At 44.2% G+C, this 52,140-nt stretch carries 33 protein-coding genes and 1 tRNA gene; 24 read left to right on the plus strand and 10 right to left on the minus strand.

The window, feature by feature from the left end; translation table 11 throughout:
• Positions 1-1,371 (plus strand): T9SS type A sorting domain-containing protein (locus BUE76_RS22050; RefSeq protein WP_216820706.1); only part of this gene is annotated, 1,371 nt, incomplete at its 5' end.
• 36 nt (positions 1,372-1,407) lie between these two features.
• Here BUE76_RS22050 and BUE76_RS22055 read toward each other — a convergent pair.
• Positions 1,408-1,491, minus strand: a tRNA-Phe gene (locus BUE76_RS22055).
• A 1,098-nt stretch (positions 1,492-2,589) separates the two neighbouring features.
• On the opposite strand from BUE76_RS22055, the gene BUE76_RS22065 reads away from it, so the two are divergent.
• From BUE76_RS22065 to BUE76_RS22075, 3 genes are all read left to right on the plus strand, one after another.
• Positions 2,590-3,012: a response regulator gene (locus tag BUE76_RS22065; protein WP_073041886.1), complete on the plus strand. Its 423-nt coding sequence runs from the start codon at positions 2,590-2,592 to the stop codon at positions 3,010-3,012.
• Between the two features lie 149 nt (positions 3,013-3,161).
• Positions 3,162-3,566 carry a response regulator gene (locus BUE76_RS22070; protein ID WP_073041884.1) on the plus strand — a complete coding sequence of 135 codons (405 nt, stop codon included), beginning with the start codon at positions 3,162-3,164 and terminating at the stop codon, positions 3,564-3,566.
• 76 nt (positions 3,567-3,642) lie between these two features.
• A complete protein-coding gene (locus BUE76_RS22075) occupies positions 3,643-4,053 on the plus strand; it encodes a response regulator (RefSeq protein ID WP_073041882.1) in 411 nt (136 codons plus the stop codon).
• Positions 4,054-4,080: 27 nt separating this feature from the next.
• Here the strand turns inward: BUE76_RS22075 and BUE76_RS22080 are convergent, their stop codons facing one another.
• A complete protein-coding gene (locus tag BUE76_RS22080; RefSeq protein WP_073041880.1) occupies positions 4,081-4,479 on the minus strand; it encodes a hypothetical protein in 399 nt (132 codons plus the stop codon).
• A gap of 93 nt (positions 4,480-4,572) precedes the next feature.
• On the opposite strand from BUE76_RS22080, the gene BUE76_RS22085 reads away from it, so the two are divergent.
• From BUE76_RS22085 to BUE76_RS22105, 4 genes are all read left to right on the plus strand, one after another.
• The gene (locus BUE76_RS22085; RefSeq protein ID WP_073041878.1) at positions 4,573-4,860 is read left to right on the plus strand and encodes a hypothetical protein; all 288 of its coding nucleotides are present in this window, start codon (positions 4,573-4,575) and stop codon (positions 4,858-4,860) included.
• 957 nt (positions 4,861-5,817) lie between these two features.
• A complete protein-coding gene (locus BUE76_RS22095; RefSeq protein WP_073041875.1) occupies positions 5,818-7,803 on the plus strand; it encodes a PAS domain-containing sensor histidine kinase in 1,986 nt (661 codons plus the stop codon).
• Between the two features lie 753 nt (positions 7,804-8,556).
• Entirely contained in the window at positions 8,557-8,967 is a 411-nt protein-coding gene (locus BUE76_RS22100; RefSeq protein ID WP_143157252.1) for a hypothetical protein, read from the plus strand.
• 1,555 nt (positions 8,968-10,522) lie between these two features.
• A complete protein-coding gene (locus tag BUE76_RS22105) occupies positions 10,523-10,768 on the plus strand; it encodes a hypothetical protein (protein WP_073041871.1) in 246 nt (81 codons plus the stop codon).
• A 269-nt stretch (positions 10,769-11,037) separates the two neighbouring features.
• On the opposite strand, the gene BUE76_RS22110 is transcribed toward BUE76_RS22105, so the two are convergent.
• Positions 11,038-12,819: a PAS domain-containing sensor histidine kinase gene (locus BUE76_RS22110; protein ID WP_073041869.1), complete on the minus strand. Its 1,782-nt coding sequence runs from the start codon at positions 12,817-12,819 to the stop codon at positions 11,038-11,040.
• A 534-nt stretch (positions 12,820-13,353) separates the two neighbouring features.
• Here BUE76_RS22110 and BUE76_RS22120 point away from each other — a divergent pair.
• From BUE76_RS22120 to BUE76_RS22135, 3 genes are all read left to right on the plus strand, one after another.
• The gene (locus BUE76_RS22120; protein ID WP_083596443.1) at positions 13,354-16,251 is read left to right on the plus strand and encodes a hybrid sensor histidine kinase/response regulator; all 2,898 of its coding nucleotides are present in this window, start codon (positions 13,354-13,356) and stop codon (positions 16,249-16,251) included.
• 941 nt (positions 16,252-17,192) lie between these two features.
• Complete coding sequence (locus tag BUE76_RS22125) at positions 17,193-19,514, plus strand: FG-GAP-like repeat-containing protein (protein ID WP_083596442.1); 2,322 nt, start codon at positions 17,193-17,195, stop codon at positions 19,512-19,514.
• A gap of 1,102 nt (positions 19,515-20,616) precedes the next feature.
• The gene (locus BUE76_RS22135; protein ID WP_245798333.1) at positions 20,617-21,891 is read left to right on the plus strand and encodes a carbohydrate-binding protein; all 1,275 of its coding nucleotides are present in this window, start codon (positions 20,617-20,619) and stop codon (positions 21,889-21,891) included.
• Between the two features lie 508 nt (positions 21,892-22,399).
• On the opposite strand, the gene BUE76_RS22140 is transcribed toward BUE76_RS22135, so the two are convergent.
• Positions 22,400-22,828: a response regulator gene (locus tag BUE76_RS22140; protein ID WP_073041857.1), complete on the minus strand. Its 429-nt coding sequence runs from the start codon at positions 22,826-22,828 to the stop codon at positions 22,400-22,402.
• 711 nt (positions 22,829-23,539) lie between these two features.
• On the opposite strand from BUE76_RS22140, the gene BUE76_RS22145 reads away from it, so the two are divergent.
• Positions 23,540-25,045 (plus strand): PAS domain-containing sensor histidine kinase, encoded by a 1,506-nt coding sequence (locus tag BUE76_RS22145; RefSeq protein WP_073041855.1) that lies wholly within the window; start codon positions 23,540-23,542, stop codon positions 25,043-25,045.
• A 340-nt stretch (positions 25,046-25,385) separates the two neighbouring features.
• Here the strand turns inward: BUE76_RS22145 and BUE76_RS22150 are convergent, their stop codons facing one another.
• Together BUE76_RS22150 and BUE76_RS22165 are read right to left on the minus strand one after the other, a co-directional pair.
• Positions 25,386-27,269: a tetratricopeptide repeat-containing sensor histidine kinase gene (locus BUE76_RS22150; protein ID WP_158070025.1), complete on the minus strand. Its 1,884-nt coding sequence runs from the start codon at positions 27,267-27,269 to the stop codon at positions 25,386-25,388.
• Between the two features lie 1,097 nt (positions 27,270-28,366).
• A complete protein-coding gene (locus tag BUE76_RS22165) occupies positions 28,367-29,392 on the minus strand; it encodes a PAS domain-containing sensor histidine kinase (RefSeq protein WP_073041849.1) in 1,026 nt (341 codons plus the stop codon).
• Between the two features lie 1,299 nt (positions 29,393-30,691).
• On the opposite strand from BUE76_RS22165, the gene BUE76_RS22170 reads away from it, so the two are divergent.
• The 5 genes from BUE76_RS22170 to BUE76_RS22190 all read left to right on the plus strand — a co-directional run bounded on the left by BUE76_RS22170 (position 30,692) and on the right by BUE76_RS22190 (position 34,512).
• A complete protein-coding gene (locus tag BUE76_RS22170) occupies positions 30,692-30,880 on the plus strand; it encodes a hypothetical protein (RefSeq protein WP_143157251.1) in 189 nt (62 codons plus the stop codon).
• Between the two features lie 530 nt (positions 30,881-31,410).
• On the plus strand, positions 31,411-31,839 hold the full coding sequence (locus tag BUE76_RS22175) for a PleD family two-component system response regulator (RefSeq protein WP_073041844.1): 429 nt from the start codon (positions 31,411-31,413) through the stop codon (positions 31,837-31,839).
• A 262-nt stretch (positions 31,840-32,101) separates the two neighbouring features.
• Positions 32,102-32,422 (plus strand): response regulator, encoded by a 321-nt coding sequence (locus BUE76_RS22180; protein ID WP_073041842.1) that lies wholly within the window; start codon positions 32,102-32,104, stop codon positions 32,420-32,422.
• Between the two features lie 1,259 nt (positions 32,423-33,681).
• Positions 33,682-34,110, plus strand: coding sequence for a response regulator (locus BUE76_RS22185; RefSeq protein ID WP_073041840.1), 429 nt, complete (start codon positions 33,682-33,684; stop codon positions 34,108-34,110).
• 108 nt (positions 34,111-34,218) lie between these two features.
• The gene (locus BUE76_RS22190; RefSeq protein WP_083596441.1) at positions 34,219-34,512 is read left to right on the plus strand and encodes a response regulator; all 294 of its coding nucleotides are present in this window, start codon (positions 34,219-34,221) and stop codon (positions 34,510-34,512) included.
• Positions 34,513-35,091: 579 nt separating this feature from the next.
• Here BUE76_RS22190 and BUE76_RS22195 read toward each other — a convergent pair.
• Positions 35,092-37,869 carry a PAS domain S-box protein gene (locus BUE76_RS22195; protein ID WP_073041839.1) on the minus strand — a complete coding sequence of 926 codons (2,778 nt, stop codon included), beginning with the start codon at positions 37,867-37,869 and terminating at the stop codon, positions 35,092-35,094.
• A 562-nt stretch (positions 37,870-38,431) separates the two neighbouring features.
• Here BUE76_RS22195 and BUE76_RS22210 point away from each other — a divergent pair.
• The gene (locus tag BUE76_RS22210) at positions 38,432-40,087 is read left to right on the plus strand and encodes a PAS domain-containing sensor histidine kinase (protein ID WP_083596440.1); all 1,656 of its coding nucleotides are present in this window, start codon (positions 38,432-38,434) and stop codon (positions 40,085-40,087) included.
• Positions 40,088-40,142: 55 nt separating this feature from the next.
• Here the strand turns inward: BUE76_RS22210 and BUE76_RS22215 are convergent, their stop codons facing one another.
• Positions 40,143-41,714 carry a tetratricopeptide repeat protein gene (locus tag BUE76_RS22215; protein WP_143157250.1) on the minus strand — a complete coding sequence of 524 codons (1,572 nt, stop codon included), beginning with the start codon at positions 41,712-41,714 and terminating at the stop codon, positions 40,143-40,145.
• 132 nt (positions 41,715-41,846) lie between these two features.
• Between BUE76_RS22215 and BUE76_RS22220 the strand changes: the two genes are divergently transcribed.
• The 4 genes from BUE76_RS22220 (at position 41,847) to BUE76_RS22235 (ending at position 47,538) form a co-directional block, all read left to right on the plus strand.
• Entirely contained in the window at positions 41,847-42,728 is an 882-nt protein-coding gene (locus BUE76_RS22220) for a helix-turn-helix domain-containing protein (RefSeq protein WP_073041832.1), read from the plus strand.
• A gap of 122 nt (positions 42,729-42,850) precedes the next feature.
• Complete coding sequence (locus tag BUE76_RS22225) at positions 42,851-43,201, plus strand: DUF983 domain-containing protein (RefSeq protein WP_245798328.1); 351 nt, start codon at positions 42,851-42,853, stop codon at positions 43,199-43,201.
• A gap of 90 nt (positions 43,202-43,291) precedes the next feature.
• On the plus strand, positions 43,292-44,914 hold the full coding sequence (locus BUE76_RS22230; protein ID WP_083596439.1) for a sensor histidine kinase: 1,623 nt from the start codon (positions 43,292-43,294) through the stop codon (positions 44,912-44,914).
• Between the two features lie 164 nt (positions 44,915-45,078).
• On the plus strand, positions 45,079-47,538 hold the full coding sequence (locus tag BUE76_RS22235) for a PAS domain-containing protein (RefSeq protein ID WP_083596438.1): 2,460 nt from the start codon (positions 45,079-45,081) through the stop codon (positions 47,536-47,538).
• A gap of 57 nt (positions 47,539-47,595) precedes the next feature.
• On the opposite strand, the gene BUE76_RS22240 is transcribed toward BUE76_RS22235, so the two are convergent.
• The gene (locus tag BUE76_RS22240; RefSeq protein ID WP_073041824.1) at positions 47,596-48,543 is read right to left on the minus strand and encodes a bifunctional helix-turn-helix transcriptional regulator/GNAT family N-acetyltransferase; all 948 of its coding nucleotides are present in this window, start codon (positions 48,541-48,543) and stop codon (positions 47,596-47,598) included.
• A 1,863-nt stretch (positions 48,544-50,406) separates the two neighbouring features.
• On the opposite strand from BUE76_RS22240, the gene BUE76_RS22245 reads away from it, so the two are divergent.
• Positions 50,407-50,817 (plus strand): response regulator, encoded by a 411-nt coding sequence (locus BUE76_RS22245; protein ID WP_073041822.1) that lies wholly within the window; start codon positions 50,407-50,409, stop codon positions 50,815-50,817.
• A gap of 161 nt (positions 50,818-50,978) precedes the next feature.
• On the opposite strand, the gene BUE76_RS22250 is transcribed toward BUE76_RS22245, so the two are convergent.
• The gene (locus BUE76_RS22250; RefSeq protein ID WP_216820707.1) at positions 50,979-51,446 is read right to left on the minus strand and encodes a hypothetical protein; all 468 of its coding nucleotides are present in this window, start codon (positions 51,444-51,446) and stop codon (positions 50,979-50,981) included.
• A gap of 319 nt (positions 51,447-51,765) precedes the next feature.
• On the opposite strand from BUE76_RS22250, the gene BUE76_RS22260 reads away from it, so the two are divergent.
• Positions 51,766-52,140 (plus strand): serine hydrolase (locus BUE76_RS22260; protein ID WP_143313446.1); only part of this gene is annotated, 375 nt, incomplete at its 3' end.

The following is a 52,140-nucleotide window of genomic DNA, read 5'->3' on the forward strand; positions in this document are numbered from 1 at the left end:
AGTGTTTTTGTTGGCGCCAACTCGGGCAGCCAGGCAATAACCGGGGAGGGTAATACGGCAATAGGCGTGGAAGCCCTTGGCAATACTACCACCGGCCGTAATAATGTTGCAGTGGGATTCCAGGCCATGCGGTTCAACGATGCAGGCGATGGAGAGGACCCGTCGTCGATTGGAGCAGGTTATGAAAATACTGCAGTAGGGTATAAAGCTTTGAGTGGTGGGTGGGGTAATACGGCTGTAGGGTATATGGCTATGACCTCCAATTCTACTGCTGGCGACAAGAATACAGCCATTGGCCATTCTGCTTTGTACCAGTTGGGAAAGGGAGGCGCAAACGTTGCCGTTGGGTATGCCACCATGTACCAAACCCATAATGGTACCGGCAATACAGCAGTAGGCAACAATGCACTTGGTGCGGTGCTTGACGGATCGGGCAATTCGGCATTGGGCGAAGCTGCAGGGGCCCAGGCTACCGATGTAATGGAAGGTACCTTCCTTGGCGCACATACCAACGCAGAGCAGGGCTTGTCCAACTTTACAGTTATCGGGTATGGTGCCACCGTCAACCAGTCGAACCAGGTGCGTGTAGGAAACGAAGACATCACCTCCATCGGGGGAAAGGTGGGCTGGACCACCTTTTCTGATGGCCGGTACAAGCAGAACCAAAAAGATAACGTTCCGGGCCTGGCATTTATCAACCGGTTGAAACCGCTTACCTATACTTTGAATATTGCTGCCATCAAAGCACAGGCGCAATCCACCATTCCTAACAACAAGCTTAAAGGCGATATACAGCAACAACAAAGGGGCACAGCATACAACCAGGGCGGTAAGCCCGCACAGCTGTCCACAGGTTTTGTAGCGCAGGAGGTGGCCGCCCTGGCCGACTCATTGCACTACGAATTCAGCGGGGTGGACAAACCCGAGAAAGAAAATGGATTTTATGGTTTGCGTTATGCCGAGTTTGTGGTGCCTCTGGTAAAAGCAATGCAGGAGCTGCACTCCCAAATGGAAGCAGAAAACAAAAGCCTCAGGGAAGAACTAGCAGCCTTAAAAAAAATGGTACAGGAGCTACAACTGGCCTCGTTGCCACCAACCCATACCAACTCGAAAGCATACCTGGAACAAAACACCCCCAACCCGTTACAGGGCAGTACCATCATACATTATAGCGCCCCCATAGGTACACGCAACCTTTCCCTGCAAATCAGCAATACAAAGGGGCAGGTTGTGCTGAATGCTGCACTCAACAACAAAGGTGCAGGGCAGTACCTGGTTGATTCGGGAAGGCTTGCAGCAGGAGTGTACACCTATACCCTGATTGCAGACGGGCGGGTGGCAGGCAGCCGCAAAATGATCGTGGTCAAATAGCAAACGATTGCCGCTGAATGATCAGCGGCTTTTTTGTGCCCGGGGCCGGACTTGAACCGGCACATTCTTGCGAACGGTAGATTTTCGGTCTGCTGCGTCTAACAATATCGCCACCCAGGCGGGTGAGCGGCAACTTAACAGTGCTGACATGCTCTTTCCTTGTAAGAGCCATGCATACTTGTCAGGATTTTTAGTACCTAATGAGCCATGGAGCCACCGGACCAAATAATAAAACGACACCGCAAGATCAACAACACTTTTTTAAATTGATCATCATCCACAAACCAGGTTTTTATGCCCTGGTCATTTCAGGCCTATGGTGAAGCTCTTGTCCTGGTCACTGTTCGGCACAAAACCAGCACGAACCAAATTCATACACATGATAAGAGAGTTGCCCGCAATCTGCTTTAAAAAGTACATTGCCACGTACGAAAAGAAAAATGGCGCAAAAAACCTAGGATTGTATAGTTGGATGGCAAAGAGGTACTGGAGCCAAATCAACAACTTAAAAAGGGGTTCTTAACCCTTTTAAATTTCGTTGCGTTCGTCATATAGTGAAGTAGCCCAAGTGATCCGTTTAGGCTTGTCTTCAATATTTGCCTTTTGAGCATCCATAAAGCTCATCTTGCTGAACTTTTCTGTAAACGGTTCCAGCTCAATTCTGAATATAGCCGTTAATTATGTTCGGAGCGGATAGGAATAACCATCGTAATCAAACTATGCATTTCCCCTTATGCGCCTGAATATTACTTACAAATGCAGGTTATGGCCAAACCTTTGAGATACCTTCATTTCTCAATCCTTCGCAGGATTGTTGGTACGAACAACCGCTGTTTCCACAGTGGTAGTCATCGTAAAAATGATAATATAGGAAAATTCAAGAGTGCCCCTGTTTTCCAGCAGGGGCTTTTCTTTTGGCAGGAAGATTGTAACCACTTTTAAATCTCAATTGCAAAAACAATAGTACACGCCCTGGTTTTCTTGCCAGTGCTCTTTTCCTTTTTAACAGAACAAAAACTTGCTAAGCAATACCGTTGAAATTGCTAAAGCTGTAGCCTACTTTAGTTCTGCTTGCTTATTTAAGCAGTTGGTTTTGGTTGCGGTCCTGGTGTCTACTGGGACATTTTTTTGCCAAAAACCTTTTGCAGGTATTTAAAAAAATTTTGGTAACTCAACTTTGCAGCCTTCAATCCCTACCTATCCTAATTGCAGAAAACTATGCTGATCCTTATAGTTGACGACAACTCAACAGAACTGGCTATTACAGACATGCTTCTTAAAGAAAGATTGCCAGGTGTGCAAACTCTTCATGCAACTAATGGATGCGAGATGCTGAATCTGCTTGATAGCAGCTCTGCTTCAATTGGCAAACTCCCTGATTTAATTTTAGTTGAACTCTATTTGCCGAATTTTGACGGCTGGCAAGCTGTGCAAAATCTGCGAGACAGACCTACATTCAAAGAATTGCCGGTAGCATTTTATTCCAGGACCAAAAACCCAAAAAACTACCTTTTAGCATCCCGCTTGAATACACCTTTATTCATGAAAGGAGACAGGCTTATTGACCATGCAAAGAGTATCAATAACCTTGTAAACTGGTACAGTGGTTTAGTAACCGTAGGAGATCTGGATAATAAATAATTAGTTTTTGTAAATACGGATACGGCCCCGGTTTCTACCAGGGCCATTTTTTTATTGCATATGAACAAAAAGCTCCTTCAGACGTCATCAAATAAATGCCCTGTAAAAATCAGTTCTTCAAAATCTATCCCGTAAATCCTCTTTAATTCATGACGATGATCCTAATAATAGCCGAGGACGACTTTGATCAACAAGCTATATACAAGGAATGCATTGCGGAAATTGACCCATATATTCAAATTAGGTTTGCAGTTAATGGATACGATTTGCTGGGCACTTTAGCTAGTTGTGAATTTGAAGGATGTATGCCTGATATGGTTCTTTTGGATTTGAACATGCCCTACATGGATGGAAGAACTGTGCTGGCTAAACTAAAGGATGACCAAAGATTCTGTAAATTGAAAGTTGTGATATTTACAGAATCGGAATACCCGATTGACCGGTACTTTGGCCAAATGTTCAAAACACCTTACTATGTAAAGGGGAAGAGTAAGAATGAATGCATCGAGGTGTTTAAAAGCATAATAAATAGTCTGGCTCAAGGCTACAACTAAAACTTTACTCAGCCATTGTGGCTTAATTTTCATTTGTTTGTAACTCACTGGGAAAAAATCTTTTTATTTTACAAGAATGAAAAATGGCTTGCCTTTTACCATCCTGCTTGTAGATGATGATGAGGACGATCGTTCCTTCATAGATTCTGCTTTCCTGGAAGTAGGCTTTGCAGAAGAGGTGAAAAAGTTTATCAATGGTAAAATGCTGTTACACTATTTAGAACAAACAGAAGAAGAACTGTTACCAAAGCTCATCGTCTTAGATAATACCTTGCCAGAGCTTGATGCAACTGATATTTTACATGTTTTAAAGTCAAGTTCCAGGTATAAACATATCCCTGTAATTATTTTCTCAAGTTGGATAACACCTCTGAAAAGGAGTCAGTTGATTTCTGCAGGTGCATATGAGTGTATAAAAAAAGGTGATTCATTTCATGAACTGGTAAGTTTTGCATTGAAATTGAAAAACTTTTCTTTAAAGCAATAGACTATAATCTAACTTCCAAAACTCTCATCAGGGCATCAACCTATTTTCTTCCTCTTTCCCAAGGTTCGACCCACCACCATTGCTTTCCTTTCTTGCGTTTGGTTGGGCTAAAAGCATTCGCACCGGCAAATTTGGATATGGTGAAGGTGCGGGAAGTGGCGGAAATGGTCCCGCTGGGTGATTCTCAATAGCCTTGCAGACCTTTGCCAAAGCTCTTTTATCCTTAACCTCACCCTTAACAAATTTCCAAGACACTAGCATCTTTTTCAGCCCCTTAGCGATAAGCATTGGCCGGTTTGATTGCAGTCTTACCACCCGATCACCGGCAACCAGTCGCCACCACTCGAAATGCTTATCCTTCCCGGCTAGTTCCACATCGAAGCGGAAGGTGTAGATGCCGTGGGTGATAGTAAGGTGGAAACGCATTTGATAAATTATGAACGTGGGCTAGTTGGTGAAATGCAAAGGAAAGGATATAAAATAGGCTTTATACTGTTACCCCGAACCAAAACCATCGACATGGATCAAACGTTACTACTTGCCGCCTTGCCTGCTGGCAACTTTGTTGTTGCCCTCGTTCTTTATTTCATCATCCGCAAGGCCATTACCGATAGCACAAAGGGAATGCAAACCAGTTTGGAAAAATTTACAGCAATTGCGGCCATTCATTCACGCTTCTCAGGCATCACAGATGCACAGCTGGTGGCACAACAAAAAGAGGGCAAGTTGAATGAACTGGAAGGGCGCCGACACTTGCTGCACCCAAGCGACTACGAGGCGAAAAGAGTTGCGATTTTGAATAGCTAGCTAGCGGCGAAAATTGCTATCTTTTTTGCTACCACTCTAGCCTAAAAACGATAAAACCTGCTACTGGAGCAGGTTTGCTAATTTAAGTTGTCGGGAATACAGATTTAAACCTGCGCCCCCGGGTCCCAAACCCAGGTGTATCATCAGCCTGGAACCTATGCCTGAATTGTATGCTGTTGAACGAAGTGTTTTAGCAAAAATTCCCGCAACCCAGACTACAGCCCAAATTCAAGTTATCAGGACTAATACCATGGAAATAATCCTTAGGACTCAACCTCTTTGTGAATGTTTCCTTTTTGTACCTTGACTGGCAATCCCATTCTGACCTAATCTGCACCACAGCAACACATTGGAAATAGTTTCTGGCAGCCTGAAACATTTCCCTTCAACTTCTGAAAAAGTCGCGCTGCAGCTTCATTTACATCCCTGTGACTTTCCAGCAAACCTTGGGGGTTGCCTGGTGCTACCATCATAAGTTCTGCATTTTGCCAATGATCCCCCATGTATGCACTGGCATCAGGTCGGGTGAGTCTGTCTTTGCTGGCTCCGGTAATAAGCGTAGGAACGGTGCTGTTTGAAAGATCTCCTGTTATCTCGTTGCGGAACATTCCCAGGCATCCGCGTGACATTGCAGCTGGCGGTGTTCCTGTGGAAAGCAAGGTTGAGCAGTCCAGTTGTTCAATAGGGCTATACCAAGGCAGAAAGCATTCGTGGTGAAGAGGCCTGTAATACCATTCTGCGCTCCTTTTTATAGACTTCATGGTTAACCCAAAAGGATGCCGCTATGTTAGGGCCCAAATACAAGGTGACAAAAGGCAGAAATGGCCACCATCAATAATGCCAAACCCTTAAGTAAACCGGCCAACAAGCCTATTCACCGCTCTTTTTCCAGGGCTGGCCCATTTGGGTTTTGCCTTGCGGCAATATTGCAGATCTTTAAAAGCATACCGCAAAACCATGTTGCATTCAGAAAAACAGGCTTCAGCAGCAAAAACCCCTTTACCTTGGGAAGATCCGCTCGAGCTATTTGCACAATGGCCGGGTCCTGCTGTAGTGGTGAGTGGGCCCAACTTTATAATTGAACTTGTCAGCAGCTTACTGCTGCGCATTTGGAACTGCCCCCTTGAGGAGGTATTGCACCAGCCCTATTTTGAAGCCCGGAAAGGCAAGGCCCTGGCGGGCCTGGAACAGGCTTTTCAGCAAGTATATACCCAAGCGCAGCCCCTTACCTGGGGGGTGGCTCCGGTAGCTTACCCAAAAGATGGTGGGATTATACATGCCGTACACCGTATTGAGATCACCCCCTTTATAAATGAAAGCAACCAGGTTACGGGCGCCGTTGCGATAGGGCATGATATCACCAATGAAATACTGGCCCAACAAAGGGCGGAAGAAAAAAAGCAACTAACACAGCATATCCTGGACAGCAGCCCTGATTGCGTCAAGATTATGGAACTGGACGGCAGCCTTAAGTATGTAAATGAAAAAGGGGTACAGCTGCTGGAGTTGGACGACTTTGCCACAATTGAAGGGAAAAGCTGGCAAAACCTGCTGCCACCAGCAGGCCAGCAGATTATAGACCAGGCGGTGCAAAAGGCAGCGCAGGGCGAAAAAGTACAATTCACAAGTTACTGTCCTACCTTAAGAGGCAACCCCAGGTGGTGGGATGTACTGGTGGCACCCGTAACAAACGGCACCGGAGCCATCACCGGCATTATCAGCGTCAGCCGCGATATTACAGAGCGGATCAGAAGCGAACAGGAGCTTTCGTTCCGCAGCCTGCTGCTGGAAGCCCAACTGGACAACAACCCTGATGCCATCCTGCTCACTACCCTTGACCGTAAGATATTGATGGGCAACAGGCAGTTTGAACAGATGTGGGGCCTCCCTCGGGGCAGTTTAAGCCGGCTGAGCGACGCCGACTCGCTGAATATGGTACAACACCAGGTGGCCAATGCTGCTGCTTTACAGCAACATGTGGAGTGGCTGTATGCAAACAACTCGGTATGTGGGATTTTTGAAATAAGCTTCAAAGACGGCAGGATCATTGAGCAACACTGCTTTCCCGTGATTGGCCCCGATGGTGTATGTCATGCCCGGTGCTGGCAATGCCGTGATATTACGACCCAAAGGAGACAAACAGCGCAATTGCAGGAAAGCGAAGAACGACATCGTACCCTGACCAGGCAACTGGAGCTAATGGTAAACGACCGGACAGCACAACTGCAGGACAGCCTCAAACATCTGCAACGCTCCAACGAGGAACTGCAGCAGTTTGCCCATGTGACCTCCCACGACCTCAAAGAACCCCTCAGGAAAATAAAAACCTTTACCAGCAGGTTGCAACTGGAATTGCAGGAGAAGGTCGGTGAACAATCCATGGGGCACCTCCAAAAAATACAACATGCCGCCAGCAGGATGACGGCAATGATTGACGGGGTGCTGCAATACGCATCGCTCAATGAGGCCGAACAACCCCGCGAACCGGTGGACCTGGCGCACATCTTACACGATATCCGGGCCGATTTGGAGGTGCTCATTGACGAGCGAAATGCAGTGCTGTCGCTTCACTGCTCCACCCAGGTGTACGGCGTACCCATCCTGATCTACCAGCTGCTGTACAACCTTATCAACAACTCCCTCAAATTTGCCAGGCAAGGCGTACCACCACAAATTACCATTGATTGCGAACCCTTTGATTTGGAGGGGGAAGCTGCCGTAAAAATTACTGTAAGCGACAATGGTATCGGGTTCCATAAGGATTATGCCGCCGATATTTTCAAATCGTTTAAAAGGTTGCATTCCAAAGACCGGTATGAAGGCACAGGTTTAGGATTGTCGTTGTGCAAAAAAATCGTTGAAGGCCACAGAGGCACCATCAGTGCAACAAGCGTGGAAGGAGCTGGGGCAGTTTTCACCATCATACTGCCAACCCGTTTATAAAATACTCACGCTTACTCCCTCTGCACCGATCTTGCGCTTAAGTGACCCTATCCAACGCCCTTTAGTTCTTTCCTTCCCCTTTCACCGCTTCAGCCTCCCAGGCATCGCATCCTACCCATTTCCGCGGGAAGGCTCCTTTAATTAAATTGACCTCTTTATATCGTTACGTCCCCGTTCACTGGAACAGTACCTTTCCTAGCAACAGAAAGCACGGGCAGGAAAGCTTCCTGAATGCCGATGGTTGCACCTAATGCCTGCACCTATTTCTGTGGCCTTTGCTTCGGCTTATGGGGTTATGGCAATTCAAGATCCGGAACTTTTCTCTGGAGGTCCGGCAATTGCCCATATTGACTCTCCCCCCATGGGTATGGATGTGGTTGTCCCATCGGGGGCACACGTTTGCCGATAGGCTTATAGAAATCGCAATCATTTTTAAGTTTAGTTGGAAAACAGGCTTTGCCAGCTCTGTTGTGCTACAGGTTTTTATAAGATCCGTGATGGCACCTTGAAGTTTGTATTTCTATTGTACACCTGCCATTACCTGCGTTCTGGTACAAGAGAAAAGTTTTTAATAAAACGGTTCTTTTATAGCCATTCTGTCCTTCCTTTATTAATGTGTAAACACTAAAAGCATTAGCAAATCAATCCTTTACTCAAGTGAAGGGAAAACCCGTTTTGGATGTTAGGTAAAAACACCTAACATCCTGCAAAAAGGTGGCAGCGTAATAGAAAAATTAGAAACTTGCAGCCCTGATGGCTCCAAGAATCCTACTCGCATTGTCCCTGCTCTTGTTTGCTTGCAATACAGAGGCAAACTTCCGCAATGAAGAAAATACCAAACCTGACAATGTAAAAAACAATCAGGAGATCGAGGAGCTGGCACTTCCTGCCCTTGAAAAGGCTAATGATGATGTGGAGGAAATGAAGTACGTAATAGATAAGGCTATAAAAGATCTTATCAGCAGGGAAGGCGCCATCAAAATGTATAATGATGGAATCGGCAAAGTACTGGGCCAATCAGGAACACTGGATTCAATTAAGATGCGCCTGGATTCTGGCGGGGATTTTTATATAAGATCCATGCACCTGAAAGCTAAAGCGGAAGCAACACGGGAAATTTCAGCAAAGAAGCCCCGAAAGATGTGCAACAAGTGCAATGATTAACACGATAACCTTATCAAAATAGGCGAGGTTTTGGGAAAAAGTGCATAAAGCCTATCTGCTGAAGCCTTTTAAAAGCCTGCGTTTTAGATTTTGCAAAAACCTGTTTCGCGGATCTTTAACCCGAGGGGAGAGCGTTTGCATCTGCTTCCCGGTACAAAGCTTAAAGTCTTAAGTTCCAAAGATTTCAGGCTTTTACTTTTCCGGAACATCATCAATGGACTTGCAAAGGGAACATTTTCAAAACAAAAAAGATTAGCACACCCATTTTATATTTGCTGGTACTTACATCCATCATGCGCTAAAGCAGGGGTGTTATGGTTGTGGCCCTTGTTTCAACAAGGGCCATTCCGTTTGAAAACTAACTGTACGGATTATTCTCTTGCCAAAAATTTCGCACCTTTATTGCTCAACAGAACTTGCTTTTTACCATGAGCAGTTTACTGATACCTTGTTGATTAAATTAGGATAAGGAGACTGCCCCATTTGTCAATCAGGAGCAATTTCGTTATCCAATGTATTTTTTCCTGTGCACCATAAACAATGCAACCCAAGGGTGTACCCAAGTAATAAGCGCGCCAACGCAACGGGTACCCCCAGAGGCGTTCCGGAGTACCTGAAAGCAATCAAGGAACAATAGCAAATCCCTATGATCTGCTCTTCCTGCCCTTTTGCACTATTAAGAGTATTCTTGTGCGTCGCTTATGGATTTCCTCTTAAAATTTCGGGGTTTTTGCACGATAATTTTACCTGGTCAAGGTTAACATATACCTTTCTTTTTCCAAACCATTGCGGTAGTTGATAGGAGGTTTTGCTTCAATGGCTATCTGTATGTTTTGTAAGTATTAAAGTGTAAGGACTATTGGAAATGCCCCTGTTTTATCACAGGGGCTTTTTTCTGCATCTACCTGAAACCCTTCAGGATCATTTCCTGATTTACATGCCCGTCACTCTTGCATGATACTTTGTTAGCATCATCACTACCAGTAGGTTCAATCTTATAGTAGTGCTCTTTTTGACGATGCCCCTACTTTAACCTGGTGCGACTAGGATTCCACGAAGTTTTTTTACAGTACAGCCCCTGTTGCACAGGGGTTTCTAACCTTGGGAGTATTATAAGTCCAAATACAACCAACTTTGTATTAAGCATGTGATTGCCCTGCCCCTTCCCGCCTGGGTATTCTGGCAGTAATGTTGTTGGAAAATACATGGTAAGGTTGTCTTAAAGGACACCCATGTACGTCCTGGCTATTCTTAGCCGGGGCTTTTAGTTAAAAAAGCATAGAATACATTTTCCCCGGCAATGCCCATACGGTATGAAGTAAAAAGAATGACATCCATGGCTTTCCATTAGCAAGTATTCCAAAAGCTGAAACTCGTAAGTATCATAAAGCCATTCTTATGCAAGCACAACGGATGGAGTAAAACTGCACCTCCATTTGCCCAAAAATTTTATTTGCACGGAAGTATTTTAACTCATCAATATTTTTAGATTTACGATCATGTAGCTGACTCGTTTTCGTACCTTTTTTTAGACCATACCCTAAACCCTTGTCTTATGAAATTTGAAAAATCCGTTGAGACATCACGAAAAGACCTTTTTGATTTTCAAATCCTGCATGCGAGTGTCATTCTCAGCTATAACAAAAACTTGCAAGCCGGGATTGAAATTGACCTGAACAGAGCAGTCAATGGTGTACCTATTGGTGAGATAATCAGGACGTATAAGGAGAAGGTTCAGTGCCTGGCCCATCTGACCAAAGAATCCAGGCATAGCCTGCACCACAGGGTTAACAAGCAGTAATCCTTGGATATGCCAACCAGGATTGTTTCCCTCTTTTTAGCACATCGCCGACCAAATATAATACCAGGGGCACCCTTCCGCGGGTGCCCCTGGTTTTCCGAAAGGCTCGTTTAATTCAGGATTCAGGGGGGCTTCTTTGGGCTTACCCTAACCCCTTCCGCTTAGTTCTGGACCTGCAAACAGGTACAACGATTTCAGCACCCCTAAAGGCAGGCTGTTCCTTAGCGGCATCAAAATCAAGGCAGACTTACTGCTGATTCAATATAAGATCATTGGTGAACATTGATATCTACGGTTATTGTACAGCCCTGTCCAGGTACACTTTCAATACTACACTGCCCCATCAGCAACTCCACCCTGCTATAGATGTTTTGTAAGCCTATTCCGTTCTTTTTCTTATCCTGGTGGAATCCTAACCCGTTATCATTGATTGTCAACCTGACTGTGTTACCCCTCTGCACTATGCGGATGAAAACCCTGGAAGCCTGAGCGTGCTTGCGGATATTTGTAAGCTGCTCCTGGATAATCCTGTATAGGTGGGTTTTTGAGTTACTATCCAGGATACCATCAACCTGGTCGGGAATTTTACAGTATATCTTTGTATCCGGTGATATATTATGCAAGGAAATCAGTTTCGTTACCGATTCCCGTAGCCCTAAATCCTGCAGGTCATAAACAACCAGGGACGAAGAAAGTTTGCGGATCTCCCTGATCGCCTGCATCAGGGCATCTGAAGAAAGATCCAGGAACCTTTCCCTGAATTCTACCTGGTCTTTGGCCGTTTCTATCATCAGCTTTGACACACTTAACAGCTGGTTGATATTATCATGCAGCTCTTTTGCTATGTTACTGCGTTCAGACTCCTGGGCTTTGATTACGGCCTTTGTGATGGTAACCTGCTGTTCGAGCCGCGCTTTCAGGAGTTCCCTTTCTATTTCTTTTCTTTCTGTAATGTCCCTTATTGATAGCATCATGCCACTCAGGTACCGGTTATCCAGCAAATTCTTTCCGAAAACTTCTACATGAACCTGCCTGCCGTCTTTGCAGGTTAAAAACAGTTCCGCCGGCAGATCGTCAATCCGCTGCAGCACTTTGGTTAACCGTTCAGCGGCGTATGCTTTGCTTTTGGAAGCAACCAACAGCAAAGCATTTGACCCCAACAATTCTTCAGGCGTATAACCAATAAGCCGCTCTATAGATGGTGATGCATACTTTATGGTGAGGTCTTCTTTAAGGATAACCACGGAATCAAAAGAGTAATTGGCAATCGCCCGGAGGAGTTCATCCCTTTTACACAACTCCTCCTTCGCTTGTACCTCCTGGGTAATATCAATAAGAATACCCTTGACGGCAACTACTTTATCTCCTTCCTTTATTACTTTGATGATGTCTTTGAACCATCGCACGTCCCCTGCCCTGGTCATGATCCGGTAATCCAGCGTGTGATCCAACCCTTGCTGTGAAGCTATAGAACACACCGCCATCGTTTGCTGATAATCTTCCGGGTGAATAACCCTTTTCCAAAAGCCTGGCTCGTACCACTCTTCGGATGTGTAGCCCAATACCTCCCTTGCCTGCTCGCTTACAAAGCTAACCATGTAGTTTACCGGCTCAGCGACCCATACAATTGCATTGATTGTGTTTAACAGGTTCAGGGTATTATCCGGCACCTCGGAAAGGACAGCTACAATATGCACGGCTCCACTTTGGGAGGTATGCTTCCCCAATTTTACCTTTATCTCTTTTGCTACTGCATCATTCCAAATCAAGCTCTCAAAGCCAGCGTCCGGAGACATCAGGAAACTTTCAACAAAACGAAAGATTGCTCCCTGGTTGCACTTTATAGCCCAATCGCTAAGGTTATCGCCTTCTTTTAGCGGTGTGCCCTTTTTGAAAAACAGGAACTGCTGTGCGATCTCATTGATTGCAACCACTTCAAGACCTGGGTTCACAATAACCAAACCTTCGCTCAGGAGGGGAAGCATGGTTTGCGCAAATGCTAAACTTGTCCCATCCGGAACCGGTGCTATTACCTGGTTGATATTGTTCATAAGCAGTAGTAAAACGAGTGTGAAGTTATACCATGTCCGGACAGTGAATAAATTAATCCAGCCCATAAGTATATACCCTTACAATCCGCGCTTACTGTAATAGGAAAGCAAAAAACCAAGCGTTGGCGCAAGCAAAAAATTTTAAAAAACAACACTCCGGTACATGTTACTTTTAACCGAAGCATTTGCAAGCAGAATACCCATGGGAAAAACCGCGCAGCCGCTACATGGGCAAGCTACCGCTATACCTGGGATAACTTAATGTGAATTAAATAAAGTGCTCGGATTCATTCCTGCTTAGCATATCTCGCAAGCTTCCAGTTGTAGTCTTTATGCTGCATGGATAAACATAGCAAGAGGGCTGTTGAATCAAAGGAAAGACCGCAAGCAGAAAGATCAACCTATAATCATTTTTTGATAAGTGTATATGGGTAGTGCAGAACGCGTTTTTATACGTAAAAGGCAAAGGTTTGCCGCCTATTGTCACGCCTCCTTAGAATAATGTTGTTACTTGTGTGAAATCCAGGATACTCTATGAAGGACAAAATTAACCATTGGGTTATTGGCCTTAGTTTGCTCATCATTCTTGTCCAGATGGCAATATTGTTTTGCTGGCAATTTCACGCGGATGGGCAGGAGCAGTTCACTAGTGAACTAACATCTTTAAATCCGGTAACAGCCACTCTTTTCCTTTTATCTGCATGCTGGCTATGGATCAATGCAAAAACAGGTAACGTCCTATTTGCGCATTATAGCCAATACTGCATTCCCTTGCTGCTGATTACCTGCGGCATAACCAAATTAACCGCGTATGCCCACTGGCACCATTTTGCCATTGATACCCTTTTCTTTGCGGATAAGCTGAATGGCCGTCTTATATCTCCCGTCGCAGCCTTAAACTTCGTCTTGACGGGTTCCGCAATGCTGATGGGTAAAAAGGGAAAGCCTGCTTCCATCCTTTCTTCTTTATTTATACTAACTATTTTATTCCTTTCGTTTTTTTCTCTTTGTGCCGCATTTATTTCAGGTGACCGTAAGGAAGTACTAAGTCCATTTATCCCGATGGTTCTGGTAACTTCCATAATCTTTTCCCTGCTTGCTACCGGATTGATCCTGGTAATGGCAAAAAACAATTTCCTGGCCAATGTCGCAAATGAGCTGTCTGGCTCCCTTTCCTTTTGGAAATCGATACCTGTTGTCGTTCTGCTTCCCTTGCTGCTGGCATTTCTAAGGATTAAAGGACAGGAGCTCCACCTTTATGGTACAGGCTTTGGCGTGGCAATGCAAGCTACTTTGATGATTTTTTCTTTACTGTTTGTTGCCTGGAGAAAAGCTTTGTGGATCAATACAAAAGAATCAGAGCAAAAGGTGACAGCAATGCATTTAAAGGCCAGCAACCAGGAGCTGGAAGGTTTACTGCTTGAGGTGCAAAGAAAAGATCAAACACTTTCGTTGCTTCAGGAACTGGAGTTTATGATGGATGCGGTCCCTCAAATCCAGTGGATTGCGGGGAGGGATGGAGCCCTGCAAAAATGCAACAAGTCTGGCCTTGAATATACAGGCAAGACCAAAGAGGACGTATTGGAATGGAACTGGTTGCCGCTCTTACACCCGGAAGACCAGGGTCCCTGTTTGGAAAAATGGATGGCAGCGCTTCGTACAGGGCATCCCTTTGATATTGAATATAGGATGCAGCGGGCATCTGATGGGCAATTCAGGTGGCAGCTGGTAAGGGCAACACCATTCAAAGATGAAAATGGCGCCATCCAGAAATGGTTTGGTGTTACAACTGACATTCATGATATCAAATTGCTGCAACAAGAATTAAGGGAAAAAAACCAGGAACTGCTGGCATTTCAAAATATCGCGATAGATGAGTTAAAAGAGAAAAGCCAGTATTTAAACGGATTGACGAAAAACCTGCCAATAATCGTATACCGGCTGGATGGAAATGGAATAGTAACCGAATCAATTGGCGCCGGCCTCAAGTTAATGGGCATGGCAGAAAAAACGGCTATAGGCCTCAGGACTTTTGAAGTATACCCCCATTTTATTGACAGGGTAGCCATTGCACTCACACAAGGGTTCAACATGTTTGTTTCCGAGTTTGAATTCCAGGGAACCAAGGTGTTTTTTGAAACCTACATGTTTCCCGATGAATACAACCCGGGGGGTGTGGTATGTTTTGCCATTGATGTAAGTCAACAAAAGAAAGGCGAGACCTACCTGATCCAGGCAAAGGAACATGCTGAGTTGGCAAACTTTCACAAATCAAGGTTCCTTTCCAGCATGAGCCATGAAATCCGAACGCCACTGAATGGCATTCTGGGCTTTGCCGAAGTGCTTAAAAGTTCGGACCTGGCCAGGGAACAACAATTACAATACCTGGAGCAAATAGAAAGCTCCGGGGAACTGTTGCTGAAACTGATCGGCGATGTGCTGGACTTAAACAAAATTGAAGAAGGCCAATTAACCCTGTTCAAGGAAAAGTTCCATTTTTCGCAAAGTATCAAGTCTGCTATAAGTCCCTATAAGTTGATGGCAAAAGAGCGTGGCCTTGAATTTACCTTGCTTATAGATCCGGACATTCCGGAGTTTCTAATAGGAGACCAAAACCGGCTTTGCCAGATTCTGATAAATCTGATTGGTAATTCCTTCAAATTTACGGAGCATGGAACTATAAGTATAACCTTCACCTGGAACAGATCGCTTCCTGAACAGGAAGGTACTGTTGCACTTGAATGTATTGTGCAGGATAGTGGCATTGGCATTCCTGAAGAGAAATTGCAAACAATTTTTGAAAGCTTCACGCAGGCCGACCAATCCATTACAAAACAGTTTGGCGGATCCGGGCTTGGATTAACAATTGTAAAGCAACTTGTTACATTGATGGGAGGAACCATTCAAGCCAAAATTCCGAAAGTGCCTTTGTGTAATAAGGGAAAGAAGGGCTCACTCTTCCATTTCATCATTCCTTTTGAAATGGACTATGCACAGGAAGGCTGTAGCAAAAGCATTGATCACAGTGGCCCCCATTTTGATTTTTCGCAGGTAAATATTCTGGCTGCAGAAGACAATGAAGTCAATGCAATGCTGCTTTCACACCTGCTTAAAAGCCTGGGATGCAACTATACTATGGTTGACAACGGCCAGGCTGTTCTCGAACAATTACTTGAAAATGATTTTGACCTGGTGCTTATGGATGTCAACATGCCCAAAATGGACGGTGTAACTGCCACCACCATTATCAGGAGCCGCCTGGATTTGAAGCTTCCCATTGTGGCATTAACAGCCAGCTCTTTTAGGGAAGATGTTGATCGGTGCACTTCAGCCGGAATGAATGATTTTGTCAGTAAGCCGTTCAAGATCGAAACCATCAAAAAAACTATAATAACCTGGTGTTCCAGAGCATCAGTTAACGAAGTTTTCTAGAAAGCAGTACAAGTGCATGCTTGACGCATGCTTCCAGGTGCATTTAGGACTTTTGGATCCTCTATGCGCCTGGAAGCATGTACCCAGTCAAACTTCCATTGTAGGCTGCGCCTTGGGCTTTTTTGCTATCACGTTAATGAGCGCTTTGTGAACGGGAGAGAAATTGGTTTACCTCCACGGCCACCTGCTGTCCCCATCTTCAAAGTTTTGAAAACGCTTCGGCATACCACTCCTTATCTGCTTTAAACCTTTTTTTAAACGCGGAATGCAATCCTGTTTACAGATAGTGATGGCCCCCAAAAAGGCCTGCCCTCCTACTTTGAATTTCAGGAACAAAGACCTCGCTCCCTACAAAGGTCAGGATCTATTTAGCCAGGAAATAACGATAGAGTTTTCAGGTTTTCGCCACGGAAGTTTAGAACAAGTTTCTTCAATGACAAACATCCATAGATCCCTTTCGTTCTCCCTGTAGGATTTATGTATATAAAATGTAATTTAGTAGTACGGCTCCATTGCCTATCGAATTACCTTCCTTCCCGATTGCGAAACAGGCAGCTTTTTGTTAAGCCACAAGTCAGTAAGCCATACCTTATCAGGAGCTGGCAGGTCAAACCAATTTATTTGTAGTTCGAAGGAATGGCTGGTACAGCAACAATCCCGTTTGTAGCCTGCTTACATGAAGATTGCTGCCCCATGAACATACAGGAAAGTGAACACAAACCTAGGCTTCGCAGCACCTTGAAAACCTGGTGTATCAAATCATTAAGATGCTTAATTAGGAATTGGTGCCTTCAGGAAAACGCCGGGAAGCGCAAGATGTGCAGCAGCTACAATTGATTCGGCACAAGTTTAAACAAGTCCAAAGTACTTGGAATCAGCTAAAGGAACCCTGGGTGATTTGCCTTTCTCCCTTATAGCCCCTAACCTTAATACATTGGCATATGAAACCACTCCCCTTACTCTCCATACTACTCGCTGTCAGTGTACTGACCAATAACCATGGAAGACTTTCCACTTACATTGCAGGAAACCGTAGCGACCTTTTGGGTGGCATCCATTTGACAAATGACGCCAAAGGCAAACAGTACCTGGTTGTAAAGAATGATAAAGACAATGAGGGCATTAAACCTGTCACCATCTCAAAGTTCATGCTTATCAATGCAAAAAAGGATCAAAAAATCAGCGAGTTGAAAGAAGGCTCCGTAATTGATTTGGCAATACTTTCAGGAGCACCATTAAACATCCAGGCTGAGGTATGTTCACCTATCACCGGCAGCGTAGGATTCGAACTCAGGGGCGTAACAAGTTACCATAAAGTAGAAAACGTATCTCCATACGCCCTCTTTGGCAATGCTAAAAATGATTTCTTGGGCAGCACTCTTCCTGTCGGAGCCTATTCTCTAACCGCCATTCCCTTTAGTGGCAAAAAAGGCAGGGGCACTAAAGGTATTCCCCACACCATCCATTTTACCGTAAGCTATTCAGCCGCAGTTCAAGGGTTTACCCTGGTGAATGCGGACTCAAATAAAGATATAATGGAACTGAAAGATGGAGCCGTGATTGACCCGGCTGCATTCCCTGGTGCAAAGCTGAACATCCGTGCCCATACTACGCCCAACCAGGTTGGAAGTGTTTCCTTCCATATGCAAGGTCCGCTACAACGCAGGCATGCCGAAAACCTTACTCCCTATGCACTGTTTGCAGATGACACAAAAGGTAACTATTACGGTGTTACACTACCGGAAGGTGCATACACCCTTACAGCCAAATCATATAGCCGTACATGGGGCAAAGGAGCAGGAGGGGTTTCCCAGCGCATTCATTTCAGAGTGGAAAGATCAACAGATACAGGCTGTGATAAACCCGGCTTCTCACCACCGGCAACTTATTTCAGTGGCGCTACAGGGCTTTCAACAATAATTGCCGGGGATTTCAATGGAGATCCTTATCAAGACCTTGCCGTGACATCCATCTTCAGTAACCTTAACGATAACAATGTGGGGGTTTTGCTGAGCAATAGTGATGGCACATTCAGAAATGCAGTGTTGTACCATTCCGGGGGCAACTCGGTTTCTATTGCCGGTGGTGACTTCAATGAAGATGGCAGGATGGATTTGGCTGTTGCCAATGCTTACGATTTCGGAGATGGGAATCTTGGCTTGATGCTGGGAAATGGGGATGGAACCTTCGCCCCTCCCATGATTTCCAATATAGGCGGTTTGCCAAAGATTATTCATACAACCGATATAAATAAAGACGGTAAGCTGGACCTCATAACGGCAACAACTTCCCAGGAGATCCTAATTATGCTGGGCAAAGGAGCTGGTCTATTCGCCACCCCCTTACCCGTTATAAGCAATCCCGTAATACCGGTGCCTCTGATTATCCAGGACCTTAATAACGATGCGAACCTGGACCTGGTGACCATGGTTTTTGATCCTGATATTTTTAGTAGCCGCATCTGTGTGATGCTGGGTAAGGGTGACGGCACTTTCAAAGATCAACAGGTATACACAGGGGTATACAACATCCTTTCTTATACTTCCGGCGACTTCAACAGGGATGGTAAAATTGATCTGGTAGTAACCAGTAATGGTTCAGATCCATCCCACATACTCCTGGGAGATGGCGCAGGAGGTTTTGCAAACCCATTGCCGCAAACTGAGGATTTTGGTGCTTTTTCTATGACCACCGGGGATTTTAATGGTGATGGCAAAATCGACCTTGTTGGTGTGCCAGGCAACAACCAGGTACCAGCTATCAGCGTAAACCTGGGCAATGGTGATGGCACCTTTGCACCCAAGGTCATCTTCCCCAGTGGCAACGCTTTTCCCAACTCTTTAGTGGCTGCAGATTTCAACCAGGATAAGGTACCCGACCTGGCAGTAAATAATGACGATGGCACAGCAGGCATATTAATGAATCTATGCACTTCATCAGGAGCAACTCCTGTTCTGGCAAGAGCTTCTAAAGAGAAGGCAACACCTGTAATGGAGCAGGAGACTGCAACATTAAAGGCAGCACCAAATCCATTCACCTCACAAACCATTATCAGCTATTCGGTAGAAAATACAGGCTATGTTGTGCTGGGCGTGTATAACGGCAATGGTGTGGAAGTGGCGCGCTTGTTCCAGGGGCAGGCAGAAGGCAGAAGAACCTACCAGGTGCGTTTTAACAGCAGCGGGCTGCCAGGCGGTGTTTACGTAATGCAACTGACTACGGCAGCATCGTCCATAAGTAGCAAAGTAGTGCTGTTACGCTAAAACGATAAGTCCACCTGATGCAGTATCCAGCAGCTATAAAAGCAGGTAGCATCATATCAGGTGTATTACCACTGCGCTATTGTCCAAAGAAAATAAGTTGTTATTGCAGGCGACTGCACATTAGTGATGCAGCTTTAACTATGAAAGATTGCAGTTAATTGTGCTGGATCCTGTTTGCCCAATCATGATGGGCAGGCGGTGCTATTCACCATGAAGGTAGCCCTGTATTTGAGTACAGTGCCGGCCAGAATGCCGACTGGCCCGGATTACCCTGTAAGCAAGCTTTGTATAGGGATGTTTAAAACCTCCTGCTTCATTTAGAAAGATAAATTGGAAGCCTGTTGTATGGTAGTCCAAAGTATCTTCAGGTTGCACCCTTCCAAGCCAAACTGCAAAATTTAAAATCGAAGGTTTTGTGATTGGATATAAACAAAATGCTTACGATACTCTGCTCCTGTGGATCTAGCAAAAAGGTTTTGAAAAATATTTCTATACTGCGAAAAACAAAATACACCCGCAACAGGATAAAAGCTTGGATGGGTAGTTCAATCAGGCTGTGGCCTTGCTGCTCCTGCATTCCGGCAAGGCGCCAGTACATAAGTTCAAGGTAGGTACAGCCAGAAAATCATAAGGGGTATAAGCAGTGCCTGGACCTGCAGCAAAGGAATAAGACGGTGCTACTGCCAACCTCTGGTGACAAATGCTGTTTATAGGTAATTACAACCATCTAAACCACCTAATTTACTTATACGATTCCTTTGCCTTTATAGGATAATTTTTTAAGGTAGCGGTTGCCATTACTTGCCAGCTGCCTGAATAAACTGGCATTTTCAATAGGTGCACAGATGGCGCCCTGATAACAGGCACCCAACAGGATGTATTCCCTCCGGCTTTCTTTCCTGCTATTTACTACCGCTTAAACCTATAAGATATGAAACTAGTAAAAAGCACAAGGTCCTGTATCAGCCACTTACCCCGCCTGAAATGGCTGCTGCTCGTCATCATCAGTTCAGCTTTTTTGCATATGGGGTGCAAAAAGGAACTCACCCCTCCCATCGAGCCGACTGCTCACCCGGGAAAACAAGGTTCTGCCAGTGCCGCCATGGCAGCAGTATCACCTAATACTTTAAGCACCGGTACCCTGGAAGCTGAAAAAGCTGTATTCAGCGGGGCTGCTTTCGCTTCCAATCAGGCAGGCTTTACAGGTACCGGGTTTGTGGATTACGCATCAGCATCAGGTGCCTATATTGAATGGACCGTAAATGCTGTTGCCGGCCCTTACCTGCTCAAATTCAGGTATGCAAATGGCGCAACGACAAACAGGCCTTTAAAGCTGCAGGTAAATGGTGTTACGATTGCAACAAGCCATGCTTTTCCGCCTACCGGTAGCTGGGCAACATGGAAGCTTTCCTTAGCGGCGGTAAACCTGATTGCAGGCTCAAACAAAATACGCTTAACGACCATAGGCTCCAATGGAGGGAACCTTGATAACCTTAACTACGGTCCGGGACTCAAACACGTGCTTTATGCCGTAGACAATAGCCTGAACAAACTTGTGTTTCTTAACCAAAAGGACACGATGAAGAACTGGAAAGTGCCTGTGCCAAGTGGCTCACGTGATTTGCAGCTGGTTGCTAACAACAAAATCTTAGTGAGCCACGGGAATGGCGCTGCAGAATATGACCGGACCACCGGGGTTAAAGGCTGGTCCGTCAGCACCTATTCAGGGGTATCAACTGCACAGCGGCTCCCCAATGGCAATACCCTGATTGGCTGGTCAAAACCTCCCTCCGGAAGCACGCCTGCCCAGGTGATACTTTCGGAAGTAAATGGCGCAAAAACTGAAGTCCGGCGGATTACAATAAATAATATCACCACCTTCCGGCTCGCCCGCAGGCTTGCCAATGGCCGCACCTTGATAACCGGGGACACTAACAATGACCTGAAGTTTAAGGTGTTCGAGGTGGATTCTACAGGTGCGACCGTCTGGCAGCAGTTACTGTATGGCGGAAAAGGGTATGTTGCAAACCGCCTTGCAAATGGCAATACTCAGGCTACAATGGGCCCGGTCAGCAACCTGTATGAACCAGGAAAAGATGACAACAAACTCCTGCAACTCAGCTCTGATGGTAGCATCGTCAGATTTTGGGGCGGGATGACGAACCATCCAGGTGCGGGATTGATGAAGTTTTCAGGCTACAGCTTTGTACCTTACAATAACCCCAGCGGCAACATACTGATAGCCAACTGGCTTGGTGATGGAAACAACCGTAAAGGACCACATGCCGTAGAATTTGACGCAAACAATAACCTGATTTGGAGCTGGAAGGATTTTATGGCTGCGGAAACCGTCACCAATGTACTTGTCATTGAATAATACCACCTGGGTTGTGCTGCCAGGAAATAGAGGTACCAAATACTTCTAAGCGCATGCCATCACTGCTAAATCAAATCCGAATTACAGGCTTTGGGGTACATGCTCCTCCCCAAAGCCGGCAGCGCCAGTGAAAAAGTGGTTGAGGTCGGCAGCTTCAAAGAGAGCCGAAACATTATTTTTCCTCCCCGCCTATTTTGGCACCCCATCCGGGTGCCTTTTTTATGTTGGAACAGCGCGCCCAATATGTAAACCTTGAAGTATTTTTTCCGGTTGTCTGTACATAGAGCACCATCCGGAAAAAGCGCATTTTGCCTCACCTGCCTGCGTTCCGGCAAAAGGGAAAAAGTAAGGGTTTACAGCTTTTTCATTGGACCCAAAAAGCATTGGCGCAGCAGTGTCCACCCCTCCGCTTACATCTAGCCCGTTTGCCCCATACTTATACTTCAATGATGGATTAAAAATTGAAAAAGTGCACCTATGTATAAGATCCAACTTAACATAGACTTTTTTACCTCCTGCCTATGCTGCCCATTTCTTTACCTGCTGCATGGCTATAGTGCCATTCCAAAATATTTTGGGTGACACGCATACACCCTTCTGTTGTATAATGCTTTTGAAAAAAGGGTACCCGGAACAAACCGCTTAAGTAGTGATCCATCATCAAATTAGACTCAGTCAATATAACAACCGGGATACTGCTGTACCGCAAATCCTTCGCCAGGTCTGCCAGTACTTCTCTTCCGCCTATATGAGGCATATTCAGATCTAAAATTATAAGGTCAGGTAATGCCCTATCCATGTCTGCTTTTGCAAGCATAGTCAATAACTGAAACCCGTTTTGGGCAAAAAAGAATTGTAATGCATTGTTGTGTTGAAGAAAGCAGTCCTTGTACAAAACTTGTTGTTCCAGGTCATCTTCAGCAAATAAGATAATCATTTTGGCTGCATTTTTCTGAAGCTAATCAAAGGCACATGCAATCAGAAACCCATTACGACGAAATCAAGAGTATTCCCGGCCAATTACCCAAAAAGACCTTTAGTACCAAAAGGTATGGAGCAAAAGCTGAACACAAGTGCATGTGTTAGAAAAGTAGTTTGTTACCTGAAAATAGGTTCAGGAACAACCAGGGTTTTTAAGGGCTCCTATATATCCCAATAACCCGGCTGATACAGTTTTTATTTCTTTCAATCAGGCAAAGAGCAGCGAATCAGCCCCTTTCTGCCGACCTCCGCCGGGTACCACCTGTTAGCCATTTATGATGTGGCTATTCCGGTGCCTTTATGGCCCCTTAAGGCCACTTTAAAATAATAATGTTTAATCCCCCGGTAGTATAATCCCAAAGGTATGCTGGTCCGCTGGCAGCAGGCCCCTTTATCCCACAGTTTCGTTTGTGCGTACAAAGGATTCGTTTTCACCCTGAATTCCTGCCCTTATTCAAAAAAGCCAATGAAATGTGCAGTTAGGAAGCAAATCCTTAATACAAAAACATATAGTTAATGGAAATTTATATAAAATATTCAATTTATCTTAATAACGCAGCTCCCGGAGTCACCCCATAATAAAAAGTTAGGGAAAAACGCTTGCATCATCCAAAGTATACCGGAACCACCCCGAATTGTTAGCAAAACACTATTTAAAACCAAAACTATGAATCATCCTGGCATACCTGAGATCTTAGCACAATCCCAACTATACTACCACTTGGAAAATACCTCTTTTGGGATGCTCTTATGGGATGACCAGCAAAAGCTGGTTTTTTGCTCCAAAAAGGCAGCCGAATTGTTTGAGTGTACCCCGGAATCCCTGATTGCCAATGATTTTAACTTGTCGGACCTGGTATACGCTGAGGATATTGACCGGGTATCCAGTTTGATTGCAGATTTATCTTCCGGTCGTGCCATCCAGAACAGTATGGTCAACAGGAACGTCACCAAGAAAGGAAAAATCATTTATTGCCAGTGGTACAATTCCGTTTTGAAAAATGAACTAGGTAAGATTATCAATATACTTTCTTTTTTCCACGACATCACTACGGAGATAGAAACCAGGATGGCCTTAGAAAAAAGTCAGCAAAAGTTGTCCGTGGCCCTGAACAGTGCTATAGATCCCATGTGGCTGATCCGGGTAGAAGGGCCTGATGTTTACCGGTTTGAAGAAATCAATGTGGCCTTTACCAAGGTGACGGGTTGGCAACCGGAGCAGGTTATTGAAAAACCAATGGAAAAAATCATCCCGCCAACATCCCAGGACCTGGTACGGGAAAAGTATAAAGCAGCCCTGGAAACAGAACAGATAGTCGACTACATTGAAGAATCTGAGCACCCCTCAGGAAATAAGTATGCGCAGATCCGGGTGATTCCCATTAAGGGCCAGAACGGGGAGCCATGGAGAATACTTGGAATAGCAAATGACCTTACAGATCAGATTTACCTCCGCAAAAAGCTTGAATATGAGCAGGAAATAAAAAGAAGGCAGATTACATCGGCAGCAATAAAAGGGCAGGAAGGAGAACGGGCAAAGGTCAGCCGGGAATTGCATGACAATGTCAACCAGGTACTTACAACAATCAAACTCTCTATTGAACTTTGTATGGATGGAAAAGTTGACCAAAGGGAAACCCTGAGAAAATGCGTCCAGTATTTAGGGGAAACGATAAATGATATACGAAACTTATCCAAACAATTGTCTGCTCCTTCTTTAGGAAAAACAAACCTTGAAGAGACCCTGAATGATCTGGTAAATTCCTTTTTTCAGCTCACATCCATTGAGGTAAAAATTAAATTCCTTGCCACAACCTTTAAGGAAATGGATGGTGAATTGCACCTGGCACTGTACAGGGTGGCACAGGAGCAGTTTACCAATATTTACAAATATGCACAGGCCACAATGGTTGAAGTGGTCATTCAGGAAAAATCATCACACTTACACTTTTCTATCAGGGATAACGGCAAAGGGTTTAACCTAAAAGAAAAAAGAAGGGGCATCGGAATAACCAACATGCAATCGAGGGTGGAAACCCTGAACGGTCATTTTGAAATACGTTCAAGCCTTGGAAATGGAACTGAAATAAACATATCAATCCCAATAATTATTGAAGAAAAAGTATGCTATGCAGAGCAAACTATCCTTGGCTTCGACAATGAAATTATCTGATCACCTGAAATACAACTTTCGGGTTTGATGACCGGCTTACCGCAACAAGACATCCGGGATGCCATGAACACAATAGTAAAATTGTTTTCCTGCCTTAGCGTCGTTCCTGGCTTATACTGTATGTTGCACAGGGATTTGAGATGCTGATTGCGCCATTGAAGCAATGCATGCGTTCTTTATCCTCCGGGCAGCAGCCGGGCAGGATCATTTCCAATATTTTCCCTTTCCTGCATTCCCGTTCAATAATAAATTCCACTAGAAATAATGGGCAAATATTTAGCACGATCAAAGGGGCGGTGCGGTTAAAGTGCATACCAACCTGGGCCAATAGCATGAACCATCATACTGGAATGACCACGTGAACTTTACATCCTTGCCCGGGTGTGCTTTCCAGTTTGAACGTACCATTCAGGCTCTCTGCCCGGGTGCTCATGTTGTTAAGGCCGATGCCCCTGCTATCTTCTTTAGGTATAAAGCCAATTCCATCATCTGTAATCGTCAGGTGTATTGCACTGCCGATTAAAGCTAGCTCAATATGTGCACAGGTAGCATTTGCATGTTTAATGATATTGTTTACGTGCTCCTGAACAATCCTGTACAAACATATATACTGATCCTTTTCCAGGGTAAGACCAGCTATTCCCGACAAATCTTTGGTGAAATAAACTGCTGCACTTCCATTCAAAGAATTGAGTAAATCATCTATTGAATCTTCCAAGCTGATTTTTCCAAGTCTTGGGGCTGACAACTGCCTGGAAAGTATACGTATTTCATCAATGCACTGTTGCAGAAACCCAACAGACTTTTTTAAGAGCAACGGTGTGTGTTCTTTATCATCAAGGGCCATTCCAAGATATAACTTGATGGTTGTAAGTACCTGGTTGACATTGTCGTGCAACTCAAGACCAATGGCAGCCCTTTCATTTTCCTGTGCTTCAATTACCGCCTGGGTGATTTCTTTGTGCCGCAGGGCAGCTTCTCTTATCCTGGCTTCCTTTTGCAGCTTGATTTCTTCAATCAGTTTGAGGCTGTTTGCCAGGCTTCGCTTGTTTTGCTGGTAATTCCTGAAGATTAATACCAGAACCAAAAAAACAAGCAGCGCTGAACCTAAAGCAATCCAAAAAAACAGACTGGTGATATGGTTGTCCTTTTTCAATAATGCAATCGACATTGCCTTTTCTTTGGCGTCAAGCTGCACTTTCACATCCGATGCAGACAGTATCTTCTGTACCTTATCCAAAGAATCACGGAGCCCGATATAACGCTGAAACATAGCGCGCGCCTGCTCCGACTGCCCTGTTTCTCCGTAAAATATGGTCATCAGACGCCGCAGCCCCATCGCCACATTTGGGTTGGGTAAAGTTTCAAGCTCACTGGAAATTTCCTGGAGTATTTGGAACATGGCCCCATAGTCACGCTGCTGTTCATATATTTCCGCCAGTTGCAGTTTAACCTGCTGCGCATGCTGCACCTCGTACCCAGGCCTTGCATTAAGGGCTAAACTTTTCAGGCATAAAGCTTTTGCCCTGTTCAGCGCTCCTTTAGCCTGGTATACCTGCGCCTTATGTCCATATAAAACGCCCTGTATTTTCTGCATGGCAATGGGCCCCAGGGAATCTTTATACTTCAGGGACAATTGCCAGGCTTTGTCAAAATAAAATAGCGCACTGTCTAACTTTCCCAGGCGCATCAGACATAACCCTACATTGCTTTGAATCTCCTGCTGCTGCAGGACAACAGCACCTGTCTGGGGCAAACAGGTATTTTGCAATTCAAAGGCTTTCCTGAAATATTCAAGGGCTTCCCCATAATTCTGTTGCTGGTACAGTACCATGGCTATGCTGTAGTTGAAAGACTTCTGCTTACAAGGACTCAGGTTACCTTCCCCCAGCTTTTTGGCTTCAAAGTAATAGTTATATGCTTTCCTGAACCGATGCATCCTGTACGCTATGTCTCCACCAAAAAGCAGGTTATGAACGTGCGTTTCAGGATACCGGTTCTGTAATTCAGGGGTTTCGAGTACGCCAAGTGCTGAATCCACCATCCGGGCTGTTGCAGCATTATCTGTTGTAAAAAAATAAAAGTAGTTGGCCAGTATAATCCATCTTCTGACTTTTGGGAATACAGAATGCCGGGGCGCTACGCCTACTAAGGAATCAAAGTATTTGAGCGATTGGACCGTATCCTTATCCTGGTAAAGCCTTGCTAGTGCAGCATCCAGCACATAATGGTCCCAAAAAATTATTTCTTCCTTTTCACTTTGGAAGTCCTGGGTACAGGAAGAAAGCATAAGTCCCAGCAGCAGGATCATGCTGCCAAAAAGGCGATTCATATAACAGTTTGATTGTAAGGCCAGGGTGCCGTGCTCTTTTTGTTTGTAATAATTTCTGAGAAATAGCCCGGTTCATCCCCGGTTATTAGTTGTGGGTGGCAGTAACACCTATAGGTAAAGTACGTTTAAAACGCTATGTATTTAGACCCTTAAAAAGTAGCGCTTGTTTTACATTCCTGCGTACTGCTTCTGCATACAGGATTGCAAAAGGCATAAATTTTAGCTGATGCCAGGTTGTTTGGCGGCATTTGAATGGCTAGGTGCGACCTGGAAAAGATGCAGCCAAACGGCAATCCAGGTGCGGCAAGAGGTTGCAAATATTTTCGCTGACCGGAACTTTTCGGGATTGACTTACACCAGTTTGTAGCCTATTGAGGAGGAACTTGAAGTTATTCATAAGATCTGCTTACCAGTTTGAAGCAGTTCCGATGGTTAAGGGTGAAACCAAAGCAAAAATAAATTAATAAGAAATATAAAATGAGAAATGGATCATTTTTCCCATTTAAATGCTTTTACAACCGGAGTCTTCAACCTTTGCGGCGCAGCATCGTACCTCCTTTTACACCAGGCCTTATGGGTGCTATACAATAAGAACGGCAACTTCCGGCCCTTTTCCAGGTATTGGCCACAATGCATTTGCGGGGAGTCTCCGGCTTCGGATAAAGGTTTTATATAAACAGCAGGAAGGTACATACAGGGTTAAGGCTGCTACCGCCCGTTTACAGCCAAGGGAACTGCTTTAACCAGCAGCCACGCAGTAAAAATAAAGATCGGGAAAAGTATCCTTTTGAATTACAGGCGCTTAAACCTGGCAGGCAAAACTGTTTTGTATCAAAATTGAGCGGCAATACACCCTGCTTTATTTCTTTAAAAAAGTTATTGGCAAATGCAAATTCCAACAACTGCCTCGCACAAAGCACCCCCGGCCTGCTCTATTCATGCGCCATACCTCCTCCATTTTTTAGTTCTTTATTTGCTTGCTGGAGTTATCAGCCCAACGGGAAATTAACCGTCAGAACACATCCGCCGCTGCTCGAAATGCCGAACCGGAGGGTTCCCCTGTTCAGGTGGATCCGGTGCTGGATACTTTTGTACCCGGGACTTAGGCTGTTGGCGGATAAATCAAAGCCTTGTCCGTCATCTTCGATGGACAAGGAAATTTGCCTGCTGTCTGCAGCGATCTTAAGCCAAACCCTTGTAGCCAGGCCATGACGTATAATTGTACTCATATGCTCCTGAACAACCCGGTGAATGCCGGACAAGACATGCGGAGGTACCAGGTTCAGGAGGTCATTATCGTTGATCGCTATTTCGAAATGCAAGCCGGAAGCAAGTTTAACGCCTTCCAGAAAACCGCTTAGCGAATGTTCAAAGTCAGTGAATTGTACGGGCAAGGCATTGAGGTGATGGCTCAGGTTCCGGATGTCGTCTATCACCTTACTGAGCAAATTGCTGCTCTTTTGTACCAGGGGCAATTGCGGATTGGCTGCAAGTTCCTGCCCCAGGAGCAGTTTACAGGTTGTCAGTACCTGGTTGATATTGTCGTGCAGTTCAAAAGCGATGTCTTCCCTCCGGGTAAAACGGCCATTTTCCCCAACCTGCTTTACCTGCTGCCTGCCCGCATGCTCCTGCTTGTTTAATGCTTTCAGTAGGGTCTTTCGGTCCGTATAATCTTCCCCAAAGGTGATCATGCCAATGATCTGTCCCTGGCCATTCCGTACCAGTTTGCTGTGCCAGCTAAACAGCTTTAAACTGCCGTTCTTTGTCCTGATGTGGTTTTCGAACTGTTCCAGTAAGCCGACAGCCCCGGACATTATCTGGTCATAAAAATGCTGGATTGCCCCCAGGTTCTCATGTTCCACAAACTGCTCGATCCATCGGCGCCCAATCACTTCGTGCCGGGCATACCCAATCATCTGACAACCTTGGTCATTGATATAACCAACCGTGTGGTCGGCATTCAGGAAAAGCACCAGAACCGGTGCATCGCTAGTTTCAGGAAAGAAGGAGGGCATAGGTGCAGAGCGTTTCGGATAGCAGCTGTGATGTAAAATCAAAAATAAACAGATAACCTGCTCGCCTTTACATAATTATAAATTCCATATTTACCCTCTAATGTCAAGTGGAACAGCAACCTGCAGGTGGCTCCCTGCCCAGATGTTCCTGCTGAATAAAAAACCTGCTTTCCCACCATTTTCCGGGTCATTGTAGCCGAAAAGCGCCGTTCCATACAGGACAACCCAGGTGTAAAGATAGCCTTGAATGAAAGGACGGTAGCATTTAGCGGTAAAAGGTACTTTGATAACGCTTATGGGTCGAACAAGTAGCCTGGACTGTAATGATATAAAATGGTTTGTTTAACATAGTTCTTTTGGCAACAATGAGGGGCGAAAGGCAGCACCAGGAAAGGCGTAATGCTCCCCTACGAGTCTTCAGGAGCACTGCAAGCCCGGAATTTGGAGGGTACGCTACAACAGCAGGAATGGAAGGATGCATTGTTGAAACCCTCGGAATTTCACTGAAAAAATAAGTGATCCATACAGCTGATTTCTGGACAACCGACCCGGTGGATTACTGCCGGCGCCAAAAGAAAACAACAGCAGACCTGTTATAGGACAAAGTGCTTTAGATACCTGGCGGGCCGGTGTTGTTGGTTTTATATAGGTCAATGTTTTATACAGTACTGAAGTTGCACACTTTGAGCTTTCGAAAAATCAGTAGATTCTGGCCGACTGCACCATTCATGTTGTAGTGCAATGACTACTTTGTTTTTTGCACCGCAACCCTATCTTTGTTCTGCTTATTCATCTAAGCAGTTAGTTTTGGTTGCGGCTCTGGTTTCTACCGGGGCCTATTTTTTTGCTAGTCCCCGTCCTCATTGGATGGAGGTGAAAGGGTGAGTGCCCCATAGTGCTTTTTTGCTGTGTTGATCATTTCATCATTTAGGTTTCCCTCAAGGAAGTAACCCGACTGTGAAACAATCCAATCCTCACAGGTAAACCTTTCCAAAAATGTTAACAACATTTCAAGCGAAGGAAATATCAATCTCAGGTACGGCATTTGATGCATCGAACAACTTCCTTGCCATAAATCCATAAACCCCTAGACGTCAACTCTTTAAATTAAGCTACCTGGCTTTTCAAATAAACTTTAATCTGAATAAGCGGGTGAAAGTTTCTTACCAGGTACTATCATTTTCTTTCGCAATTCCAAAAACACAAAGTCAGCTGATCGAACATAAAAGGGAAAATGTAGTGAAAATGACATGATTGGCATTATGATTGGATCGCAGAGCATCCTTTAAGCCTATGAATATGAACGCATTGACGATTAAGTTCAACTCTATGGAAGATATAATAGACTTTCAGATGATCACTGATATGCAACATTTTGATTTGGATCCCCAAAAATTTACGCTTTACTCTTTGTTTACAGACGCAGAACTTGAACTTGCCAGGAATGGTTACGGAGCCAAACCATATGAGCACTTTGTAGAAGAATAGCTTCGTTGCCTTTTTAATATTTTGTTGGCAAAGAACATCGGGTTGTCAAAGCACCGATAACAGCTATCAGAAATAATCGGGCTTTATATTAAAAGGTAATGCAAACACTAAGCACCGACAATAAAGCAATTTTTATGCAGATGGAACGTATGCATTAATGTGCCTTTTTACACTGGAAGATTAGCCACATAAAACCATTGCCACCGTCATTTTCAAAGGATGAATGGGCAGGTGTTACATAGACCCCTAAATGATGATGTATACCTGAATACCAGGAACAATCCCTTTATTATCACACTTTGGTTGATCAGGTAAATAGCTTAAACAAACCCGCATAAAAGGATATACTACACTAATTATTTATAAAACGTTTTACTGCATGCTGTACGGGCCTATTTATGCCTATACCATTCACCTGTTCTATAGTGTGTATCATCCTAAACAACTGCTTAGGACTTTTACTATGGACGTCTAAGGAATCTTACTACATTTGCAGCTAACAAGCTCTTCCTTATCCTATCAGCTTTTTCATGCGTATACTTATCCTTGATGATGACCAAAATGCGTTTGCATTAACTGAAAGCCTTTTAAAAGAAGCAATTCCAGGTGTCACAATTCTTCATGCCTATCATGAGCATATCCTATTCAGAATATTGAAGGATCTATCAACCGGGGGTGAGCAGCCGCTTGACCTTATATTGCTTGAACTTCATATACCAGGTTTCAATGCGCATGAATTAATCATGGCGTTGAAAGAAAATGCTTTAACAAGGGAAATTCCAGTGGCATTTTTCTCCCGCTCCAAAAACCCCAAGAACTACCTTTTTGCTTCCCGTCTAAATACACCACTTTTTCTCAAAGGAGAGCGGCTTATCGACCAGGCCCAGGCTATTCATAAATTGATAAACTGGTATAATAGCCTCATGCCGGATAACACCGCATATAAGGCGATACTTTGACCTAATTATTTTGGTACGTTATAGTATGTCCCGGTATTTCACCCGGGGCTCTTTTTTTTCAAAAAAACCTTTGCAGGCATTTCACCTCTGTTCTACCCGTCATTTTTGGCGCTTTCACCTAATTACAGGAGAGCAGGAATTATTGCCTGGTAGTTATACTTTACAACCCTGTGATATGCTGGTATTAATTGCTGATGATGATCATGACCAACAGGAGCTCTAAAAATCCTGTATTGCTGAAATTCACAGTAGCATTGAACTAATGTTTGCTCAAAACGGCTATGAGCTAATGAGTAATTTGGCAGATTGTGATTTGCATAGGCAGATGCCGGACCTGATCCTCCTGGACTTGAACATGCCTTATATGGATGGACGGACAGTGCTGGCCAGTATAAAAGAGGATCAGAAGTATAGCAAGATTCCAATTGTTATACTTACCGCTTCAGAAAACGCCATTGACAGGTTTTTTGGTAAAATGATCAAAACGCCATTCTTCCGTAAAGGGTATGACAAAGAGGAGTGTTTGGCATTGCTGAAAATGATTTTTCAAACATACCTGCCCAGCGCCGCTATATCTAGGTAGGAACCATTAAAACTTCTTAAGGGGTTTGCTCTAACGCCTCACCTTGTATACAAATTTGTTTTAATCGATGAGGAGGTTAGCATAAATTAGTGCTTCATCTACCATCCCCAGGAATGCCCCACCTTTCACCAAACGAAATATGTTTGCTTTTACCATTGGCAGCTTTATGCTATAAGGTCGCACAGGAAACGGTAAAACTTATCAAAATGTAAAGTCGCTTTGCTCTTCCATACGACGCAACAAGATGCCTGCACAAGCAGGCATCTTTATTTTGCTACTGCTATATTATTCCAGGTAAGGATAGTTTGTCCTTTAAGGGTAGCCTTCCGCTTCCGCTGATCAGGCTGTCATCCAGGAATCAGGACTGGCACATTTGGCCCCATAGCTTTAGAGTAGCAAAACCTACCTACACTCAATGGTACCCATTAGAACAGAAGTGTTCCGCAAGGAAAACATCCATGAAAAAAACGGTGGTAAAGCCTTTTTCCTGGTGTTCAAACGATATTCAGGAGAAAAAACATCGGCAGGGTTAAATGCCATAATCCTTAAGGCCGCATATGGGTAGCCTACCCAGGCAACAGCATTTTGCAATGGGCGTGCCATATGATTACAGTTTGAAGCAGTAGTGACCAGCCTAAGTCAAAATAGAGGGAGAAGAGAAATCAGGCGGATAGATCAGGAACTTAACTTAAAGTTTTAAAGAAAAAGTAGTACCTGTACTACACTGTATAAATACTTAAACTACCACCTTTGTGCTGCTAATTCCTTATACCAGTTAAGTATGGTTGCGGCCTTTGTTTCTACAGGGGCTACTTTATTTGCCTCACTGCTCCGGAATTCTATGGTTGCTTAATTGTTTGACTTCATCTTCAGTCAACTCCTTCGTCAGTTTGGTAAAACCAACAACCTTTCCGCTCTCGTCATGCAAAGCAGTAATGATAATACTTGCATAAAAAATAGTTCCATTCTTTCTAACTCCAGGCCCGGAGTGTTTCACCCTTCCTTCCCTTGCTGCTTGTTCCAGGAAACGCTCCGGTGGGAGTTCATTGCGTTGCTCAGGAAGGTACTTACTCTAATTAAGCAGTCTGGTTTTGATGCGATTTCGTTTTCTTCAGGGGACCTTTTTGCTTTTACCCGTCCTAAAACCAAAATGGAGTTATGCACAAAAAACTACCAGAACAGTAATTTTACTTAAAAGACAGTGGTATACTTACTACATTTGAGCACAACAAGCTCTTCAGTACCCTACTGCCTACCGCATGCGTATTCTTATTTTGGATGACAACCAAGATGCTTTTGCATTAACTGACAACCTCTTAAAGGATTGTATTCAAGGTGCAATCACCTTTTATGCAAACGAAGAGATTGCCTTATACAAATTGCTGGAGCATCTTTCAAAAAGAGGTGAACTTCTTCCCGATCTGATCCTGATCGAATTACATATGCCTGGTTTTGATGCCTGGGAGATGCTAAAAGAGCTGCAACGGAAATCAGAGACGAGGGTAATTCCAATTGCCTTTTTCACCCGGTTGAAAAGCGCAAAAAGCCACCTTTTTGCATCCCGGTTGAACACACCCTTATTTTATAAAGGCAAAAGGTTTATAGATCAGGCATACGCGATTCATAAACTAAAGAAGTGGTTTGACAACCTTGCTCCTACGGATAATTCCTATCAATCTATATTCTAACATTGTTATTCTGATATACTACAATCGGCCCTGGTTTCTACCGGGGCTCTTCATTTTGAATTGGTCCATCAATTGTATGCCGTACTCTAAACCACCTTATGGCAAGCAATGGCCCCCATTTTGATCCTGAAAGATGACCAGGAGGACCAGGAAATATTTGAAACGGCTTTTTATAAGCTTCAAATTCCAAATAGGCGACAGTACTTTGAGAATGGCCAAACGTTTTTGGATTTTTTAAGAGGCGCTCAAGAACAACCTTTCATAATCTTATCCGATATCCGGGTTGGCGTGATGAATGGCCTGGAACTCAGAGATGAAATTCAAAAGGATGATTATCTGAGAAGAAAGGGTATTCCCTTTGTATTTCTTACCACAGACTACAGGAAAAAAGTTGTTGAATAAGCCTATGACTTAACGGTTCAGGGCTTTTTTGTTAAGGCTTATACTATTGAACAGGTAGAAGATCAGTTGAAACTGATAGTGCAATACTGGAGTAATTGCAAGCATCCAAATTCAGCCTGAGTGAGGATTACCGCTTAAACGAACCGACCTCATAGAATATTGGGTAAAGGTTTGCTTTCTTAGCCGAGACCTGGGCCTCCCCCCTTTGCGCCGATTAGTCATCTTGCCGCCAAATCCTGGGAATGTGATGGTGCCGGCGGTGGGGTCGTAGACCCGGGAAGTGCCCCTCCTTGTTTTGCAGACCTTAACCACGGCTATCTCGTCCTTTACGCTGGTATAACCTGCCAGATTACGGCTTCTTTTTGGTTCCTCCAGCCAGGAGCATCGGCCGGCCTATTTACTCTGGAGCACCACAACCCGACTAGCGCCTGCAAACTGTCAATAGTCAAAGGAATGCTCCTAACCGGCCAACTTTACCTTAAAGCGAAAAGCGAAATAGCAATACTTTATGGTTATCAGGAATTGCAAGTCAGCTGCTGAAACTCGATACCCATTAATGGCAGGCACATGGCCGATTGCTTATGGTTCTGTTGGCAGTAGGATTTTGAAAGTTGATCCTTTCCCCGGAGTGCTTTCTGCCCATATGTATCCACCATGGCTATCCACTACCTTCCTGACAATTGATAATCCTACACCAGTGCCACTATACTCGGAATTGCCATGAAGGCGGGTAAACACATCGAATATTCTTTCTGCATCCTCCTGATTGAAACCAATTCCATTATCACGTACTTCCAACAGGTGGTATTTCCTTCCATTGCCTTTACCTGGAAGATCTGGTTTGACCTGGCTCCCAATTACAACCTGGGCATGGATATCAACTACAGGCGGCTGATCATGTTTACTATATTTGAAAGCATTGCTGATCAGGTTTTGGAATAGCTGCTGAAATTGCCGACGGTTTCCAGTAACAACAGGAAGGACACCCACATTAACACTTGCCTTTTTATCCTGCAACTCTAATTCCAAGTCTTCCAAAACAAGTTGCACTTTTTTGTTTAGGTCAACTTGCCCCAAATCAACCGCCCCTTCTGATATTTGAGAGTAGGCCAGCAGGTCATCAATTAAAGTAGACATACGCTTGCTTGCCTTTTCAAGCTTTTCAAACATACGGAAGTCTTCAACATCCATCTTATCTGCAAGGCGCCCTTTCAACCGGTCGGAAAAGAAATGAATTTTCCTGATAGGCTCTTTCATGTCATGGGACGCTGCATAGGCAAACTGCTCCAGGGATGCATTTGAGCGTTTCAATTCTTCCGTTCGCTCCGCAACTATTTTTTCCAGGTTTTCAGAAAGCATTTTCTGGTCATGAATGTCTGTGCTGGTGCCAAACCAGGCCTGGAGCTGACCGTTCGCTTTAAAGATAGGCACCCCTCTTACCAGCACCCAACGGTAATAACCTTCTTTGCTCCTATACCGCACCTCGACTTCATAATGAGTTTCCTTTTCCCAGGCATTATGCCAGGCAGAAACGCATCGATCCACATCATCTGGATGCAATGCCCGGGTCCATCCCGAACCAAAAGATTGATCCTGTGACATTCCTGTAAACTCATACCACAGATTGTTCAGGTAGTCTATATGTCCATCTGCCGTTGCCGACCATACAAAAGCCGGAACAGCATCGGCAAGCTGTTGCCATTTTTGCTGGCTTTCTTTAAGGGATAATTCATGATTGATCCTTTCTGTAATATCCTGCATGGATCCAATCATACGAATGGCTGCTCCATCTGTATTTCGCTGCACGTAACCCCTATCCAAAACTGTTTTATAAAGGCCATCAGCACACAGGAATCTGTATTCTCCCATCCAGAAATCACCACTCTTACTTTTTCCATCTATCACAAGATGGATTTCGTGGGTTACATGTTCGCGATCATCCGGATGGATGTGCTCATACCACCAGGTTGCTGTTGGTTCTATTTCATCTGCCTTAAAACCAAAATTGATGCCGACAGATTCATTCCATAACACGGCTCCGCTTTCCAGATTCCAGATCCAAACAGCATCCTGTGTGGCTTTGGCAATTAAATCAAACTGCTCTATACTTAACCTGAGTTTATCCTGGCTTTCTTTGATCTCCTTTTTAGCCAGTACCTGCCCTGTAACATCGCTTGCCAACACCAATACGCCGGAAATAGTTCCGTCTGCTTCCCGGTATGGCTGATAAGTAAAATTGAAGTAAACCGTCCTGTTTGTTCCATCTTCCTCATCAAAGACTGCCGGTGTTTCAAACCCCTGGAATGTTTCACCCGTATGATATACTTGTTGCAACAATTCCAAAAAGCCCTGACCTTTCATCTCTGGTAAAATTTCCAGGAATGTTTTGCCAATTGCTGAATGATCAACTTTCCACATTTTGAAAAGCGCATCATTGGCTGTATCTAATACCATGTCTTCACCTTTTAGGATCAGAATTGGATCCGCAGCCTGCTCAAGAATGGTTTTAAATTTTTGTTTTGCATTTACCCTATCACTAACCTCATGACCTACACTTACCACCCCGCTAGGTAAATTTCCATAGCCCTCTTCATAAAAAGCCTTGTAAACAAAGTCAAAGTAAAGCACGTCTTCCTTGCCGTTTCGTACCAGCCGGATGGGGTATTCATATGCAAAAAATGGCGCTCCAGTTGTTTTAACTTTATCAAGTAGGTCTTTGAGCCCTTGGCCTTCGAGTTCAGGAATAGCTGAAAACAATGGCTCGCCCACTACATCCGCGGATCTTCCCCAGATCTCAAGCAACCCTTCGTTAGCAAGTTCAATGGTATAATTTTCTCCTTTAACATAACCCATCATTACAGGAGCGTTCATGAAAAATCTATATGCCTTTTCAATTCCACTATCAGGCAATGCATGCTGCTCTGCGATTACCTGACCTGTAATGTCCTCTGATGTATGCACTATATAAGTAACCTCACCATCGGGGGAAAACACCGGCACGTTACTCGTCTTCCAGTACTTCTCTTTATAACGGCCATCGGTATTTTGAATATCATACCGGTGAAGGGGTAAAAACTGGGGCTTTTTGCTTTCGATCACTGCCATCAAGGAATCATGCAAAGCATGCGTACCTGAATCTTTGGGGTTATCACTTCCAGGAAAAGCTTCAAAAACTCCTTTTCCAATCAAGAAATCCCTTGTACGGCCGGAAGTATTACAATATCCAGGAGTAGCCGCAAGTATGGTAAATTTGGGTGCATCAGTCTGAATGAGCATGCTGTTGCCGGAAATTGCCTCAAAAATTGCCAGTACTTGCTGCTCTGGTTGCCCTGGGGAGGTAAGTTGTTCGTTGGTCATAAGGGTGAACCGTGAAATTAGGGGTTATGCTAATTTCCCCATTGTTTGCCATAAAAATATGGTACAACCTTTAAAAACGGCTCCGGTTAGCCCCTGCTCCTTTGACGCTCTTTTATAGTCCAATCCGCAAAGCGCTTATCTATTCAAACCAGTTTCTGAGATAAGCCCAGGAAGGATTTTGGTGCTCTTATTTTCTGCCACCTTCATGCTCCTGAATGGCCTTGACAATCTGGGTCTCTGTAAACTGTGTCTTTTTCATACTATGCTCGCTTTAAAGTTAACTGTTCATGTTAACTTTCAAATGAGCGAAAAGTGGGGAAGAGCACAGAAGTTCACAAATACTGTTCTGGAACCCAGGTTGCAACCCAAAACCAAATGATCACCCTAAAAATCCCAAAACAAGCATTAAGACCTGAACTTATTTTTGACTATTCAATTCTGCACAAACTCAATGCACTATGACATTCCTGTCTTCACCACAGAACCACATCTGAAAAGGTATGATGTGGTTTTGATGATCTCATGAGTAATTATCATAATTACTATCTACATTATTTCCCGTATGCCAGATCAATCTTTCACTCCCTTTCAAATACCTGAGCCGTATTATTTGGCGCTCTTTGAGGCATTGCCAGGTAATAATGTTCTGGTGAAAGCTGATCTCCCTAAGTTAACCATGTTAGCAGCAACACCTACATTCTTAGAACAGACAGAATCCACAAAAGAAGCGGTGATTGGTAAAGGTGTTTTTGAAGCCTTTCCCGTTAACACGGATCCAAATTATACTGGCGGAAGTGAATTGTTTAATTCCTACCAGCACGCTATACTTAAGAGAGAACCACATGTTCTACCTGTACAGCGTTATGATTTAAAAAATGAAGATGGCAGCTTTACTGAAAAATACTGGAGAGTCAGCAACCGACCTGTTCTATCTCCTGATGGTGAAGTAGCCTATGTCATTAATAGCTGTGAAGATATTACCGCCCAAGTAAAAGCAGAGAAAGATAATCAGGCTCACCAGGAATTGAAGGGTCACTTTAAGCAACTACAGGAAAGTGAAGCCCGTTTTCGCTCCCTGCTTACAGCAGCGCCCATTGGAATAGCCATTTACAAGGGGCGTGATCTGGTGGTAGAAATGGCCAATACTACAATAATGGAGCTTTGGGGAAAAGGAGACGGTGTTATTGGAAAGTCCTTTGCCGAAATCATGCCTGAGCTGGAAAACCAGCCTTTTTTAAAAATACTGGATGATGTCTACACCAGTGGAGAAACCTTTCAGACAATGGAAGCACCTGTTGATGTGATGCGTAATAGTAAATTAACACGGGGCTATTATGATTTTAGCTATACGCCGCTATTTGATACAAATGGTGAGGTGTATGCTATTATGAACATCGCAACAGATGTGTCAGAACGGGTACAAGGTCGCCTGTTGCTGGAGGAAAAAGTAAAGGAGCGGACACAGGAATGGCAGAAGGCGAATCAAGAGTTACAGCGTTCCAATGTGAACCTGGAAGAGTTTGCCTATGCCGCCAGCCACGATATGAAAGAACCCATCCGCAAAATTCACTTCTTTAGTGATCGAATAAAAAGTACGTTGCAGGACCGCATGACTGATTTGGAAAAGCAGTCCTTTGAGCGCATGGAGCTTGCGGCGAAGCGCATGGGTTCTCTTATTGATGATTTGCTTTCCTACTCCCAAATCAGCCTACGGCCACGCACCTTGGAAGCCGTCAACATGAATGGACTTATCGAGCTGGTGTTGGAAGATCTTGATCTGGAAATTGAAGACAAAAGGGCTACTATTACGGTAGACAAACTCTTCACCGTTCAAGGGCACCATCGTCAATTGCAGCAAGCTTTTCACAACCTGATCGGCAACTCACTTAAATACAGCAAGCCCGATGTGGCTCCACAAATAAAGATCAGTTGTAAAAAGATGCAGGGTAATGAAACAAGTTTGCACCTGTCTGTTGAGGAAGGACAAAAAACCTTTTACTGCCTAACCGTCCGTGATAATGGTATTGGTTTTGAAAAAGAGGACGCTGAACGCATATTCCATGTCTTTACCCGTCTTCATGGCAATGCGGAATACAGAGGAACAGGAATCGGGTTATCCATTGTTCGAAAGGTGGTGGAAAACCACAACGGCTATATCTGGGCCGAAAGCAAACCTGGCGAAGGCGCTGCCTTCCATGTACTCCTTCCGATTGACTAATTTGCCACCCCCACATAGAAAGAGCCACGTCGGAGATGGTGTGTTGAGCCTATTGTTAGTGCTTCTGCTCTGTACCAGCTTCTGTGTTCACAACCACCGTTTCCGTTCCGCCTTCCAGTTGCTGGATAGTGCGCTTAGCTGCTGCCAGGCGAATACGGTTGTTCTTCTCTACCATCTTATGTGTGATCCAGTGCTCCAACTTGTGATGCAATGGCACCAACAGGGCTGCCACACAAACCATAGCTAAGAGCATGAGCACGGGGGAGTGGTGGGTTATTGCACCCAACCACGGATGCAGCAAAAGGTTCAAAAACTCAAATACAATAAGCAGCGAAACAACACCAAGAAAGCGAATGGTCTTTTGGTTGGCAAGAACAGAATGGCTCAGCACCAAAAATCCGATCAGCAGCATCACCACCCCAAAAGCAATGGCAGCGTATTGAAGGTTGTGTTTACGTGCCTCTTCCTCTTCATGCTTAGTCAGTGCCAATTTAGCCTGGCGTTCTTTTTCTTGTGATAGCAAACTCTCTACTCTTTGGGCTTGAGCGGTACTATTAACGCTATCACTGGCTGTTTTGTAAACCTCATGGTATTTCAGCGCACTATCTGTGTTACCTCTTTCCTTGTATATCTGATACAACAGACTGGAGGCCGTTGCTTTTCGTGTTGTACTGTAATTGGCTGAAGGTATTTCAGACAGCTGGTACAGCTTCTTAGCATAATAGAACGCCGAGTCAGGGTGGTTGGTCTCTTTGAAAAAAGTGGCCAAGCCTTCATAAACCCTGTCAAGACTTACATTGCGCTCGGTGGCTGGTTGTAATGCCACCCTGAAATAAGCCAGTGCCAGTGTCGGGTTGTTCAGCTTCATAAATGTGTAGCCAAGGGAGATAGGTACAAAAACATCATTCGCAAATGTTAGCTTTCCTGTGCTTGCCAGTTGCTGGGTCTTTTCGTAGGCTCTCTGCAAGTAAACCAAGGCGGAGTCATATTGTTGCAGTTTGTTCAGGTATGTGTTGCCAATTTGCTGGTTGGCCATCGCTTCCCAATTCATTTCGCCCGTCTGCTTGGAGAGTGCAATCACCCGCTGCTGGTATTCGATGCTTTTTCTCGGCTCACCATGCAAGGACACAAAATGGTACAGGCGCAACATGATCTGCTTATCGTTTCGTTGTTCGCCCAGCGCCAGCGCTTTCAAATAATGCTCCAGGGCGTATGAAGGGTTATTCTGTGTGCCGTGGTAATAACCTACGAGGGCATGCCCCATCGCCTGTACATCCTTATTACCGTACTGTTGCCCTATTTGCATGATTTGATTCGGGTAATAACTGGAAGAGCCAAGAAGTCCACCATTTTTCTTCTCTAACCACGTGAGCACCGTTTTGGTTTGCTGGCTGTCCGTTTTGTGAGCACGCAAGACACGTAAAAAGCTATCAGCTACATTTTTCTGAGCAGAAACAGTTGGAACGATATAGAATAGGAACAATGGTAACCAGATTTTCCTCATGGCAGTTGGTTGGAAGACTGAATATAGTATTTTAAGCATCGACAGCAGGGCATAGCAGCTCAAAGGCACTTTTTCATTGTCTTCAGAAGTTTTCTTGCCACCACCACAAAGCAAGCGCCACATCGCTCATGATGTGGTGAGTGATATTGTTAGCACGTTAACAATAATCGGTAAAAAGTACCATAAAAGCTCTTACCAGTTCCATGAGCCAGCATTCTGCACCAAGTACCTTTGCTCTGAAAATTCAAAGGTATCATGGCAAAGGCTTCTATTCCTGTTTACGACATCTGCACCATCGATCAAATGGCACAGAAAGACCTATTGATCGAACGGTTCGGAGCCTACCTAGAGAAGCACTACCAGCACCTTCACCGTCCGCACCGCCATTCGTTTTATCATTTGGTGCTCTTTACCAAAGGCAAAGGAGGCCACATCATCGACTTTAAGAAATTCCCTGTAAGACCGTTACAGATCTACTTTATGATCCCAGGTCAGGTGCACAGCTGGCATTTTGAAGGTGAGGTGGACGGCTACATTGTTCACTTCAATGAGGTTCTATTTACTACATTTTTACAGAACGGCCACTACCTGGATCGGTTTTATTTTTTCCAAGGCAATGCAGAAGATGGGATCTGCCAACTCCCAGTATCCGCAAACTCCCAAGTGACCAGTCTGTTTGAAGCCATGCTGGCAGAAGTAGGCGAGAGCAAAGAACAGAATTTGGACCTCATCCGTCTGAAGCTGCTGGAGCTTTTCATCACCGTTGACCGTAGTTGCACCAGTAGGAAAGGGAAGAATGTGCCCCAGCAAAAGCTCACCCTGCTGCGTAGCTTCCAAAACCTCATAGACAAACAATTCCGTACTATAAGGCTGCCAAAAGAGTATGCTGACCTGCTGTACGTCACGTCCAACCACCTAAATGCGCTTTGTCAGGATCTGGTGGGTAAGACAGCTGGGGACCTTATTAGGGATCGGGTACTGTTGGAAGCAAAGCGCCTATTGACGAACGCTGACATGACGGTAACAGAAATCGCTTATGATTTGAACTTTCAAGACAATTCCTACTTCAACCGCTTCTTCAAAAAGAATGTTGGAGTAACGCCTGATGAATTTCGTAAAAACTTTATTCAACAATAAATTGACATCCTATGTGTGCGCAAATACACGATGAAAAACCAAACCTTATTTTAAGTCTTCTAAAGTCAAAATGCACCCGCTGCCGACGTGGTGACATGTTTCAGTTCAAAAATCCCTACAACTTGAAGCTCACCATGAAGATGCACGACAAATGTCCTGTATGTGGCCAGCCGCTGGACATGGAGCCAGGGTTTTACTATGGTACCAACATGATCAGCTATGTACTGGCTGTGCTTGTCTGCGTGGCCACGCTGGTGCTTTGGTGGACCACCATCGGCTTCTCCCTGAAGGACAGCCGCTTTTTCTGGTGGATGGGCATCAATGCTTTCCTGTTGGTTGCACTCCAACCGCCGCTAATGCGCATCTCCCGAACGGTATGGCTGGCCTTCTTTGTAATGTACAGTCCCAAGTGGAGAGAGGGCGACATCGTTGAACAGTACAGCGTCAACAAAGAACAAGCTGCCAATTGGTAGTAAGCCAAATCCCCCACATAGGAAGAGCCATGTCAATCATTGTGGTATGTGGTGGCTTGAATTAAAGATTGTCTGCTGAGCTTACGTTACATGAAAGCCTTATATTTATTCCCTTGTTTACTTTGGAATCGCTTCCTGATGATGGAACTATCCCCTTTCACCCTTCAATTATTTGAAGCCACACCTGGCAATCGTGTCCTGATACAAGCCAACCCACCCCATTATACAATTGTGGCAGTAACGGACGGTATATTACGCTCTGCACAACTTCTAAAAGAAAAGATGGTAGGAAAGGGTGTATTTGAGGTCTTTCCTCCAAGCCCCAACCCTGGTGATGGGGGAGCTAATCTACTTCGGACTTCTTTTGATATAGTGGTAAGCGAAAAGATAACGCATGGTTTTTCCCCACAGCGCTATGATGTGGTAAATGCAGAAGGAGTATTTGAGGAACGGTACTGGGAGGCGATTAATATACCCATATTGGATGAAAATGGAAAAGTGAACTATATCGTCCATTCCAATGAGGAAGTAACCGACCGCATGGTAGCCGAGCGGCTGGAAAAGGAACGATCCCGCTTATCAGGAGAAAATACTTACCTACAAGAGATTATCAACGTCGTCAATTCGCCCTTGCAGGTACTTGAACCCGTCTTTGATAAGGAAAAAATCATTGACTTCCGTTTTAAAATAACCAATGCGGCGTACGCTGCTTATGCCAATACTACTCCAGAGGCATTGCTCAATAAAAGAGTGGGTGAGGTGTTTCCAGGATATTTTCAAACCACCAGCTTTTCCAATATTGTAAAAACTTACGTGACGGGTATAGCTGATACTTGGGACATTCATTATAATATGGATGGGCTAGATATTTACAACACCATGACTGCTACCCGAATGGATGGTCAAGTGGTGGTACACTTTACGGAATACACCAAGATGAAAAACCTGCAAGAGCAGTTGGAAAGGAAGGTGATCGAATTGGAATGCTCCAACCAGAACCTGCAAGAATTTGCCTACGCCGCTTCTCATGATATGAAGGAACCCATTCGCAAGATCCACTTCTTTGCGGATCGGTTGAAAGAGCGGCTGGAGCATAAATTAGAGGAAGAAGACCTGCGTTATTTTGTACGGCTGGAAGCAGGAACAAAACGAATGAGCACCTTGATTGATGATTTATTGGTGTATTCCCATGTTACCAGAGGCGTGAGCACAGTGGAAACGGTAGACTTAAACCAGATGTTTTCTTTTGTATTGGATGATTTGGAACTGCACATTGAGCAAATGGGCGCTACAGTAGAAGTAGAGCTAATGCCAACCATCAAAGGTCGTCCCCGTCAGTTGCAGCAGCTCTTCGAAAACCTAATCGGCAATGCTCTTAAATACAGTAAAGAGGGTATTGCTCCTATCATTCGAATTACAACCCGGCTGGTGAAAGGAAGAAATACAGGAGCACCTGCCGCAACAATTGACACCAATAAGATGTATCACATGATAGAAGTAAAGGACAATGGAATCGGATTTGAACAAAAGGATGCAGAGCGCATTTTCAATGTTTTTACCCGCCTTCATGGAAACACAGAATACCGTGGTACAGGAGTTGGGCTTTCAATCGCACAGAAAGTGGTGCAAAACCACGGTGGCTATATCTGGGCTGAAAGCTCTCCAGGTGAAGGTGCTACATTCAAGATTTTATTGGCAGTGGAGTTATCCTAAATCACAGCCCTTTGATAAAAAAAGAAAAATAAAAGATTTATTATGTGCAATGTGTCTGAGGTAATGTATATAAATATGGTGTAATAGCAATTAAAATATATTAGGATTTTACTTGATATATAAACTTTTACTGTTTCACTTATAGCCACTTTTATCAGGAGCATATGAACGCCTCAATCCCAAATTGTAATACATACCATTTCAGCGAGTTTAGATTCCTTGCAGCACGACCAGGCATCACCATGATTTTACTTCCTGATAAACCTATTTATACTATTGTCGCTGTCAGCAACGACTTTGAAACAACATCTGGAAGGAAAAGGGAAGAAGTAGTTGGAAGGAGTCATTTTGAGGTATTTCCTGAAAATCAAGCAGGTTCTTCATTATCGGGGGTGCATAGCCTTCAGAACTCTTTTGAGTACATACTACAGCATAAGGTCTCGCATAGCCTGCCGCTGGTGCGTTATGACATCCCAGATGGCGAAGGAGGTTTCCTGGAAATGTATTGGAAGAGCACCAATGCTCCTGTTTTAGATGAGAAAGGTCAGGTCGAGTATATTATTCATACATCGGAAGATGTCACTGCCCAAGTCAAAGCTGCGCAGCGGGAAAACGCACTCAAAGGGATAGAAAAAATTTTTTACCTTTTCATGCATGCCCCATTTGTCGTAGGGCTGGTCACAGGTGAGCATCATGTCCTGGAACTGGCCAATGAAGCTGCTTATAAGCTCTGGGGAAAAGGTCCAGAGATGATCGGGAGACCACTGCTGGAATCCCTTCCAGAACTTAGTGGGCAAGGTATCACTGAACTGTTTGAACAGGTGAAAAGTACGGGTGAAACATTTCGGAGTTTAGCAACCCCCATTGTGTTCCTTGCAAATGGAAAGGAACAAACCAATTACTTTAACCTGATTTATCAGCCCTATTATAGTGATGGCAGTGACATACCCACAGGTGTATTTACCATCTCTCACGATGTAACAGAACAGGTCATTGCGCAAAAAAAAACTTTAGATAGTGAAGCGGCGCTTCATGCTTCCAAAGAAGAAACAGAGCGGCAAAAGCGGATTTATGAGACCATCACCTCCAACACACCAGACCTGATCTATGTATTTGACCTGAACTACCGCTTTACTTATGTAAACGAAGCGCTGTTGACCATGTGGGGCAAAACATGGAATGAAGCCATTGGTAAAGGATTACCTGAAAACGGATATGAACCCTGGCACACAGAGATGCACCACCGAGAGATAGACCAAGTAGTGGCAACCAAAAAACCTGTCCGCGGTGAAGTTCACTTTCCACATGCAACACTTGGTAAACGCCTCTATGATTACATCTTTGTTCCTGTTCTTGATCAGAATGGGGAGGTGGAGGCCGTCGCAGGTACCACCCGTGACATCACCGAAATCAAACAGGCGGAAGAGGTAATTCGCAAAAGCGAAATCCAGCTACGCACCATGATCTTGCAAGCACCCGTTGCCATGTGTATTCTACGGGGGCCAACACATGTAATCGATATTGCAAACGAAGCTATGATCAATCTTTGGGGCAAGCCATGGGAACAAGTAATGAATAAACCCGTTTTTGAGGCGCTTCCCGATGCTGCTGGTCAAGGCTTGGAGGGGGTGATGCAGAAGGTATATCAAACGGGCGATCCTTTCTATGCAAATGAGCGTCCCGTGGAACTGCTTCGCAATGGTAGGTGGGAAACTGTTTACCAGAACTTTGTGTACCAGTCTTATCGTGACGGTGGTGGTGAAATATTAGGAGTCATTGCAATTTCGGTAGATGTGACGGAACAAGTGCTTGCCAAAAAGAAAATTGAAGAAAACGAGGTAAATCTTCAAGTGCGGGTACAAGAGAGAACGGCGGAATTAGAAACAGCAAATCAAGAACTGGAACGTTCAAACAGGAACCTGGAGGAGTTTGCCCATGCAGCCAGTCACGATATGAAAGAGCCGATCCGAAAGGTGTTAACATTTACAGATCAGTTAAAATCGAGTCTTGGGCCTCGGTTAACAGAAAAAGAAAAAATCATTTTCGGACGTATTGAAAATGCAACCCAACGTATGGGGCTTTTGGTAGATGATCTCTTGGAGTTCTCTCATGTAAATGAAAGGCCGCTCGAGAAAGAAGAGGTAGACCTGAATGTTAAGGTACAGCAGGTACTAACGGACTTGGAGCTACTTATTGAAGAAAAGAAGGCGCAGGTCAGAGTAGGACAACTTCCAACAATAAAGGGCCACAAACGCCAATTACAACAGCTTCTGCAAAACCTGATAAGCAATGCCTTAAAATACAGCGACCCTGATCAGGAGCCTGTAATTGTGGTTACTGCACAAAAGGTCCAGGGCTATGCGTTTGCCCACAGGGTGTTGCCTGAACAACTGGGATGCCATTTTTACTTAATAGAGGTAAAGGATAACGGGATAGGCTTTGAACCAAAATATGCAGAGAAAATTTTCCAGATGTTTCAGCGGCTGCATGGCAAATCAGAATATCCAGGAACAGGTGTAGGATTGTCCATCGCCCGCAAAGTGGTGGACAACCATGGTGGATACATATGGGCAATATCGCAACTAAGTGAAGGAGCTACATTCAAGATTTTACTGCCAGCTTGATTTGAGTCCCCCTCATAGGCAGAGCCACATCTGTTAAGTAAGTTGGGAGGAGTTGTATCAGAATTTGATTTCCATTTGGATATTGCAGCGCTCGTAGGGTGAGGGGTGGCCTGTGATCTTCTCAAAACCTAACTTGTAGTACAAATTTATAGCAGGTTTGAGCACTGTGTTGCTTTCCAGGTACACGCGTTTGGCCCCCAACAATTTGGCCTTTTCAATAACGGCTCGCCCCAACAGGTGGCCGATGCTTTTGCCCTGAGCTTTGGGTGATACAGCCATCTTGGCCAGCTCATAGCTTTGGCCGTCCTCCATTTTGATTAGCGCACAAACACCCAGCGGCTCACCTTCATACAGGGCAACGAAGATGGCCCCACCTTTATCCAGGATGTATGCTCTGGGGTGATCAAGAGCCTTGTAATCGGCTTCTTCCATTTCAAAGTAGGTAGTGATCCACTCCTGGTTCAGTGTACGGAAAGCGGCCAGGTACTCGTCTGTATAATCAACGATCTGCACTTTGCTGCGTTCCCGTTCCTTGCGCTGCTCCTGTACCCGCTGCAGCAGGGGCTTGCGTTCCAGCAAATGCTCCCATTCCTCCAAGGCTTTCCACAGGTTGTGATCGGTTTCACTCAGGGCCTTTTCAATGGCTGCGTTTACGTCCAGGAGCTGGTCACTGAGTTTTGAGGTGACGGTTTTACCCATTTTAGATAGTTCCACAACGGTTTTACGCCCATCTTTAGGATCGCTTTTTTCCACCACATAACCTTGCTTTACCATATCCTTTACGATCTGGCTTACCGATACATGGGAATGGCCAATTTCTTTGGCGATCTGGGTAATGGGTTTTCTTGTGCCATCTGAGAGGACGTAAAACACAGGGAACCAGCGGGGTTGGAAATTAATATCGTAGAGCTGGTAGATCTGTGTGGCTTCCTCCGTAATTCGTTCACTTAATTGGCGCAAGCGGCTGCCAATAGCCATCTTTCCTGTTTTCTGATAAAAGTTCATATTAACTTACGTAAGGGCTTACAAAAGTACTTACATAAAATCATGCAAAAAAAATTTCCCTAAGTATATCACCCTGGCATAGGCAGAGCCACATCTGCAAAAGTATGTGGCACAACTTGGCAAACAAGCTAACAACGTTTACTTAACACCATTCTTGAAGATATCTGAAATGGGCTTTAATGGTTACATGTGCGTTTCAACCATCGCCCGGCCAAATACCCGCATTTGGATACATGGTGGGCTGTTTGGTGAAATACAGATTACCAAAATTTTATTGACACCCCCACGGAGGCTTAGGAAATTATTTGTTTTCACGGAGGCATGAACATCCCATACTCAATATAGTGGGTTAAAACTTTTGGCTCCGCTTGTTGGTGGTGTTATGGTGTTCAGCGCATCGGAAAAGGATAAGGAAGTGTGGCTATACAAAACAGTGCAACTAAGGCCCTTGTATTATAAGTCCAACCCGTTGCGGCTGATCCATTCAGAAACGGCTTCTACTTTCTTGTCCACTGTGGACTTGTTAGCCGTAATTGTAGAGATCTCGCCTTTTATGTATCGAGCATGCATGTACGAGGTGGAAGTAAACAACCCTGCATACAACTACACTTGCTGAAGATCGACCGGATTTCGGCGGTCCTGCAGATTTATCCCGGCCTTCCTATTTACAATGTATAAGGCTTATGGTTGTATAACAAAATTCGTAAGCCAAAGGATAATTGAACATGTAGTGACCAGGTGTCTGAAAGACAGGGCCATCAAACATGAAATCAACCTTTTGGATGCAAGGGTTGGCTTAAAAGGATGCAAGTTGAAATCCAAGGTTGCGGATTTAGTATTCCAAACCGGTCATGTTGCGCAATTTTCATCCCGGCGAAACGGGTTTCCAAGCCGGGCAGTATGGCCACAAACTAGTATCAGCATTTTATTAAGATACCTGCTGGTTATTGCATGACTCCAGGTTAATGCCTTGTGACCCTGTTTCTTAATCCACAAGCCACATGACGGAAAAGAGTTTTCTTAAGTACATCCGCATCTTCCAGGATTACAACGCCAACAAACTCATCAATTATTCATTCTTTGCATAAAACAATAAGTTCATTCTAGTTGGCAGGTCTTATGTTTGCAGTCCTACCATTTAGTCATAACATAGAATAAGCGTACCGGAACATCATATTTGCCTGATGAAAAGCCATAACCCTTAACCCTCTTTAGAAAACACATATACTACCATTCCAAAGGAAACCTACTCTAACTACCCCCTTTCCACTTGGAAAGGGGTTTCTTTTAGGTTAGTTTTTTATTAACACAATTAGAATAATAATCAATAACAATTACATGTTAGTAAAACATATGTAAACCAACCAAATCTCCTTAGCCTAGTGAAAAACCCAAGTAATTCTTACTCTTTGAAAACACCTCTTTAAGTATGCATGCCACCTGGTGACTGACCTCTTCTTTTCAGAAGAGGTTTTTGATGGTGCCGCATTGTAACATTAAAAGGAATAAACGCATTTGAATAAGTGTATTTACTTAATACCTATATTTGCACTGGTTTTTCATAGGATATTGGATTTTAAGCGAGGCTGCATTTCCATGCGGCCTTTTTTATGTACAATGGACACATGGTTGTTTAAATAAATATGACCTTTGTAGGTAATGTTGTTAAACAGATGAGTTTACTTTCATTATGGTTTTTCATAGGCTATTAAATTTTACACAGGGCGGCATGTCTAGTAGGCATTTTAAAAACTAACAACAAGCTATACATCCTCACCATGCCCAGCAAAGCCCAGCATTTTTTCCGACTTGCTTGTTGACAGCTATCCAAGGTGATTACAAAAGCATAAAACACCAATCTGAATGCAAGCAAAAACAGCATGCAAAAAGGTCATCTACTGGGCAGATGACGATATTGATGATTTAGAACTATTTAGGGAAGTGCTTAATGAGGTAGCCCCTGAATATGAGCTACACCAGTTTTTCCATGGCAAATTATTGCTGGAGCACTTGGAAAAGCTAAATGGAGCAGGCTTTCCCAGTTTGATCATCCTGGACATGAATATGCCTGTAATGGATGGTAGGGAGACGCTTACCCAACTACAAAAAGAGGAACGTTATAAAACTATACCTAAAGTTGTTTTTACAACTTCAGATAGTGAGATGGATAAAATGTTTTGTGATTGGATGCACACAGAAATGCTTACAAAGCCTTACACTTATGAATCACTTGAACAGGTATTATTGAAGATGCTTTCCTATTGTAAGGAATAAAGATGTTTGGCAAATAGCAGCACTTTTTAAAAGTTATCTTTCTTAAACTCCCTTTAGAAAGCTTAGCATTTTCCTATATGGACTTAATGATATTATATAAAGTCATGTTCTAAACTGTTTTACAACAGTATGTTTCTGGTAGTCAATGATTAAATAAGGAGTTATTGTTCAGTTTGCAACCATTGCTTAGCTTCTTCTAAACTGTAGAAGGTTTTGATAATTTGAGGTATAGGGGTTGCTAGAATAGCTACATCAGTCGAGGTTTGACTCATTCTACTTGGGGAGTATACCCATGCAAATTGCCTAAGCCCTGCTCCTTCCATTCTGGGCATCCAGTTTTCTCCTACCCATTTTGCAGCAGGTGTCCAAATGCCCAAAACATTTGTATTATCGTTTAAGACTTTAGTTAGGTTATAGAATTGAAGGGCCTTTAACATCTGCTCACATCCGGTCATTACAGAGCTTTCTGTTTGATAGCCAATCCAGTTTACATAAAGGCAATTACGAAACTCAGAATTTTCAATCGTTACAAACGATTCAGAAAAGAAAAAATGGTTTGTTTTACGTTTTCTCTCTTCCAATTGCATTTGTAATTCTTTTAGAATATCAATTTTACTAAAACTGCTCATGTATGATAATTGGGTGCCACTTTCGTTGCGAAACTACAAAATGCATACATGCAATTTTTTTGCCTTAAGTTGAATACGTTGATATTGTATATACTGTTGGGCTTAAAAAGCTAGCTGACTTCTTAAATGTGCTGATGTATGGAGCCCTAATATTAGACACCCTGAAATTTCAAAAAGCTGGAATAGGAAAAGAAATTTACGCTCCCCTTGAGATCCCCATTTAAAAACGACAAAGGCCGCTCCTTGAACGTAGCAATGCCTGCATTGCTGCTTTGTAACGCCCATCCAAAGTTGTGCGTCTAAAGCACAAACCATTACAATGAAAAAGTTGGTCATTATTTGCTTCTTATGCATGGCTGCTGGCTTATTTACGCCCCTAAATGCCCAAACCAAAAACGGTTCTATAAATGAAAAGACCATTGAGGGGCTTATGCAGCGTTACAACATACCTGTACTCGGGATAGGTATTATCAAGGAAGGAAGGCTTTCCCATAAAGAAGTATATGGCGCACTCACACCTGATGAAGCAGCTCCGCTAAATACAATATTTAATGTCGCTTCTTTAACCAAGCCCCTTGTCACCATGCTGACCCTGAGACTGGTAAGCATGGGTAAATGGAACCTGGACGAACCATTAGCAAACTATTGGATTGACCCTGATGTCAAAAATGACTCCAATGCATATAAAATCACC

The organism is Cnuella takakiae, from assembly GCF_001953305.1.
GTDB classification, from domain to species: Bacteria; Bacteroidota; Bacteroidia; order Chitinophagales; family Chitinophagaceae; genus Flavisolibacter; species Flavisolibacter takakiae.

Excerpts from the sequence above, each read along its gene's own strand:
- BUE76_RS22065 (WP_073041886.1), top strand. The coding sequence starts at position 2,590 with ATGCTGATCCTTATAGTTGACGACAACTCAACAGAACTGGCTATTACA.
- BUE76_RS22070 (WP_073041884.1), top strand. The coding sequence starts at position 3,162 with ATGACGATGATCCTAATAATAGCCGAGGACGACTTTGATCAACAAGCT.
- BUE76_RS22075 (WP_073041882.1), top strand. The coding sequence starts at position 3,643 with ATGAAAAATGGCTTGCCTTTTACCATCCTGCTTGTAGATGATGATGAG.
- BUE76_RS22080 (WP_073041880.1), bottom strand. The coding sequence starts at position 4,479 with ATGCGTTTCCACCTTACTATCACCCACGGCATCTACACCTTCCGCTTC.
- BUE76_RS22085 (WP_073041878.1), top strand. The coding sequence starts at position 4,573 with ATGGATCAAACGTTACTACTTGCCGCCTTGCCTGCTGGCAACTTTGTT.
- BUE76_RS22095 (WP_073041875.1), top strand. The coding sequence starts at position 5,818 with ATGTTGCATTCAGAAAAACAGGCTTCAGCAGCAAAAACCCCTTTACCT.
- BUE76_RS22100 (WP_143157252.1), top strand. The coding sequence starts at position 8,557 with ATGGCTCCAAGAATCCTACTCGCATTGTCCCTGCTCTTGTTTGCTTGC.
- BUE76_RS22105 (WP_073041871.1), top strand. The coding sequence starts at position 10,523 with ATGAAATTTGAAAAATCCGTTGAGACATCACGAAAAGACCTTTTTGAT.
- BUE76_RS22110 (WP_073041869.1), bottom strand. The coding sequence starts at position 12,819 with ATGAACAATATCAACCAGGTAATAGCACCGGTTCCGGATGGGACAAGT.
- BUE76_RS22120 (WP_083596443.1), top strand. The coding sequence starts at position 13,354 with ATGAAGGACAAAATTAACCATTGGGTTATTGGCCTTAGTTTGCTCATC.
- BUE76_RS22125 (WP_083596442.1), top strand. The coding sequence starts at position 17,193 with ATGAAACCACTCCCCTTACTCTCCATACTACTCGCTGTCAGTGTACTG.
- BUE76_RS22135 (WP_245798333.1), top strand. The coding sequence starts at position 20,617 with ATGGCAGCAGTATCACCTAATACTTTAAGCACCGGTACCCTGGAAGCT.
- BUE76_RS22140 (WP_073041857.1), bottom strand. The coding sequence starts at position 22,828 with ATGATTATCTTATTTGCTGAAGATGACCTGGAACAACAAGTTTTGTAC.
- BUE76_RS22145 (WP_073041855.1), top strand. The coding sequence starts at position 23,540 with ATGAATCATCCTGGCATACCTGAGATCTTAGCACAATCCCAACTATAC.
- BUE76_RS22165 (WP_073041849.1), bottom strand. The coding sequence starts at position 29,392 with ATGCCCTCCTTCTTTCCTGAAACTAGCGATGCACCGGTTCTGGTGCTT.
- BUE76_RS22170 (WP_143157251.1), top strand. The coding sequence starts at position 30,692 with ATGAACGCATTGACGATTAAGTTCAACTCTATGGAAGATATAATAGAC.
- BUE76_RS22175 (WP_073041844.1), top strand. The coding sequence starts at position 31,411 with ATGCGTATACTTATCCTTGATGATGACCAAAATGCGTTTGCATTAACT.
- BUE76_RS22180 (WP_073041842.1), top strand. The coding sequence starts at position 32,102 with ATGTTTGCTCAAAACGGCTATGAGCTAATGAGTAATTTGGCAGATTGT.
- BUE76_RS22185 (WP_073041840.1), top strand. The coding sequence starts at position 33,682 with ATGCGTATTCTTATTTTGGATGACAACCAAGATGCTTTTGCATTAACT.
- BUE76_RS22190 (WP_083596441.1), top strand. The coding sequence starts at position 34,219 with ATGGCCCCCATTTTGATCCTGAAAGATGACCAGGAGGACCAGGAAATA.
- BUE76_RS22195 (WP_073041839.1), bottom strand. The coding sequence starts at position 37,869 with ATGACCAACGAACAACTTACCTCCCCAGGGCAACCAGAGCAGCAAGTA.
- BUE76_RS22210 (WP_083596440.1), top strand. The coding sequence starts at position 38,432 with ATGCCAGATCAATCTTTCACTCCCTTTCAAATACCTGAGCCGTATTAT.
- BUE76_RS22215 (WP_143157250.1), bottom strand. The coding sequence starts at position 41,714 with ATGTGGCGCTTGCTTTGTGGTGGTGGCAAGAAAACTTCTGAAGACAAT.
- BUE76_RS22220 (WP_073041832.1), top strand. The coding sequence starts at position 41,847 with ATGGCAAAGGCTTCTATTCCTGTTTACGACATCTGCACCATCGATCAA.
- BUE76_RS22230 (WP_083596439.1), top strand. The coding sequence starts at position 43,292 with ATGAAAGCCTTATATTTATTCCCTTGTTTACTTTGGAATCGCTTCCTG.
- BUE76_RS22235 (WP_083596438.1), top strand. The coding sequence starts at position 45,079 with ATGAACGCCTCAATCCCAAATTGTAATACATACCATTTCAGCGAGTTT.
- BUE76_RS22240 (WP_073041824.1), bottom strand. The coding sequence starts at position 48,543 with ATGAACTTTTATCAGAAAACAGGAAAGATGGCTATTGGCAGCCGCTTG.
- BUE76_RS22245 (WP_073041822.1), top strand. The coding sequence starts at position 50,407 with ATGCAAGCAAAAACAGCATGCAAAAAGGTCATCTACTGGGCAGATGAC.
- BUE76_RS22250 (WP_216820707.1), bottom strand. The coding sequence starts at position 51,446 with ATGAGCAGTTTTAGTAAAATTGATATTCTAAAAGAATTACAAATGCAA.